Source organism: Fimbriimonadaceae bacterium (genome assembly GCA_023957775.1).
Lineage (GTDB): Bacteria > Armatimonadota > Fimbriimonadia > Fimbriimonadales > Fimbriimonadaceae > JAMLGR01.
Genome location: JAMLGR010000007.1, coordinates 1 through 56,068, shown reverse-complemented (window position 1 = coordinate 56,068; position 56,068 = coordinate 1). Strand labels below are relative to the sequence as shown.

57 protein-coding genes and 1 tRNA gene (1 of these 58 cut by a window edge) are annotated in these 56,068 nt (G+C 65.7%); 19 read left to right on the top strand and 39 right to left on the bottom strand.

The window, feature by feature from the left end; all coding sequences use genetic code 11:
* The 7 genes from M9921_07605 to pfkA all read right to left on the bottom strand — a co-directional run.
* Positions 1–656 carry the 5' portion of a lysophospholipid acyltransferase family protein gene (locus M9921_07605; protein MCO5296706.1) on the bottom strand. 22 nt of this gene lie to the left of the window's left edge, so only the first 656 of its 678 coding nucleotides appear in the window; its start codon is at positions 654–656; the stop codon falls past the left edge of the window.
* Positions 653–1,738 (bottom strand): rhomboid family intramembrane serine protease, encoded by a 1,086-nt coding sequence (locus tag M9921_07600; protein ID MCO5296705.1) that lies wholly within the window; start codon positions 1,736–1,738, stop codon positions 653–655. The genes M9921_07605 and M9921_07600 overlap by 4 nt, the downstream gene beginning before the upstream one ends.
* On the bottom strand, positions 1,735–2,478 hold the full coding sequence (locus M9921_07595) for a YebC/PmpR family DNA-binding transcriptional regulator (protein ID MCO5296704.1): 744 nt from the start codon (positions 2,476–2,478) through the stop codon (positions 1,735–1,737). The genes M9921_07600 and M9921_07595 overlap by 4 nt, the downstream gene beginning before the upstream one ends.
* A gap of 95 nt (positions 2,479–2,573) precedes the next feature.
* Entirely contained in the window at positions 2,574–3,239 is a 666-nt protein-coding gene (locus M9921_07590) for a hypothetical protein (protein ID MCO5296703.1), read from the bottom strand.
* Complete coding sequence (locus M9921_07585; GenBank protein MCO5296702.1) at positions 3,236–3,991, bottom strand: zf-HC2 domain-containing protein; 756 nt, start codon at positions 3,989–3,991, stop codon at positions 3,236–3,238. The genes M9921_07590 and M9921_07585 overlap by 4 nt, the downstream gene beginning before the upstream one ends.
* A 78-nt stretch (positions 3,992–4,069) precedes the next feature.
* Complete coding sequence (locus M9921_07580) at positions 4,070–5,020, bottom strand: 1-phosphofructokinase family hexose kinase (GenBank protein ID MCO5296701.1); 951 nt, start codon at positions 5,018–5,020, stop codon at positions 4,070–4,072.
* Positions 5,017–5,979, bottom strand: a complete 963-nt coding sequence (gene pfkA, locus M9921_07575) for a 6-phosphofructokinase (GenBank protein ID MCO5296700.1) — start codon at positions 5,977–5,979, stop codon at positions 5,017–5,019. Before pfkA ends, M9921_07580 begins: the two co-directional genes overlap by 4 nt.
* An 88-nt stretch (positions 5,980–6,067) precedes the next feature.
* Here pfkA and M9921_07570 point away from each other — a divergent pair, with 88 nt between their 5' ends.
* The 4 genes from M9921_07570 to M9921_07555 all read left to right on the top strand — a co-directional run bounded on the left by M9921_07570 (position 6,068) and on the right by M9921_07555 (position 10,054).
* Positions 6,068–7,174, top strand: a complete 1,107-nt coding sequence (locus tag M9921_07570) for a DUF1385 domain-containing protein (GenBank protein ID MCO5296699.1) — start codon at positions 6,068–6,070, stop codon at positions 7,172–7,174.
* A gap of 155 nt (positions 7,175–7,329) precedes the next feature.
* Positions 7,330–7,569 (top strand): hypothetical protein, encoded by a 240-nt coding sequence (locus M9921_07565; GenBank protein MCO5296698.1) that lies wholly within the window; start codon positions 7,330–7,332, stop codon positions 7,567–7,569.
* A gap of 75 nt (positions 7,570–7,644) precedes the next feature.
* Positions 7,645–8,301: a hypothetical protein gene (locus M9921_07560; GenBank protein ID MCO5296697.1), complete on the top strand. Its 657-nt coding sequence runs from the start codon at positions 7,645–7,647 to the stop codon at positions 8,299–8,301.
* A gap of 124 nt (positions 8,302–8,425) precedes the next feature.
* Positions 8,426–10,054 (top strand): CTP synthase, encoded by a 1,629-nt coding sequence (locus tag M9921_07555; GenBank protein MCO5296696.1) that lies wholly within the window; start codon positions 8,426–8,428, stop codon positions 10,052–10,054.
* An 88-nt stretch (positions 10,055–10,142) separates the two neighbouring features.
* Here the strand turns inward: M9921_07555 and M9921_07550 are convergent, their stop codons facing one another.
* Positions 10,143–11,282, bottom strand: a complete 1,140-nt coding sequence (locus tag M9921_07550; GenBank protein MCO5296695.1) for an AI-2E family transporter — start codon at positions 11,280–11,282, stop codon at positions 10,143–10,145.
* An 8-nt stretch (positions 11,283–11,290) separates the two neighbouring features.
* Positions 11,291–11,363, bottom strand: a tRNA-Lys gene (locus tag M9921_07545).
* A 59-nt stretch (positions 11,364–11,422) separates the two neighbouring features.
* On the opposite strand from M9921_07545, the gene purM reads away from it, so the two are divergent.
* Positions 11,423–12,463: a phosphoribosylformylglycinamidine cyclo-ligase gene (gene purM, locus M9921_07540; protein ID MCO5296694.1), complete on the top strand. Its 1,041-nt coding sequence runs from the start codon at positions 11,423–11,425 to the stop codon at positions 12,461–12,463.
* Positions 12,464–12,544: 81 nt separating this feature from the next.
* Here purM and M9921_07535 read toward each other — a convergent pair whose 3' ends face one another.
* Genes M9921_07535 through M9921_07525 form a run of 3 tightly spaced genes read right to left on the bottom strand, consistent with a single transcriptional unit; the run spans position 12,545 to position 15,019 of the window.
* Positions 12,545–12,967 carry an FHA domain-containing protein gene (locus tag M9921_07535; protein MCO5296693.1) on the bottom strand — a complete coding sequence of 141 codons (423 nt, stop codon included), beginning with the start codon at positions 12,965–12,967 and terminating at the stop codon, positions 12,545–12,547.
* Positions 12,960–14,384, bottom strand: coding sequence for a hypothetical protein (locus M9921_07530; protein ID MCO5296692.1), 1,425 nt, complete (start codon positions 14,382–14,384; stop codon positions 12,960–12,962). Before M9921_07530 ends, M9921_07535 begins: the two co-directional genes overlap by 8 nt.
* Positions 14,375–15,019, bottom strand: a complete 645-nt coding sequence (locus M9921_07525) for a thiamine diphosphokinase (protein MCO5296691.1) — start codon at positions 15,017–15,019, stop codon at positions 14,375–14,377. The genes M9921_07530 and M9921_07525 overlap by 10 nt, the downstream gene beginning before the upstream one ends.
* A gap of 174 nt (positions 15,020–15,193) precedes the next feature.
* On the opposite strand from M9921_07525, the gene dnaA reads away from it, so the two are divergent.
* From dnaA to M9921_07485, 8 genes are read left to right on the top strand one after another with little or no spacing between them, the layout of a single operon-like run.
* Positions 15,194–16,630 (top strand): chromosomal replication initiator protein DnaA, encoded by a 1,437-nt coding sequence (gene dnaA, locus M9921_07520; protein ID MCO5296690.1) that lies wholly within the window; start codon positions 15,194–15,196, stop codon positions 16,628–16,630.
* A 3-nt stretch (positions 16,631–16,633) separates the two neighbouring features.
* Complete coding sequence (locus M9921_07515) at positions 16,634–17,374, top strand: creatininase family protein (protein MCO5296689.1); 741 nt, start codon at positions 16,634–16,636, stop codon at positions 17,372–17,374.
* 29 nt (positions 17,375–17,403) lie between these two features.
* Positions 17,404–17,955, top strand: coding sequence for a porin family protein (locus M9921_07510; protein MCO5296688.1), 552 nt, complete (start codon positions 17,404–17,406; stop codon positions 17,953–17,955).
* Positions 17,956–17,957: 2 nt separating this feature from the next.
* Positions 17,958–19,229 carry a GTPase HflX gene (gene hflX / locus M9921_07505; GenBank protein ID MCO5296687.1) on the top strand — a complete coding sequence of 424 codons (1,272 nt, stop codon included), beginning with the start codon at positions 17,958–17,960 and terminating at the stop codon, positions 19,227–19,229.
* Positions 19,226–20,047 (top strand): peptide chain release factor N(5)-glutamine methyltransferase, encoded by an 822-nt coding sequence (gene prmC / locus M9921_07500; protein ID MCO5296686.1) that lies wholly within the window; start codon positions 19,226–19,228, stop codon positions 20,045–20,047. Before hflX ends, prmC begins: the two co-directional genes overlap by 4 nt.
* A gap of 10 nt (positions 20,048–20,057) precedes the next feature.
* On the top strand, positions 20,058–20,594 hold the full coding sequence (gene def, locus M9921_07495) for a peptide deformylase (protein MCO5296685.1): 537 nt from the start codon (positions 20,058–20,060) through the stop codon (positions 20,592–20,594).
* Positions 20,591–21,517 (top strand): methionyl-tRNA formyltransferase, encoded by a 927-nt coding sequence (fmt, locus tag M9921_07490; GenBank protein MCO5296684.1) that lies wholly within the window; start codon positions 20,591–20,593, stop codon positions 21,515–21,517. The genes def and fmt overlap by 4 nt, the downstream gene beginning before the upstream one ends.
* Complete coding sequence (locus tag M9921_07485; protein ID MCO5296683.1) at positions 21,510–22,787, top strand: hypothetical protein; 1,278 nt, start codon at positions 21,510–21,512, stop codon at positions 22,785–22,787. The genes fmt and M9921_07485 overlap by 8 nt, the downstream gene beginning before the upstream one ends.
* Positions 22,788–22,838: 51 nt before the next feature.
* Here M9921_07485 and M9921_07480 read toward each other — a convergent pair whose 3' ends face one another.
* The 3 genes from M9921_07480 to efp are packed head-to-tail and all read right to left on the bottom strand — an operon-like array spanning position 22,839 to position 25,534.
* Positions 22,839–23,900: a hypothetical protein gene (locus M9921_07480; protein ID MCO5296682.1), complete on the bottom strand. Its 1,062-nt coding sequence runs from the start codon at positions 23,898–23,900 to the stop codon at positions 22,839–22,841.
* 1 nt (position 23,901) lies between these two features.
* Positions 23,902–24,984 carry a hypothetical protein gene (locus M9921_07475; GenBank protein ID MCO5296681.1) on the bottom strand — a complete coding sequence of 361 codons (1,083 nt, stop codon included), beginning with the start codon at positions 24,982–24,984 and terminating at the stop codon, positions 23,902–23,904.
* Positions 24,985–25,000: 16 nt separating this feature from the next.
* The gene (gene efp / locus M9921_07470) at positions 25,001–25,534 is read right to left on the bottom strand and encodes an elongation factor P (protein MCO5296680.1); all 534 of its coding nucleotides are present in this window, start codon (positions 25,532–25,534) and stop codon (positions 25,001–25,003) included.
* A gap of 142 nt (positions 25,535–25,676) precedes the next feature.
* Between efp and typA the strand changes: the two genes are divergently transcribed.
* The gene (typA, locus tag M9921_07465) at positions 25,677–27,503 is read left to right on the top strand and encodes a translational GTPase TypA (protein ID MCO5296679.1); all 1,827 of its coding nucleotides are present in this window, start codon (positions 25,677–25,679) and stop codon (positions 27,501–27,503) included.
* Here the strand turns inward: typA and M9921_07460 are convergent.
* Both M9921_07460 and M9921_07455 read right to left on the bottom strand, forming a co-directional pair.
* Complete coding sequence (locus M9921_07460) at positions 27,500–28,105, bottom strand: aminodeoxychorismate/anthranilate synthase component II (protein ID MCO5296678.1); 606 nt, start codon at positions 28,103–28,105, stop codon at positions 27,500–27,502. The genes typA and M9921_07460 overlap by 4 nt on opposite strands.
* 22 nt (positions 28,106–28,127) lie before the next feature.
* Positions 28,128–29,804: an ATP-binding protein gene (locus M9921_07455; GenBank protein ID MCO5296677.1), complete on the bottom strand. Its 1,677-nt coding sequence runs from the start codon at positions 29,802–29,804 to the stop codon at positions 28,128–28,130.
* 166 nt (positions 29,805–29,970) lie between these two features.
* Here M9921_07455 and M9921_07450 point away from each other — a divergent pair, with 166 nt between their 5' ends.
* Positions 29,971–30,642, top strand: coding sequence for an LON peptidase substrate-binding domain-containing protein (locus M9921_07450; protein MCO5296676.1), 672 nt, complete (start codon positions 29,971–29,973; stop codon positions 30,640–30,642).
* 46 nt (positions 30,643–30,688) lie between these two features.
* On the opposite strand, the gene M9921_07445 is transcribed toward M9921_07450, so the two are convergent.
* The 19 genes from M9921_07445 to M9921_07355 all read right to left on the bottom strand — a co-directional run bounded on the left by M9921_07445 (position 30,689) and on the right by M9921_07355 (position 45,710).
* Positions 30,689–31,858, bottom strand: a complete 1,170-nt coding sequence (locus M9921_07445) for a DnaJ domain-containing protein (protein MCO5296675.1) — start codon at positions 31,856–31,858, stop codon at positions 30,689–30,691.
* A gap of 67 nt (positions 31,859–31,925) precedes the next feature.
* On the bottom strand, positions 31,926–32,699 hold the full coding sequence (locus tag M9921_07440; GenBank protein ID MCO5296674.1) for a type II secretion system GspH family protein: 774 nt from the start codon (positions 32,697–32,699) through the stop codon (positions 31,926–31,928).
* A 56-nt stretch (positions 32,700–32,755) separates the two neighbouring features.
* Positions 32,756–34,117, bottom strand: coding sequence for a phosphomannomutase CpsG (locus M9921_07435; protein ID MCO5296673.1), 1,362 nt, complete (start codon positions 34,115–34,117; stop codon positions 32,756–32,758).
* Positions 34,118–34,144: 27 nt separating this feature from the next.
* Positions 34,145–34,993, bottom strand: a complete 849-nt coding sequence (locus M9921_07430) for a deoxyribonuclease IV (protein MCO5296672.1) — start codon at positions 34,991–34,993, stop codon at positions 34,145–34,147.
* An 85-nt stretch (positions 34,994–35,078) separates the two neighbouring features.
* Complete coding sequence (locus M9921_07425; GenBank protein MCO5296671.1) at positions 35,079–35,351, bottom strand: hypothetical protein; 273 nt, start codon at positions 35,349–35,351, stop codon at positions 35,079–35,081.
* A gap of 119 nt (positions 35,352–35,470) precedes the next feature.
* Positions 35,471–35,962 (bottom strand): hypothetical protein, encoded by a 492-nt coding sequence (locus tag M9921_07420; GenBank protein MCO5296670.1) that lies wholly within the window; start codon positions 35,960–35,962, stop codon positions 35,471–35,473.
* A gap of 1 nt (position 35,963) precedes the next feature.
* Positions 35,964–36,872 carry a riboflavin biosynthesis protein RibF gene (ribF, locus tag M9921_07415; protein ID MCO5296669.1) on the bottom strand — a complete coding sequence of 303 codons (909 nt, stop codon included), beginning with the start codon at positions 36,870–36,872 and terminating at the stop codon, positions 35,964–35,966.
* Between the two features lie 10 nt (positions 36,873–36,882).
* The gene (locus M9921_07410; protein MCO5296668.1) at positions 36,883–37,311 is read right to left on the bottom strand and encodes a hypothetical protein; all 429 of its coding nucleotides are present in this window, start codon (positions 37,309–37,311) and stop codon (positions 36,883–36,885) included.
* Complete coding sequence (gene csrA, locus M9921_07405) at positions 37,312–37,518, bottom strand: carbon storage regulator CsrA (GenBank protein ID MCO5296667.1); 207 nt, start codon at positions 37,516–37,518, stop codon at positions 37,312–37,314. It lies immediately after the preceding gene.
* 53 nt (positions 37,519–37,571) lie between these two features.
* Complete coding sequence (locus M9921_07400) at positions 37,572–38,030, bottom strand: flagellar assembly protein FliW (GenBank protein ID MCO5296666.1); 459 nt, start codon at positions 38,028–38,030, stop codon at positions 37,572–37,574.
* 6 nt (positions 38,031–38,036) lie between these two features.
* Positions 38,037–38,921 carry a flagellar hook-associated protein FlgL gene (flgL, locus tag M9921_07395; protein ID MCO5296665.1) on the bottom strand — a complete coding sequence of 295 codons (885 nt, stop codon included), beginning with the start codon at positions 38,919–38,921 and terminating at the stop codon, positions 38,037–38,039.
* A gap of 20 nt (positions 38,922–38,941) precedes the next feature.
* Positions 38,942–40,330, bottom strand: coding sequence for a flagellar hook-associated protein FlgK (flgK, locus tag M9921_07390; protein ID MCO5296664.1), 1,389 nt, complete (start codon positions 40,328–40,330; stop codon positions 38,942–38,944).
* A 7-nt stretch (positions 40,331–40,337) separates the two neighbouring features.
* On the bottom strand, positions 40,338–40,808 hold the full coding sequence (locus M9921_07385; protein ID MCO5296663.1) for a flagellar protein FlgN: 471 nt from the start codon (positions 40,806–40,808) through the stop codon (positions 40,338–40,340).
* A 2-nt stretch (positions 40,809–40,810) separates the two neighbouring features.
* Complete coding sequence (locus M9921_07380) at positions 40,811–41,149, bottom strand: rod-binding protein (protein ID MCO5296662.1); 339 nt, start codon at positions 41,147–41,149, stop codon at positions 40,811–40,813.
* On the bottom strand, positions 41,149–42,330 hold the full coding sequence (locus M9921_07375; protein MCO5296661.1) for a flagellar basal body P-ring protein FlgI: 1,182 nt from the start codon (positions 42,328–42,330) through the stop codon (positions 41,149–41,151). Before M9921_07375 ends, M9921_07380 begins: the two co-directional genes overlap by 1 nt.
* 11 nt (positions 42,331–42,341) lie before the next feature.
* Positions 42,342–42,947, bottom strand: a complete 606-nt coding sequence (locus M9921_07370; protein MCO5296660.1) for a flagellar basal body L-ring protein FlgH — start codon at positions 42,945–42,947, stop codon at positions 42,342–42,344.
* On the bottom strand, positions 42,944–44,107 hold the full coding sequence (locus tag M9921_07365; GenBank protein ID MCO5296659.1) for a hypothetical protein: 1,164 nt from the start codon (positions 44,105–44,107) through the stop codon (positions 42,944–42,946). Before M9921_07365 ends, M9921_07370 begins: the two co-directional genes overlap by 4 nt.
* 3 nt (positions 44,108–44,110) lie before the next feature.
* The gene (gene flgG, locus M9921_07360; protein MCO5296658.1) at positions 44,111–44,899 is read right to left on the bottom strand and encodes a flagellar basal-body rod protein FlgG; all 789 of its coding nucleotides are present in this window, start codon (positions 44,897–44,899) and stop codon (positions 44,111–44,113) included.
* 97 nt (positions 44,900–44,996) lie between these two features.
* Positions 44,997–45,710, bottom strand: coding sequence for a flagellar hook-basal body protein (locus M9921_07355; protein MCO5296657.1), 714 nt, complete (start codon positions 45,708–45,710; stop codon positions 44,997–44,999).
* Positions 45,711–45,807: 97 nt separating this feature from the next.
* Between M9921_07355 and sdhA the strand changes: the two genes are divergently transcribed.
* A complete protein-coding gene (sdhA, locus tag M9921_07350; GenBank protein MCO5296656.1) occupies positions 45,808–47,709 on the top strand; it encodes a succinate dehydrogenase flavoprotein subunit in 1,902 nt (633 codons plus the stop codon).
* 262 nt (positions 47,710–47,971) lie between these two features.
* Here the strand turns inward: sdhA and M9921_07345 are convergent, their stop codons facing one another.
* Complete coding sequence (locus tag M9921_07345) at positions 47,972–49,087, bottom strand: hypothetical protein (protein MCO5296655.1); 1,116 nt, start codon at positions 49,085–49,087, stop codon at positions 47,972–47,974.
* Between the two features lie 412 nt (positions 49,088–49,499).
* On the opposite strand from M9921_07345, the gene pdxS reads away from it, so the two are divergent.
* Both pdxS and M9921_07335 read left to right on the top strand, forming a co-directional pair.
* Positions 49,500–50,387 carry a pyridoxal 5'-phosphate synthase lyase subunit PdxS gene (pdxS, locus tag M9921_07340; GenBank protein MCO5296654.1) on the top strand — a complete coding sequence of 296 codons (888 nt, stop codon included), beginning with the start codon at positions 49,500–49,502 and terminating at the stop codon, positions 50,385–50,387.
* A 60-nt stretch (positions 50,388–50,447) separates the two neighbouring features.
* A complete protein-coding gene (locus M9921_07335) occupies positions 50,448–51,668 on the top strand; it encodes a hypothetical protein (protein MCO5296653.1) in 1,221 nt (406 codons plus the stop codon).
* A 96-nt stretch (positions 51,669–51,764) separates the two neighbouring features.
* Here M9921_07335 and M9921_07330 read toward each other — a convergent pair whose 3' ends face one another.
* Both M9921_07330 and M9921_07325 read right to left on the bottom strand, forming a co-directional pair.
* Positions 51,765–53,060: a hypothetical protein gene (locus tag M9921_07330; protein MCO5296652.1), complete on the bottom strand. Its 1,296-nt coding sequence runs from the start codon at positions 53,058–53,060 to the stop codon at positions 51,765–51,767.
* Positions 53,061–53,181: 121 nt separating this feature from the next.
* Positions 53,182–53,520, bottom strand: a complete 339-nt coding sequence (locus tag M9921_07325) for a TfoX/Sxy family protein (protein ID MCO5296651.1) — start codon at positions 53,518–53,520, stop codon at positions 53,182–53,184.
* A gap of 133 nt (positions 53,521–53,653) precedes the next feature.
* On the opposite strand from M9921_07325, the gene polA reads away from it, so the two are divergent.
* A partial coding sequence (polA, locus tag M9921_07320) for a DNA polymerase I (protein ID MCO5296650.1) occupies positions 53,654–56,068 on the top strand: 2,415 nt, incomplete at its 3' end.

The following is a 56,068-nucleotide window of genomic DNA, read 5'->3' as shown; positions in this document are numbered from 1 at the left end:
CACGGTTGGACGCCCAGTCGGCGATCGGCATCGGCCTGCAACTGGTGCATCTGATCCTCCAGCTTCAAACGCAGCACCTCCACCTCGTCCGCCGTGGCTTCCGGCGGAACGTACAAGGGCTCGCCAAAGACGAGGAGCACCTTGGCGAACGGCCACGGCACCAGATAGCGGTCCCACGTCGGCGCCAGCCACCGCGGGTGGGCGCTGAAACCGACCGGCACAAGCGCCGCACCCGACTTCTGCGCCATCAGCATCACGCCGTTCTGGACGACTCCGCTCGGTCCCCGCGGCCCGTCGGGCGAGATCGTCATGCCTGCACCCTTCCGAAGCACCCTAATCGACTCGATGGCCGCCCTGGCTCCTCCGCGTCCCGTGCTGCCGCGAATCGTCTTGAACCCGAACCAGCGGAACACTCGGTTCTGCATCTCGCCGTCGCGGGACAAGCTGATGATCACGTACGCTCCGCGTTTGCGGAAGAAGTTCACCGCAAGCAGCGATCTCCCGTGCCAGCCCGTCACGATCCAGCCGCACGTCAAGGCCTTGAACGGCTCCATCCCCTCGGTTCGAAACCGCAGCGTCAAGCCCAACAGCCGCGCCAAGCCGTAAACCAGGCCGCTGAGAACGATCGGGCGGATGTAGCGCCAAGCCCGCTTCATGAGGCCCACCCTCGGGTGCGGGCGAGCTCCGCGGCCGGGTGCATCGGATAGATGCGCAAGAGCTCAGCCAGCAGGTCCTGCGCCCTCGACGGGCTCGTTTCGCGCTCCAGGGCGACGAGGGCGAGCATCGCGTCCGGGCGCTGCGGATCGTCTTGGGACCCCTCGACCACGGACTGAAGCAGGCGCCGCGCCGTCTCGGGGTCCGGGTCTTTGAAGCGCTCCGCCAGCAGGGTTCGGCGAAGCGAAGGCAGGACGGACAGTCGCTGCAGACGATCCAGTTCGCGCAACGCCGGGGCCTGGCCGGACTCGGGCGTGAGGTCGAGGATCCGGCACCAGACCGCGGCCTCCTCGTCGATGTCCCCCAGACGACCCAAGGCGGCGGCAAGCTCCCTCATCGCGGCAAGGTCGCTCGGATGCTCCTCCAGGTGGCGTCGCGCGGCCGCGACGGCCGCGGCGGGGCTTCGTGCGTTCATTTCGCGCAGGACGGCATGGCCCAGCTCGAGGCGCGCCATGCTGGGCGCCTTCATCACGAGACCGAGCACCAATCCGGTGGCGAAGCCCCCGAGGTGGGCCCAGTAGGCCGTGCCGCCGGAGCCCCCCCAGGAGAGGAAGGCGCCCGCCACTTGGAGCACCAGCCATACGCCAACCAGCGCCGCGATCGATGCGCCGAGCTTCGGAGCGAGCGGAACGCGCAGGGAGAGGTAGTGCAGCGAGTAGTACGCCGCGCAGGCGGCGACCGCGCCGCTGGCGCCGATCATCGGGGCCGCGTCCGGGGCCGCCAGGAGCGCGTGGGCGCCGACTCCACCCAGGCCTCCCAAGAGGTAGACCGTGGCAAACCGAAGCGAACCCGCCGCCAGCTCGACCGCCGGCCCGACCGCCGCCAGAAAGACCATGTTCCCCAACAGATGCAACAGGTTGAGGTGAAGGAACTGGCTCGCGAAGATCGTCGTTGTGGAAGGCCGGGCCGCAACAAAGCCGAACTGAGCCACGAGCTCAGGTCGGAACGCGGCCGCGAATGCCGCGACCAAGTTGGCAGCCACCAGGATGAGGGCCACGATCGGAATGCGGCCCGCCTTGCTCACTCGTCCTGAAGCCACTCCTCTTGCACATCGACGTTGACATACGTCTCCTGAACATCGTCGAGGTCATCGAGGGCGTCCAGCAGCCGCAGCAGTTTGGGAATGTCGTCGCCCGTGGGCTCCGCCTTGTTGGTCGCCACGTAGCTCAAACCCACGTCGGTGGTCTTCACACCCATCTTCTCCAGCGCGTCGTTGACGCTGTGCAGCGACTCGATCGCGGTGGTGATCACGAACGTGCCGTCCTCCGAAGATACGTCGTCGCCGCCGGCTTCGAGCGCCTGCAGGGTCAGCTCCTCCTCGTCCACGCCCTCGGCGGGAACCACGATCTGCCCGACGTGCTTGAACTGCCAGCTCACCGATCCGTTCTCGGCCAGGTTCCCGCCGGACTTGCTGAACGCATGCCTCACTTCGGCCACCGTGCGGTTCTTGTTCTCCGTGTAGCACTCGAGCATGATCGCGGCGCCGCCAGGGCCGTACCCTTCGTAGGTCAGCTCCTCGTACGCCGCCCCTTCGATCTCGCCCGTGCCGCGCTGGATCGAGCGCTCGATGTTCTCCTTGGGAACCGAGTTTTCGCGCGCTTTGGAGATCGCGAGCCTCAGACGGGGATTCGAGTCGGGGTCGCCCCCACCCATGCGGGCGGCCACGATGATCTCGCGGCTGAGTTTCGTAAAGATCTTGCCTCGGATCGCATCCTGCTTCCCCTTGCGGATCTTGATGTTTTTCCACTTGGAGTGGCCTGCCATGCGAGCATTTTGGCACGACGGCATGGAAGAGGGCTGGGGCGAGGACAAACACCTCGGTTCCCAGCCCCGGAATCACGGACGGCAGACGGCGTCGGCTACCCCCCGCTCACGACCTTGACGTGGTTCTCGGGTTCCGGCTTGTAGATCTCGAGGGTCTGGTTCTCAGTGAACCGATACTTCAGGGCCGTCGCTTCGGTCACCACGTCCAACGCGTACTTGAGCGACGTGTTCACCAGGTACGCGTCGATCTTGTAGGCGGGGACCGACGGCGCAACTTCGATGGTGATTCCGGCCTGCTTCGCAAACGCGCTGAAGACGAGCTTGAGGTCGGTCTTGTCGAGGCGCGTGTTCACGATCTTGTCCAGCACGCTCGCCGGCAGCTTGCCCTTGGGCTTCTCGACCGCCTGCGCCGCCTTGACGTTCTCGGCGGCCTTCGTCTGCACCGGCGTCTTCTTGCGGCTCACAAAGTAGATGCCGTTCTGCACCTCGTACTCGAGGGAGGCGAGCTTGCAGACGATCTGGAGGGCCTCTTCGAACTCGACCCCCGTCAGCGAAAGGTGCAACACGAACGACGAGTAGGGGTCGCAGACGTAGTTCTTCTTGGCTTGCGTGAAGAGTTGGTGCAGGACCTTTCGCACGTCGTCTCCCGACGCGCTGATCGTCACGGTTCCGGCGGCGTCCTGCTCGACCTTGGGTCCGTCCTGGGCGAATGCGGAGACGGAGGCGAGGAGGAGGACGAGGGCAAGTAGGGTCTTCTTCATGATTGGCTCCTGGGAGTGATGGGGTTGCCGTTCGCGTCGTAGACGCGGATCGTGCCGCTTGCGGGCTTGGGCGGGGGTGCCTTGGATTCGACTCTGGGTGGGGTCGCGGCGGGGCGCGCCGGATTGGGTTTCGCCGGCGTCGGCTTGGGTTGCGCCGGTGTCGGATTGGCTTGTGAAACAGGATCCGCGCCGGCCTGCTTGGTCTCGGGGGTGGCCGTCGCCACCGGCTCGGGCGTCTTCTCGGCAGGCTTTGGAGGGGACGAGGGGGGTGCGGCGGGCTCAGCGTCGGGCTGCGCCTTCTCGCTCGCGGTCGGCGGCGCGGCCTTCTCCCCGAACACCAGGGTCGGGTTCTTGGAGAGCACGGTCATCGCAACAAGAACGACCGCGAGCGCGCCGGACCACAGGAGGGGTTTGAGCAGCGCGCGCCCTTCCGGCGCCCCCTCGCGTGGGGGCGCAGGCGCCGTCGCGGCCTGGATGAGTTGTTCGCGGAGCCGTCCGACCAGGGATCCGGTCGGGGCGGGGTTCGACTCCGCCTCGGGGCGGGAATTCGTTTCGGGGGCGTGGACGGCGGCGTGTCCGCCAAGCATCGCTTGGAGTCCTTCCCGCCGTTGGCGCAGCAGCTCCGTGCACGCGGCGCACTCGCCGATGTGGCCCTCGAGTTGGTCGAGCGCTTCGGGCGAGAGGGCTCCCCCCGTGAGATAGCGCCCGATTTGGGCCTGCGCGATCTGGCACTCGACGTTTTGAACCGACATCTCTAACAATCCACTTCAGGTTTCTTCGGCCGCGACAAATGCGGCCTGTTAGGATTGTCGGTTCGCGTCCTGGTTTCTTTAGGGGGGCGTCGCCGCGGTGATCGACGCCTCGGCGAAGAGCCTCTCGACGACCGGTCTTCGCGCGATCTCCGAACCGTCCGTGGTCGCGGTCGCCGCGCCGGCGGCAAGGCCCCAGCGAAAGGCCTCGGTCAGAGGCCGGCCTTCCTCGAGGGCCCAAAGGAACGCTCCCAGCATCGAATCGCCGCTCCCGATCGTGCTGCGCGCCTTGACTTTCGGCGTCTCGCCGATCCACGTCCCTTCGGGCGTCGCCAGAACGGCCCCGTCCGCGCCGAGGGAGACGATCGTCATCCGGCCCCGGTGGGAGCCCTGGCGCGCGAGGATCTCGTGTGCGGCGGCCACCGCGTCGTGCGTCGACGCGACCGGGCGCCCGAGGAGTCTCGACGCCTCCTTGGCATTGGGTTTGCACAGGTCCGGGCCGGCCTCCAGGGCTTCCCGAAGCGCGTCGCCGTCGGCGTCCACCAGGACTCGGCAGCCGGAGCGGAGGAAGAGGGCCGCCAGCTCCTGGTAGATCCCGGACGGAACGCCAGGGGGAACGGAACCTCCCATCGCGGCCCAGCGGCACTTGCCCGCGACTTCGCCGCAAAGCGCCATCAACCGTTCGAGCTCGTCGCTTTCGATGCGCGGACCTCGCGCGTTGAAGGTGGTGGGTGGAGCATCGGACTCGTCCTCGACGCTGAAGTTCTCGCGAGTGGGTTCCCGCGTCTCGACGAACGCGTGCCGAACGCCCTGGTCGTCGAGAACGCGCCGGACATACGCCCCGGGCCCACCTCCGAGAAATCCGACGGCGAGGGTCGTCGCTCCCATCTCGGCGGCCACCCGGGCCAAGTTGATTCCCTTACCGCCCGCATCGATCTCCGTGCGGAGAACGGGGTTCGTGTCGCCCACGCACAACCGCTTGACGAACAAGCTGTGATCGATCGACGGATTGAGCGTGACGGTGGCGATCATTGGGCCATCACTTCGGCCAGCAGCAGCTTTTTGGGGTCCACGGCCCTCTCGGTGTGCAGCACGTAGTCCAAGGGATGGGAGACGAGCCGACTCCCTTCGACCCCCACCATCTCGCCGCGCACGCCGTCGAGAAGGCGCGTTGCCGCAAACGCGCCCAGCCTCAACGACAAGACGCGGTCGAACGCGGTGGGACTCCCGCCCCGTTGCATGTGGCCGAGGACGAGGTAGCGGGCATCAAACCCCGTGTTCTTCTGGATGAAGTCCTTGATGTCCGAGGCTTTGGCAGCGCCTTCGGCCACGATGATGAGGCTGCTGAGCTTGCCCTTTCCGGCCGCGCTGCGGATGCCGTGGCACACCTCGAGGATCGAGTAGGGAATCTCGGGAATGAGAATGGCCTCGGCACCGGAAGCCAACCCGGCCTCGACCGCGATGAACCCGTTGGATCGCCCCATCACCTCGATCACAAACACCCGCTCGTGCGAGTAGGCTGTGTCGCGCACGCGGTCGATGGCCTCCACCGCCGTGTTGACCGCCGTGTCGAACCCGATGGAGAAGTCCGTCCCGCTGATGTCGTTGTCGATCGACCCGGGAACGCCCATCACGGGAAACCCGAACTCCTCGTGGAGAAGCAGGGCGCCGGTCAGCGATCCGTCGCCCCCGATGACGACCAGCCCCTCGACCCCGTTCTTCTTCAGGTTCTCGACGGCCTTGACGCGGCCATCCCCCGTTCGGAACTCCTCGCTCCGGGCGGTGCGGAGAATGGTCCCTCCGCGACTGATGATGCCTCCGACGCTGACGGACTTCAGCGGCTCGAATTCGTTGGCCACGAGACCCTCGTAGCCATGCTTGAACCCCAGCACCTTGGCTCCGCGCCCGACGGCCGTCCGCACGACTCCCCGAATCGCGGCGTTCATCCCCGGGGCGTCGCCGCCGCTCGTCAGCACTCCGATTTTCTTCAAGGTTCCACCCGGGCGCATGCGCCCCCAATGGAAAGACTCTCGGCACGTTCGCTTCGTCGCGCACGTGGAAGTACAATGGACGCTTCCCATGGCTGGTAATCCCCTCGCGCACCCGGTTGGCGCGCTGTTGCGCTTTGCGGAGACCGCGCACCTCGGGCAATCGCTCGAAGTCGCGGCCTCCAAGTTGCGCCACGCGGAGGGCGGTTTGGTCGTGGTGCTGGATGAACCGGTCTTGGCCGGGATCGTGACCGAGGCGTCGCTCGCGCAGTGTCTGGCGGAGGGCATGGTTCCCGACGACCCGCTGGATGCGGCGGTTCGTCCGGCCAGGGTCATCGCGCCGCACGCGACGGGCGCGGACGCGTTGCGTCGGTTCGACGAGGATCCGTCGACCTTGGTGGTCGCGGACGAGCACGGGCGCGTCCTGGGCATCCTCGCGCCGTCGGACCTCTTTCCGAAGTTCCAAGAGCCAATCCGTCCACCGGCGATCGGGGGCATGGCCACCCCGTTCGGCGTCTACCTGACAACCGGCGCGGTCTCCGCCGGAGCGGGTCACTTTGCCCTGGTCACGACGGGGATGCTGCTGTTCACGCTGTTCTTCGGCGCGGCGACGATCTCAGATCTTCTGGCCACCCGCCTTTGGATGCAGGGACTGTCGGAGTCCTGGGCCAACGCGATGCGCGAGCTCCTTCCGGTCGGGTTGTTTCTCCTGGGCATGCGGCTGCTTCCGCTGGCCGGAACGCACGCTTCGGAGCACATGGTCGTCCATGCGATCGAACGCGGCGAGCGGCTCGAACCGCAGACGGTCAAGCGCATGCCGCGCGTCCATCCGCGCTGCGGCACGAACCTCGCGGTAGGGGCGGCGGTGTTCCTCGGGCTGTTCCACGCCGGGTTCATCCCGGACGAGCAGTTGCGGCTGCTTGTCGCCGGCTTGGCGACGCTGATGCTCTGGCGGCCTCTCGGGGGCGCGATGCAGTGGTTTGTGACCACGAAGCCCCCCACGGACCGCCAGGTGCAATCCGCTGTGAGGACCGGCCAGGAGCTGCTCGATCGGTACCAGACCGTTTCCGTGGTCGCGCCCGCGTTTCCGATGCGGCTTTGGCGCAGCGGCCTGTTCCACGTCATGGGAGGCGCGCTGCTGGCGGGCGCCGCCGTCGCCTGGCTGTCCGGCATGCTGGGTCTGGAGATCCCCATCTAAACTCCACCCCCAACTCCCAACTCCCAACTCCCAATTCCCGACTCCCGACTCCCGACTCCCGATTCCCGACTCCCGATTCCCGTCCCCCGACTCCCGATTCCCGATTCCCGATTCCCGTCCCCCAGGTATACTCCCCCGCCGAGGCCACCTCTACCGTGCAAGCGCTCTACACCACTCTTCTCGTCATTGGGATCATCGTCGCCTTCGTCTTCTCGGCGCTCGTGTTCTTCACGGGCAAGGGCGACGCGATGTCCGGCGGGTCGGGCGTCCGCACGACGTTCCGCGGAAAGGCGAACTTCGACGACTTTATCTCGCGGCTCAGCTTCATCCTTGGCGTTTCGTTCATGGGCATCATGCTGCTCCTCGACATCATCGCCAACCGAACGCCGAAGTAGAATCCGGTCCTGAGACTGACGATTCTCCACACGAACGATCTTCACGGCCGGCTCGACGACGCCAAGGCCGAGGCGTTGCGAACGCTGCGCGAACAAGAAGGCGCTCTCCTGCTCGACTCTGGGGACTGCATCAAGGCGGGCAACCTCGCGATTCCGGTGCGGGAGGATCCCGCGTGGGGCAGGCTTCACGCCGCCGGCTGTTCCGCTGGCGTGTTGGGGAACCGGGAAACGCACCCACTCGCCTCGGCGTTCGAAGCCAAGTTGAGGGGCGCACGCCACCCGCTGCTGTGCGCCAACCTGCGCGCCAAGGGAGCCGGAGAGCCGCCGCCCTTGCCCGGGTCCCTCGTGCTGCAGCACAAGGGCGTCCGCGTGGGGATCCTCGGCGTGATGGTGCCGATGGTCACCGAGCGGATGGCCTCCAAAGCAGCGAGCCACTACCTTTGGGATCCGCCCCTTCCCCGCGCGGCCGCCATCGCCCGAGCTCTGCGCCCAGACGTGGACGTGCTGATCGCGCTGACCCACATCGGCCACCGCCAGGATCTGGAACTCGCCGCGGCGTGTCCGGAAATCGACGTGATCCTCGGAGGGCACTCGCACACCGTGCTCGAGCAGCCGGTCTTGGTCGGGAAGACCGCGGTTTGCCAAGGCGGATCGCACGCGCGATTCGTCGGCGTCTACTCCTGGGAATCCGGGCGCGGCGGCGTCGAGGGGCGGCTCGTTCCGCTCGATTGACCGCGCTTTTGGCCGACCCCTGCGCTATACTTTCAGAAACCCTCTGCGACGTCTCGGCGCGAGGTTTTTTTTGTGCGTTCTCCTCGTCTTGGGCAAGGGGAACGTCTAGGGCAAGGGCGATATCGTGACCAAGTACATCTTCGTCACCGGAGGCGTGGTGAGTTCGATCGGCAAGGGGATCGCCACCGCCAGCCTCGGCAGACTCCTCCGCAACCGCGGACTCACGGTTGCGCCCGTCAAGCTCGACCCCTACATCAACGTGGACGCGGGCACGATGAACCCATACCAGCACGGCGAAGTGTTCGTGACCGACGACGGCGCCGAAACCGACCTCGACCTGGGCCACTACGAGCGGTTCATGGACGTGAACTGCTCCCGCGGCTCCTCGATCACCACGGGCAAGGTCTACCTCAAGGTCATCGAGGCCGAGCGGCGAGGGGACTACCTCGGCGCGACGGTCCAGGTCATCCCACATGTCACGAACGAGATCAAGCGTCTCATCCGACTGCACGCGAAGGAGCAGGAGGCCGACGTCGTGATCGCTGAAATCGGCGGCACGGTCGGCGACATCGAGAGCCTCCCGTTCCTCGAAGCGATCCGGCAGATGCGCAAGGACGTGGGCGCCGAGAACACCCTTTACTTCCACGTGACGCTCATCCCCCAGGTTGGGCCGTGGGGCGAGATCAAGACCAAGCCCACCCAGCACAGCGTGATCAACCTTCGCGAGATCGGCATCTCGCCGGACGTGCTGATCTGCCGCACGGACCTCCCGATGCCGGACGACGTCAAGGAGAAGATCAGTCTGTTCTGCGACGTGCCCAAGCGCGCGGTCATCGAGTCGATGAACGTCGAGACGATCTACGAGGTCCCCCTCAAGTACGAGGATGCGGGATTGGGCGAACTCGTGACGGAACGGCTCGGGCTGGAGGCGCGAACCGATACGATGTCCGAGTGGAGGACGCTGGTCGAAACGCTCAAGCACCCCAAGAACGCGTGCCGCATCGGGGTCGTGGGCAAATACACGAGCAACGGAGACGCCTACAAGTCGATCAACGAGGCGCTGATCCACGCGGGCATCCCGAACGACGCCAACGTGGAGATCCAGTGGATCGAAAGCGACTCCCTAGAGGAGGGCCGCCCTCCCGAAGAGGCTCTCGAGGGTCTGGACGGGTTGGTGATTGCTCCAGGATTCGGCGCGCGTGGCATCGAGGGCAAGATCGAGGCGATCCGATACGCTCGCGAAACCGGACTGCCGTTCCTCGGCATCTGCCTCGGCCTGCAGATGGCGGTCATCGAGTACGCCCGCAACGTGTGCGGACTCGAGGGCGCCAACAGCGAGGAGATGGTGGACGCGCCCAACGGCCCCGCCTATCCCGTGATCCACCTGCTTCCCGAACAGCACGACGTCACCGAGAAGGGGGCCACGATGCGCCTGGGCGCCTGGCCCTGCAACATCGTCGCGGGGACCCTCGCCCACACGCTTTACGGCACCACGAGGGTGGAAGAGCGCCATCGACACCGCTACGAGGTGAACAACGAGTTTCGCGAGATGCTGCAAGAAGCGGGGCTCATCGTCTCGGGCGTGTCGCCCGACTACCGGCTCGTCGAGATGGTGGAACTGCCGTCGCACCCGTTCTTCATCGGCACGCAGGCGCACCCCGAATTCAAATCGCGCCCGAACCGTCCCCACCCGCTTTTCCGCGGCATGGTGAAGGCGGCGGTGGAGCGGCGCGGACGCGTTCAAGTGCTGTAGCTTCCGCAGAACCGGCCGGAACATCGAATTGGCCACGGGCGACGGCGGGGCAACTGAAGATGCCGGGGAGACAAGAGCTACTACACCCTCAAGGTGAAGACGTGGCGTCAGCGGACGGTGTCGCAGTAGCGATCCCCTCCTCGCCTCCGCACACGACGTCGTAGAGCGACAGCACCAGGGTCAGCACGATCGGACCTGCGAAAAGCCCGATCGGACCCATCACGAGGACGCCTCCAAGCAGGCTGAAGAACACGGCCATCGTGTGCAACTGGGTCCGCGCCCCGATCACCAGGGGCTTGAGCAGGTTGTCGATCTGGCTCACCACGCCGAACCCGAAAGCCAAGAGCAGCACGCCGGGCACCACGCGCCCTTGAGACATCAGCAGCAGCGACATCGGGACGTAGATCAACGGTGCCCCCAGAAGGGGAATCCAACAGAGCACGATCGTGACGACGCTCCACATCAACGCGTTGGGAATCCCCGCGATGCCGTAAGCGACTCCCGCCAACGATCCTTGCGCCACACCGACCAAAAGCACGCCGACGAACACCGCCGAGACCGTCCCCTGCATGCGATCGAGAATCCGTTGGATACCATCGCGGGGAAGGGGGATGAAGCGCATCAGCGGCTCGCGAAGCCGGTGCCCGTCCCGCAGCATGAAGAACGCGGTCAGGAACGCGATCACGAGCATCAGCATGCCGTGTCCCAAGGTGTAGGCAAGGGAACCCGCGGCCTTGCCCAACGTGGAGGTCAGGCCTTGGCGGTTGGCTTGAAACCAGCTTTCGAGATCGAACTGGGTGCCCGCCATCCGTTGAAGAACCGGTGCAAGCGCATCGTTCGCCTGGGCGACGACGCTGTCCACCGAAAACGCGGTGCCCGCGTTCGGCGCGGAGGCTTTGAAGTCCTGCACCACCGAATTGACCTGGGCGACGAGCAGGATGCCGATGAGGGTGAGGGGCACGGCGACTGCGACCAAAAGGCCCATGATGATCGTCAACGACGCCATGTTGTCGGCCATTCCTTCCCCCCGTTTGCGCAATCGGGAGAGCCACCAGCTCCTCGAGCGCTGGTAGGGGCCGTAGGCGAGGACGGAGATGACCGTCGCCAGGAGGATCGCGTTCAGGAACGGCAGCCAGATCCAGACGAGCGCCACGACCGGCAACCCGATCACGAGCCATTGGACGACTTTGCGGACCCACTGCACGTCTTGCACGACTCCAGACTCCATGTGGCAAGTGAGCCGGCTGGGACTCGAACCCAGGACCCACGCCTTAAAAGGGCGTTGCTCTACCAACTGAGCTACCGGCTCGCCAAGACCGAATACTACCTTGGCCCCGGATGGGCGGACTCTCTGGTAAATTGCCTCCCATGGCCGACGACCAGCTCACGTACCGCGACGCGGGCGTGGACATCGGTGGTGCGGAGCGATCGCTTCGAGCCGTGATGCCCTCGATTCAAGCGACCTACAACGATCGGGTGATTGCCGGCGTCGGAGGGTTCGGCGGGCTGTTCCAAGGCGAATTCCCCGATTTGGAGCGTCCCGTGCTGGTCAGCAGCATCGACGGGGTCGGCACCAAGACGAAGGTCGCGGCCATGGTCGGCGACTTCTCAGGCCTCGGGAAGGACATCGTGAACCACTGCGTGAACGACATCCTGTGCCAAGGGGCGCGGCCGCTGTTCTTCATGGACTACTTCGCCTCCTCGCGCATCGACCCCGCGGTGTTCACCCAGGTGCTCGGGGGCGCGGCAGAGGCGTGCATGGCGGTGGGCGCGGTACTCCTCGGCGGCGAGACCGCCGAGATGCCCGGCGTCTACCTCGACGAGGAGATCGACCTCGTGGGCTCGATCGTGGGAGTGGTCGACATGGAACGTCGGCTTCCGCGCGGCAAGATTCTTCCGGGCGACGCGGTGATCGGGATCGCCAGCGTGGGGCTGCACACCAACGGCTTCTCGCTCGCCCGCACCGCGCTCTTCGAGCACGGCGGGCTGTCGGTCCGGGACCTCGTGCCCGGCATGGAAACGACGATCGGGGAGGAGCTTCTCCGGCCCCACAAGAGCTACTTCAACGCGGTCTATCCGATCTTGCAGGAGATCGAGGGGGTGCGCGGCGCGGCCCACATCACCGGGGGAGGGCTTTACGGCAACCTCCCGCGCGCCATGCACGCGAACGTTCAGGCGGTGCTCGACCGCCGGTCGTGGACGCCGCTGCCGATCTTCCGGTTGATCCAGGAGGCCGGAAACGTCTCGGACGTGGAGATGTTCACGACCTTCAACATGGGGATCGGCATGGCCCTCGTCGTCTCGAAGGACGTAGCGGACGAGGTGGTGGGCCGGCTGAACGAGAGCGGGGAGGCCGCCGCGAAGATCGGCTACATCCAGAAGGGCGCCCACGACGTGCAGATCGTCTAGGAAGAGCACGCCCGTCTAGCGGGCGTGGCACCCATCACTTGGTTCCACGCAGGTGCAACTCCCGCGAGTCGGGCGCGTCAGCTACAGCCGGAACACGAATCGCGCGTTGCCAAAGGCGATCTCGGTGCCGTCCTCAAGCTCGGCCTCCTCGATCCGCTCAAAATCGTCCCTCAGCACGAACGTTCCGTTGGACGAACCGAGGTCCCGGAGCTTCCACACGCCGTCCTCCAGTTCGAATTGGGCATGCTTGCGCGAAACGTAAACGCCTTCGTCGAGAGGTCCCAGATCGACGTCGACGGGTCCGACGGCGGGATCGAATCGGCCCACAACCGCCGGGGAACTCAGCGGGAAGACGAACTCCGTGTCGGCCCCGGAGCGGCGGAGAATCAGGCGGGGACCCGCGGACGGTTCCGCTTCGACTTCAGGCTCGCTCGCCCCCTCCTCCAGTTCGTTTTGCTCCTCGGGAGCTTCGACCGGCGAATCCAACTCTTCGTCGCTATGCATGCTCGGGCCTCCTGGCCAACCACTCCCCCACGCCAAGCACCAGCGCGGAGAGCGCGAGTCCCGGCAAAAGGGTTCCGAGGTTGAAACTCGTTTCTCCCACTTGGACGTCGAGGAACGGGTTTTGGGTTCTTATACCGTAAACGAGCAACGCGAACGACAGAGCGAACGCCCCCGCCATCGAACCCACCACCCACCGGTTCCCCGCGCGCAAAGGCAACAGCCCGTACGACGACGCGACGGGAAGCAGCAACGCGCCCACGATCGCTCCGCCCCACATGTACCACAACTGCACGACCGACTGGATCTGCGAAGCCAATACGATCGCAACGACCGTTGCGACGCCGATGCCGAAACGGGTCCAGGCCTTGACTTGGGCGTCGTCGAGGCCGCCCTTGGCGCGGGCGACGAGGTCGCGGCCGAGGGACGAGCCGCCAACCAGCGTGTAGCCCACCATCGCCGAAACGATCGTTCCCACCATCCCGCACACGAACATGGCCTTCAACCCGGGCGGAAGGACGGCCTCCCCGAGCGCTGGGAACACCATCAGCCGGTTCTCGGGAACCGGCTTCAGCAATGCCAGCGCGTACATCGCGCTGACGATGGACATCGCGTCGAACACGAACCAGAACCCGACCGAGATGAAGACGCCGCGACGACCGATACGAGGCGTCGCAGCGCTCGCCACGCGCTGGTGGAACCCCGGATCGACCAAGGTCCACGCGCCCAGGATGAGGAAGCTGAGCACGTAAGGAACGCCCGTCCCCCCGTCCCACGTCAGCAGGTGCGGTTCCAGCGACCCCAGAGTCTTGCCCAAGGGGTACCGAACCAGGCAGTAGACGGCCATCACCGCGAAGCCGACGTACATCATCGCAAACGCCAGGAGCGAGGCCCGCGCGTCCGCCAGCAGCCCGCCTCGGTAGAGAAACAGGGTCCCCACGCCCGCGCCGACGACGACGGCGACGCCGAAGCTCCAGCCCGTGAACGCCTGAACGAGCGTCCCCAGCATCAGGACGTGGAACGAGGGCACAGCCAACAGGAAGACCAGCGCGCCGCCCACGAGTGCCGCGGTGTTGCCGAAGCGCTGGCCGAGACGCTCGGGAAGACTGATCTGGTCCGCCTCCCGGACGCGCTCGGCGAACTTGGTGGCGTAGAGCAGGGCGAAGACGTAGTAAGGGACGCCCAGCAACACCCACGTGCCCAGCCCGTAGTAACTGACCGACTCCCCGATCCCGAGGATTCCGCCGTACCACGTGCTGACCAGCGTGGCCACGAACACGGGCAAGGTCAATCCTCGACCGGCGGCAAGAAACTGGAGCACCGAGTGGTCCCGTAGACGCGCGCTGAACCCAAGGGCCAGCAGCGCCGCCACGAACACCAGCACGACGGCCGTGTCGAGCGGCCCCAGAGTCAAGGCCAAGGCAACGCCTCGTCCGGGGGTCCCCCCAACACCAGAAGCGCGCACCCCAGGTGGACATGGGCGCTTACGCACTCCTCGACGGCTTCGTTGGAGAGGCTCCACGTGCCGGTGGGACCGAACTCCGCGTCGGACACGGGCCAGCGCACCCCCGTGAGCGTTGCGCGGCACGGACCGCCGATGGGCAACAGAGAAACGAGCTGACCGACGCGCGCCCCAACCACCGACTCGCCTCCTTCGCGCACCAGCAAGCCCGTTCCGTCCCGCAGCGCGAGACGAATCTCCAACGGGGAGCGAGCGGCGCTCAGAAGCGCCGCCAAAAGGTGGTCGAGGCGGTCTCCCTCGATGCCCGCCAGCGTGATCTGCTTCCAGCCCGAACGCCAAGCGTGGTCGAGGAGCTTGTCGCAATCCGAGCGATGCACGTCGTCGTCTCGTATCAGCTCCGCACCGCTGGCGAGGGCCGCCGGGCTGGCCGAGTCCATATCGCCAACGATGCGGTGGGGCGTGATGCCCCCCTCCAACAACCGGTCCGCGGCACTGTCGGCGGCCAAGACGACCTCGGCCGAGCGAGCCCAGCGGACGAGGTCGCCTACGTCCTGGTCCTCGCCTGCGAGGACCCCCAGCACGCGCGTCGCCACACCCCATTGTAGCCGTCCGAACGCAACGGGGCGCCGGTCGGAAGGACCCTGGTATTTCTACCTGGATTTCCAGGTTCCATAGGTTCAAAAAGGGGGGTTGTCGTTTTGGTCCGCCTGTGCGAAACTGGACTTGCTTTCCCATCGGGAATGCGACCCCTGCAATCGCAGCCGGGCATGTGTATACTGCCCTCTCTGCCCAGCATCGTCGGTCGCCGCACCCTGGGTTTTTTGCTTGCCATGAAGGACCAGCTCTCGCTCGAAGATGACATCGACACCGTGCAACTCAGGGCCGCTTGGGATCGTGTCCTGACGCGACTCCAGGGGGAGGCCCCCCCGTCGTGGTTCGAGAGGTTTCTCAAACCGCTTCGGCCGGTCGAGGTGCGGGACGGCTCGGTGCTGGTCGAGTGTCCGGGCACGTTCGTCCACGATTGGGTCAAGCGCAAGTACCTCCAGTCCCTGGAGCAGCGGGTGTCCGACGAAATGGGAGCTCCCTTGCAGATCGAGCTGACCATCGTCTCCCGACGGGACATCGAACCGGTCGTGCACGAGGCCAAACCGACCGTGCTCTCGAGCCCGGCGTCCGAGCCATCCTTTGCGCCCTGCGATCGGTACAGCTTCGACACGTTCGTGGTCGGGCAGAGCAACCGCATGGCCCATGCCGGAGCCAAGGCGGTAGCCGACCAGCCCGGCAGGCTGTACAACCCGCTGTTCATCTACGGTGGGTCGGGCCTTGGCAAGACCCACCTGCTCCACGCCATCGCCCAGTCGGTGTTGAGGCGCGAGCCGAAGTTCAAGATCGTCTATGTGACGGCGCAGGAGTTCGCCGAGCGATTCATCGAAGCGTTGCGCGGCCAGCGCATCGAGGCGTTCCGGCGGGAGCAGCGCAACGTCCAGATGTGGCTGGTTGACGACATCCAGTTCATCGCCGGAAAGGACAAGACCGTCGAGGAGGTGTTCCACACCTTCAACCACCTCTACCAGCAAGGCAAGCAGATCGTGCTCGCCGGCGACCGCCCCCCTCGCGAGCTGCACCTGGTGGACGAGCGCCTTCGCTCGCGCTTCGAAGCGGGCCTGGTCGCGGACATCCAGCCGCCAGACACCGAAACGCGATCCGCCATCTTGATCAACAAAGCCAGAGCCGAGAGCATCGATCTGGAAACGTCGGTGGCCATGTACCTCGCCGAACAGGTGCCGGGCAACATCCGCGTGCTGGAGGGCTGCCTCACGAAGTTTGCGGCGATCGGCGGGATCGAGGGTCGGCCCCTTGATTTCGAATTGGCCCGCGAGCTCGTGGAGCGCTACTACCGGCACACGTCTCGGACGCCCTCGTGCGACGACATCTTCCGGGCCGTCGCAGACCTGACGCAGATCCCGCCCGAGACGATCAAGTCGAAGAAGCGCAAGGCCGAGATCGTTCGCGCGCGGCAAGTGTCGGTCTATCTCATTCGGGAGATCCGGGGCGACAGTTGGACCACCATCGGCGACCAGTTCGAGATGGACCACACATCGATGATGTATGCGTACCAGAAGCTGACCTCCGACATGGCGCACGACCCCGAACTGCGCGAACGGGTCTCTCGGATCCTGCGCGATCTGCGGCCCGAACAGTAAGCCATGAAACTGGCCGAGGCGACGTGGCAGGACGTTGAGGGTGCCGACCGGGCATCGGTGGTCGTGATCCCTACGGGCTCGATCGAGCAGCACGGGCCGCACCTGCCGCTCTTGACGGACACCCTGCTCGCCACGGCCGTGGCCGAAGCCGTGGAAGCACGCCTTCCCCACAAGACGCTCTTGACTCCCACCCTGTGGTTGGGGGCGTCCGGCCACCACCTGAGATTCCCGGGAACGCTCTCGGCCAGCTTCGAGGCCTACGGAGCGGCCCTGCAAAGCGTCGTGCGGTCGCTGATCCCCCACGGGTTCGCCAAATACTTCGTGCTGAACGCGCACGGAGGCAACACCGAGCCCAACGGCGTGGCCCTGCGAAGCCTGAAAGCCGAGTTTCCGAACCTCTCCTTTGCGCACACGAGCTATGCCGCACTGATCCGGCCGCTGATCGCGGAAACCCTCGAAGGACCGCTCAAAGAGATGCGGCATGCGTGCGAGGCCGAGGCGAGCTTGATGCTGCACCTCCGTCCCGAGTCCGTCCGAACCGACAAGCTCCGGGACGACGGACTTCACAGCGAACCACCCCTCTCCAGCGTCGTGCACCATTTCGACGAGATCACCGAGGAGGGCTCGTACGGATACGCAAGCCGAGCGACCGCCGAGAAGGGGAGAATCCTCTTCGAGGGGGCCGTGGGGGCCGCGGCGCGCGAGATCGAAGCCCTGGCGGACGGTTACGTTCTCCGAGGCTGAGTGCCATCCCGATCCGGTAACGTGCTCCCATGAGACATTCGTGGATGGTGCTCGCGGTCGCCCTTGCCTCGGCGGGAGCGCACGCGCAGGGAAACGAGACCCAGCGGGGATGGGGTCTCAACGGCGGCGTATTCTTGCCCAGCGACCGAACGGTGCGCGACATCTTCGGCGACACGTGGCTCTCGTTCGGACTCCAACCGATCACGTTTGCCACCCCCAAGCGCTGGAAGCTCCGGGTCAACTTCGCGCTTCTGACCGCCGATCGGGACGGAAACCGACTCCTGGCCATTCCGGTCACGGTGGGTGCCGAAATGCAGTTCGACCAGGGTCGCGGCCAGGTGCCCTACGTGGCCGTGGCAGCCGGTCCCACGTACTACGACTACTCGATCGTGCGGATGGAAGGCGGCGTTCCGGAGCGGTTCGCCGCGAGGCGCATCGGCTGGAACGGCAATGTTCGAGCGGGCATCACGTTCAACCAGCGGTTCCAGCTCCAGGCGCGGTACGACCTCTATTCGGAAACGGACGGGTTCCACTTCGATGGCTTGACACTGAGCGCGTCGTTCCTGGTGGCCCGCTTCTAACCATGGCTCGCGACTCCGGCTCCGAGACCTCCTCCCCGACCGAGCGCGCGGTGCTCGTGTACGTGAACGAGGACGAGTCGGAGGACCTCTATGTGGAAATGGAGATGGAGGGTCTCTGCGAAGCCGCAGGGGTCGAGCCCGTCGCCTCGATCCGCCAACGGGTGGACAAGCCCCACCGGGCGACCTACGTGGGCAAGGGCAAGCTCGAGGAGATGGCCGCACTGGTCCAGGAGACCCGCGCCGACGTCCTCTTGTTCGACGGCGACCTTCGGGGCAACCAGCATCGAAACGTAATGGAGGCCGTGGGAGTGCGGGTCATCGACCGCACCCAACTGATCCTCGACATCTTCGCGCGGCGCGCCAAGACGCGCGAGGGCATGCTCCAAGTCGAACTGGCTCAGCTCACCTACATGCTGCCCAAGCTCATGTCCGTCTACACGAAGTTCGAGCGGCAGAAGGGAGGCATCGGCCTTCGCGGCCCCGGTGAAACCAAGCTCGAGGCGGACCGGCGCATGATCTCCGACCGCATCGCCCGATTGGGGGAGGAGATCGAGGAGGTCAAGCGCCACCGCGAACAGCAGCGCGCCGCCCGCCGCCGCAACCCGTACCCCTGGGGCTCGATCGTCGGCTACACGAGCGCCGGCAAGTCCACCTTGATGAACCGGCTGGCCGAAACCGAGCTCCTGGTCGACGCCATGCCGTTCGCGACGCTCGATCCCACGACGCGGAAGATCGATCTGCCCGAGGGGTACGCCGTCTTCCTGACCGATACGGTCGGCTTCATCCGCAACCTCCCGACCCAGCTCGTCGCAGCGTTTCGCTCGACGCTGGAGGAGGTCGTGTTCGCCGACTTCGTCCTGCACGTGATCGACGTCTCGCAACCGGCTTGGGAGCTTCAACGCGACGCGGTGCTCGAGACGCTGGCCAACCTCGGAGCAGGCGACAAGCCGATGCTCACCGTCTTCAACAAGATCGACGCCGCCCCGCCCGATCTCGGGGAATCCCTGGCCCGCGAGTGGCCGCAATCCGTGGCAATCAGCGCCAAGACAGGCAAGGGGATGAGCGTCTTCATGCAGGCGCTCACCGAACAGGTGCGCGCGCTGCTGACACGCGTGGACGCGGTGATCCCGTACTCCGAATCCGCGCTGGTGCAGATGTGCTACGACTTCGGCCGCGTCCTGAGCGTGGAGTACGGGCAGGACGGAATCCACCTGGAGGCCGAGCTGGCGGACGCCATGCGCTCGCGTCTGGAGCCTTACCGCGCGAAGCCATGACGCGGAGCGAGTGGATACGGGTCGCCGAAGACCGGTTGGCGCTCGCGGGCGTCGAGGCGCCCAGGCTCGAGGCACAACTCCTCGCCGCCACCGCTCTGGGACTCGAGCGATCGCAGCTCCTGCCACACCTCGGGGAGCCGATGGCCAACAGGGCCGCCGCCGACCAGCTCCTGGAAAGGCGCCTCGAAGGGGAACCTCTGGCTTACATCCGAGGCGTGCGCGAGTTCTACGGCCGTCCGTTCCACGTCGGACCGGGGGTCCTGGTGCCTCGCCACGAAACCGAGACCCTCGTGGAGGTGCTCCTCGGCGCGGCACCGATTGGCGCAACGGTGCTCGATGTGGGAACGGGTAGCGGATGCATCGCCATCACCGCGAAGCTCGAACGACCCGACCTCCGCGTCGCCGGCATCGACGTCTCTCCGGACGCGCTCCGATGGGCCATCCGCAACCGGGAGGAGCTCGGAGCCGACGTGGATCTCCTCGCGGGCGATCTGGTGGCGCCCTTGCGCGACCAGTCGATCCACGTAATCGCGACGAACCCGCCCTATATCGCCCATGCGGACCCGCTTCCGCGCGAAATCGCGGAGTGGGAACCTCCGGGCGCCCTCTGGGCGGGGGAGGGCGGCTTCGCCTGCTACATGCGGCTGGCCCGCGAAGCCCCCCGCATCCTCGACAAGGGCGGCCTGCTGGTCGCCGAAGTGGGGATGGGACAGTCCGAGCGGGTCCGGGACCTCTTCGAAGTCGCGGGGTGGGAGCACGTCGGCACCGCCTCCGACTTGGGGGGCATCCCCCGGGTCGTGACGCTGCGAATGCCATAATCGGCAAGGCATGGACGTCGTGGTTCCTCAGGAGTTCAAACACCTTTACGTGACCGACGAGGAGCGGCCGATCATCAAGGTGCCCGATCCTCGCCTCCGGCAAACGGCGACCGAGATCGTGAAGTTCACGAAGAAGACCCAATTGCTCGTGGACCAGATGGCTTCGGTGATGCGGCGCGCCAACGGCATCGGGCTCGCCGCCCCGCAACTGGGCATCCTGCAGCGGGTGATCGTGATCGCCGCCGAGGGAATGCGCCCGACGGGCTTGATCAACCCGGTCGTGGTCAAGAGCGAGGGCGAGCAGATCGGCGAAGAAGGGTGCCTGAGCATCCCCGGTCTGTACGGCGACGTCAAGCGTGCCGAGTACGTCGAAGTCGAGGCGTTGGACCGGCGTGGCCGCGAGGTCACCTTCGAGCTTGAGGGCATCCACGCGCGCGTCGTCCTCCACGAGATCGACCATCTCAACGGGGTGCTGTTCCTAGACAAGGTGGACCTGGCGACCCTGCACTGGATGCACCCCTCGGTCAAGCCCGATGAGGCCGAATGAGGGTCGTCTTCTTCGGCACGGGGGCGTTCGCCGTCCCCGCCCTCGAGTCGATGGCGCCCCACCTCGTTCTTGTGGTCAGCCAGCCGGACCGTCCATCGGGTCGGGGGCTCCGTCTGCACGCTTCCCCGGTCAAGCAGCGGGCGCTCGAGCTGGGCCTGCACGTGGAGACGCCCGAACGCAGCCGCGCCCCGGAGTTCGTGGAGCATCTCCGTTCGCTCGACGCTGATTTTCTCTTGGTCGCCAGCTACGGGCAGATCCTCTCCCAGGCGGTCCTGGACAGCGCCCGCCAAGGAGGAATCAACCTGCACGGCTCCATCCTTCCCGCCTGGCGGGGCGCCGCACCCATCCAGCGGTGCCTGGAGGCGGGCGAAACCGTGACCGGGGTCACGCTCATGCAGATGGACCGCGGGATGGACACGGGCGATCTCATCAACGTGTGCCGGGTCCCGATCGACCCGGACGAGACCTACGGGATGTTGGAGGAACGATTGGCCCGGGTCGCCGCCGCGCAGGTCGTGCTGTGGGCGGCTCGCCTGGCCGCGGGCGCCTACACTCGCAGGCCTCAGGATTCCTCGCGAGCCACGCTGGCACCGAAGGTCGAACGCCACGAGGCGCGGCTGCGGCTCGCCGCCCCGCTTTCGGGGGAGTACAACCGGTACCGTGCGTTCACACCCAACCCCGGGGCGTTCGTTGAAACGGCCCACGGCCGCCTCCGGGTGTGGGACGCGAGGAGGAGGACGGGCCAGGGCTCGCCTGGCGACGTCGTGGCGACGTCGCCCGAACTGGTCGTGGCCTTCGCCGACGGAGCCATGGCGTGGCTCGAAGTTCAGCCGGAAGGTAAAAAGCGCATGTCGGGACGGGATTTTGCCAATGGGGCGAGGATCCGAGCCGGCGATTCGCTGTTGAAGGAGAACGATGGATAAATCCACTGGCACCCGTCCGCCCCTCGTCACCCGCAAGATGATGATCCGCTTTGTGGGCGGTCTCTTTACGATCGCCGCGCTGTTGCTGGGTTATCAGTGGTATCGCGGGCTGGGCGGGGACATCGATCTGCCGTTCTCCGTGGATACGGTGGGCATGATCGCCGCCGTCCAAGAGGTGGAGGACGGCAACCAGGTCGTCCTGATCGATCCCCAGGGGAAGTTGGTCCCCAGCCCAGGCTACAAGGCCCCCGCGTCGGACCGCGACCCCGTTTGGCGTCCGGACGGAAACCGAATCTTCTTCAGCAGCGATCGCGAAGACAACACGTACAACATCTTCCGCTGGAACCCCGGCAGCCAAACGGTGACCCGCCGCACCTTCGGCAGCCGGGCCAAGACCACGATCGAGTTCCCTTCGCCCATGGTGCCCAACGCCAACGACTTCGCCCTCATCACGTCCGGCGGATTCGTGCTCCAGCTCGACCCCACCGACGGCTCCACGCCCCAGGTGCTGCCTCCGGTGGGCCGAGAGCGGTCCGCCACAAGCGAAGGCGGGGTCGGCAGCCAGTTCGACGCCCTCTACGAGCACTTTGGCAGCAGCGTCCGGCGAGCGAGGTGGGCAGGCAACGGGCGGGACTGGATCGTCGCCGTGATGCGCAACGACCTCGGGGAGGTGCTCATCCTCCAGAACTTGGGCGGAGAGCAGTTGCAGCCCCCCTTCGCCGTCATCGCCGGCGAGCGCGTCGAGTTCGACGTGAATCCCAAGACGGGCGAGGTCGTCTACGTGGCCATCGGTTTTCAATTCCCCGACCGTGAGAATATTCCCGAGCAGTTCATCGAGAACGGCCGGATCAAGAAGCCGTTCCAGCACATGGTCGGCGTGATCGATCCCAACGACTTGAAGAACGCCCAACCCCCGATCGCGGCGAGCAACACCGACGATCTGGCCTTCACCCTTCCCCGCGTCTCGCCCGACGGGTCCACCCTGATGCTCGTCACGGGCAAGCACACGGGAAGCGGCCAGGTGGAATCGGCCGACCTGGTGGTCATGCCGGCACGTGGCGAGGGTGGCAAGACGGCCACCGCGGTCATCAAGGGGGCGATCCAGGATCCGTCGTGGGCGCCGGACAGCGACCGCATCCTGTTCGTGATGACGGACCAGGGCAAGCGCGCTATTCACGAGATCCGCCGGGACGGCACGGGCCTTCGCAACATCACGGGGCAGCTCGGCGACTTCGGCCACCCGCAGTACAGCCCCCAGGTCAAGAAGTAGCCCCCCGAAGAGGTGCCACGCCCGCTCGACGGGCGTGCTTGCCAAACACCCCTATCGCCTGATCGTCACGTCCCCGGGCTCTCCTTCGGCGCCTCGAATCGTGATGTGGATCGGCAGGAACTGCTTGATCACCCACGCGCTGGTGAGGAACCGCGGCGTGAGGTTCGGGGTCCGGAACCGCGTTTGCCCCTCCGCCATCGCGGCGAGAATGAGGATCTGGTCCGCCAGGTACTCGTCGACGGTCGCGTCCGTTCGCATCCACTGGGCGAAGCCCTCGAACGCCTGCTGGGCGACCGCCTCGATGCGCACACCGCGCTGGCCCATCACGGCGCACCCGCCCAATCCCCGCTCGAACTCTCCCCACACGGTGACCATGGCGCCGGGCCCCTTGGAAGGCACGAGGTTCGCGTCCGCCTCGACCTCGAAACCCGCGTAGAAGGCCAAGCGCCCCAGATGCTGAAGCCCACGGGCGGCGACCTGCTCGGGAAGCTCTCCCGTGGTCACCAGCGCCCGCACTCCGACCAACGCTCCGCGGGTTTGCCAATCGACGCCGGTCAGGGCGCTGGGCTCCACCTCGAGCCGTACTTCGCCCCTGCTGCCCCGCCCAAACCCGGCGAACGGCAGGTCCGGCACCGCGTAGAGCCCAAAGCTGCGCGCGGCCCGCAGCGTCACGTTCGCGAAGTAGTCGTAGCTGAGCACGCGGCTGGCGTAGGTCTCCCCTTGCGCGCTCAGCGAGGAGTAGCTGCCCGTGCGCGCCAACAGCGGCAGCAACGAGTTGAGCACCACGAGGGCGTTGGCGAAGCCCGGCCCATCCTGCCCCTCGCTGATGTCGAGCAGTTCGTTCATCCCTCGCGGGCGTCGGGTCGGCAAGAAGCTGACGCTGTTGGAGCCGGGATCGGCGCCGAGCACCTCGGCTCCAGAGCACCACGCCACGGCACGAAGCACCGTCAGATCCTCGGGATTGAGCCCCGGGGCACCCGTTCCGCCGCGCACGTTCACGATCCGGACCGGCTGTTGGGTGAGGGCGGCCATCGCCAGAGCGGTCCGGACGAGTGCCCCGCCCCCCTCGCCGTGCGAACCGTCGATGATCAGTGGGGCGCCTAGGACGGCCACCTTACACCTTGAGCTTGAAGATCAGGAACTCGATGATCTTCATCGCGTATGTGAGCGCGACGATCATGAAGCACACCAGGAGCATCTCTTGGAAGATGCCCGTGGTGAACGTCGAAGTCTCCTGGACGCCGTCCGGTCGAAAAGTCGCCGTGCCGACGATCGCGTCGATCTTCTGCACGAAGGCACCCGTCGCGGCGAGAAGCTGGGGGCGGAACAGCACGTAGAACCCGGCGAACGCCAGCACGGTGACGGGCATGATGGCCTTGTACTTGTGCTTCTGGTGCTCGTTGTAGATCACGCACTGGCGACATCGCTCCTTCTTCTGCTCGAGCGTCACCCGGTTGTTGTAGGGGATGAAGCGGGCGGCGGCGACCATGTCCTTCGGGATGGGCTTGTTCTCCATCGCGTTCCGAATGACCTCTTCTTCGCACATGCATCCGACCCGCTCGCGCCAGCACGTGCGCCGGCTGTGGTAGATCGGGCACCGCTCGCGGACGAACTTCCGACAGTAGGGGAGCTGCCAGCACTTGCCGAGAAAGACGTTCTGGATGTCCTTCTCCTCTTTGAGCCCCTTTCCGTACTTGAGCTGGTCCGCGCGGGCGCCCTGATTCGCCCGGTCCCGCACACGAAGCGACGCGTCCACGATCAGCACGCACACGGCGATCAGGCCGAGAATAAGACCGCCGGTCTGCAGGGCCGATAGGGCTCTCGCGCCCACCGGGGCCACGTTGCCGCCCGAGATCAGCGAGGGAACAAACAGCGGCGCCAAGTAGAGGACCGCCGCAACCATGAGCTGCAGCACGCCAAGCGTCTCTTCGCCCCAGAACGAGTACGTCGTACCAACGCCCAGCGCGGCGATTCCGGCCATCAGGATCTTCCTGAAGATCTCGATGTTGCTGGCGGCCTGAGCCACGCTCGCCTGCGAAGGCCCGGAGAAAACGATGAACGTGTAGATCAGGAATCCGACCGAGATGAGCGTGGCCAATCCGCCCGCATAGACGAGAAACCGGGCGATGCTGTCGAGGGCGCCCTGAAGCGCATCCTCAAGGTCCCGACTGGGTCCGTAGCCGGCTGGCTTGCTCATTCCTCGCGCGTCACTCCTACTTTTTCACCCGCTCCAGATAGCTGTCAGATCGCGTGTCGATCTTCACGACGTCGCCTTCGTTGATGTGAAACGGAACCAGGACCATCGCGCCGGTCTCCAACTTCGCGGGCTTGGTGCTTCCGCTGACCGTGTCGCCTTTGTATCCCGGATCTGTTTCCACAACCTCCAACTCCACAAAATTGGGAAGCTCGTAGCCCAGGGCCTCGCCGTTCGCCATGAGCCTCACGATCTCCATCTCTTCTTTGAGATACTTCCCCTGGTCTCCGAGCGCTTCCTCCGCGACAGGAATCTGTTCGTAAGAGTCCAGATCCATCATCACGAGGTCGGTGCCCTGCCGATAGAGGAACTGCATCGCCTGCTTCTCGATGAACACGGGTTCGACGCGCTCACCCGATCGGAAAGTTTTTTCAATCGCTTGTCCCGTCCGCACCTTCTTGAGGCGCGTGCGGACGAACGCGCCGCCCTTGCCGGGTTTCACGTGCTGGAAGTCGACGATGGTGTAAACCTCGCCGTCCAACTCGATGTGCATGCCGTTCTTGAAATCGCTGGTGTCGATCGCCAAAACTCAATCCCCTCTTCGAATGTGATTCGCGCACGATAGTAGCATATCGGGGGCGGGTCTTGGGCTCTGTTTGAACCTGAGAAACCCGCCCGTCCGGGTATCCTGTTTCGTGCCCGCCTCCATTCGCAACATAGGGATCATCGCCCACGTCGATCACGGCAAGACCACGCTCGTCGACGCGATCTTCCGCCAGTCCGGGATCTTCCGGGAAAACCAACACATGCAGGAGCGTGTGATGGACCGCAACGACCTCGAGCGCGAAAAGGGCATCACCATTCTCTCCAAGGTCGCCAGCGTGCGATACCGGGACGTCAAGATCAACATCGTGGACACGCCCGGCCACGCGGACTTCGGAGGCGAGGTCGAGCGCGTGCTCTCGATGGTGGACGGCGTGCTGCTGGTCGTCGACGCGAACGAGGGCCCGATGCCCCAGACGCGGTTCGTCCTCAAGAAGGCGCTGGCCCAGGGCCTCAAACCCATCGTCTGCATCAACAAAATCGATCGCGAAGGGGCGCGCCCCCTCGATGCCTACGACAAGACGCTCGATTTGTTCATCGACCTGGGCGCGAGCGAAGACGATTTGTTCTTCCCGCACCTTTACACCTCGGGTTCCGGTGGGTTCGCGCGCGTTTCCCCGGACGGGGCGGAGCGCGACATGCGCGCCCTGTTCGAGATGATCGTGAACGCGGTTCCTCCACCCTCGGTGCAAGCCGACGGTCCGTTCCAACTCCAGGTGAACAACCTCGACTACTCGGACTATCTGGGGCGCATGTTCGGAGGCAAGGTGCTCCGCGGGACCGTCAAGATCGGGGACCGCCTCTCGCATGTGCGGGAAGGCAAGACCGTGGGCTTCAACGTCACCAAGCTCTGGACCTACGAGGGCATTCAGCTCGTCGACACGGAGTCCGTCGGTCCCGGTGAGATCGCCATGCTGTCGGGCCTCGACGACGTGTTGATCTCCGATACGATCGCGCATCCCGAACACGCCACGCCGCTTCCTCCGATCCAAGTCGAGCCCCCGACGTTGACGATGAACTTCTACGCCAACAACTCGCCCCTTGCGGGCAAGGACGGCGGCAGGTTCCTCACGATCCATAAGATTCGCGAACGTCTTGAAAAGGAGGAGGCGGTGAGCGTGTCGGTCAAGATCGACCGCACGAGCCAGGCTGACACGGTCACCGTCGCCGCACGGGGCGAGCTGCAGCTCGCCGTCCTGATCGAGACCATGCGCCGCGAGGGCTACGAGATGCAGATCTCACGCCCTCAGGTCATCCTCAAGCGCGGGGACGACGGTCGGGTCCAAGAGCCCTACGAGGCCGTGACCCTCGAGTTGCCGGAAGACTCCGTCGGGCCGGTGATGGAGGAGATGAGCCGGCGCAAGGGCGAGATGCGCGACATGGCCAAGCAGGAGAACGGGCAAGTCCGACTTGAGTACGGCATTCCGACGCGTGGGCTGATCGGGTTCCGATCGATGTACCTCACCCTCACGCGCGGGCTGGGTATCGTCGCCTCGCTGTTCGAGGGGTACGAGCCCCATAGCGGCGAGGTCCAGAGCCGCACGCAAGGATCGCTCATCTGCAAGGACCCCGGGAAGATCACGCGCTACGCGTACGAAGACGTGATGGAGCGCGGGACGTTCTTCTACCCGGTCGGCACCGAGTGCTACGGTGGCATGATCGTCGGCGCTTGCGCGCGCGACGAGGACATGGTGGTGAACGTGACCAAAACCAAGGCCGCGAACAACATCCGCTCCTCCACCAGCGAGCAGACGCAAGCCCTGGATCCGCACCGGGAGTTCTCCCTCGAGCAGGCCCTCGCGTGGCTCCGCGACGACGAGCTGCTCGAGGTGACCCCCAAGACGCTTCGCTTCCGCAAGAAAGTCCTCGACCACAGCGAGCGTCGCGTTTCCGAGCGCCGAAGCGAAGTCACGGTTTAGGGCGACTGCCCCTGGCAGCGCTTCACGAAGTTGGCGATCATCGCCATGCCGTGTTCCGTCAGCACGGATTCGGGGTGGAACTGCACTCCCTCGATCGGGAGCGACCGGTGCGCGAGCCCCATGATTTCGCCGTCGTCCTCGGCCGTGGCGGTCACCTCGTAGGTCGAGGGCAGGGATTCGGGGCGGACGCTGAGCGAGTGGTACCGGATCGCGGAGAACGGGCTCGGGATGCCTGCGAACACCCCTTGGCCGCCGTGCCGGATCAGAGAGGGCTTGCCGTGCATGATCTGCTTCGCGCGGGCGACTTCGCCTCCCGCCGTGTGCCCCATGGCCTGCAACCCCAGACACACTCCGAAGATCGGCAATCCGCCGAGGGCGCCCGCGCTTCCCCGGTGCGCCTCGTCGAGCAAGGGGAGACACACCCCCGATTCGCGCGGCGTGCACGGTCCGGGCGAAAGCAGGATGCCCGTCAGCGACATCGTCGCGATCTCGGCCACGGTGACCGCGTCGTTGCGTCGGACGACGACCTCTTCACCGCACTCCCCGACGTACTGGACGAGGTTGTAGGTGAACGAGTCGTAGTTGTCGACAACGAGGATCACGCGGTGCCGTCCCCCGTGGGCGCTAGGTGTTCAGCGCCTTGGCGTGCTCGATGTCGAGGTTGGTCGGAATCCGGAAGTAGAACGTCGAGCCCTTGCCGACCTCCGACTCCACCCAGATCTTCCCAAGGTGGACGGTCTCCACCAAGTGCTTCACCAAGTAAAGGCCCAAACCCGTCCCGTAGATGCGCCTGTTGTCGTCGTTGTTCACGCGGTGGAACTTGTCGAACACGCGGGCCTGGTGCTCCTTCGGGATCCCCAAGCCCTCGTCTTGGACCCCCACGAGCAGCTCGTTCCCGTCGACCTCGCACGACAGGGTGATCTGTCCGCCGTTCGGCGAGTATTTGATGGCGTTGTTCAGCAGGTTCGTCAGCACCTGGTCGAGTTTGTCCTCGTCGCCCACGATCTCCGGAATGGTCTCGGGCGCCTTGAGCACCAGCGTGTGCCGGGACGTGCTCTGCTTCTGGATCATGAGCACCTTCTCCAGAAGCTGTCGGAAATGCACGTTGCTGTAGTTGGGCTTCAGGCTCTCGCCCGCTTCGATGCGCGCCGTGTTCAGCAGGTCGTTGATCAGGCGCGTCAGACGGTCGCACTCCTGGTCGATGATCATGTAGAACTCGCGGCGCTCGTCGTTCGAGAAGCCGTCGTCCATCAGCAGTGTGCTGACGAACCCCTTGATGGCCGTGAGCGGGGTACGGAGTTCGTGCGAGGCCATGGCCACGAACGAGCTCTTCATCCGCTCGATGTTCTTGATCTCGGTGTAGTCGTTGAGGATCGCGACGATCCCGAGGGGCTTGCCGTCCTCGTTGCGCACCTGGGCCGATTGGACCTGGAAGATGCGCTCCATCCCGTTGATGAGCAGCGTGACGTCGGGCTTGGTCTTCTCTTCGCCTCGGAGGCCTGCCTCGAAGACGTCCCGAAGTTCGGCCTGGCCCATCACGTCTTGGTAGGGTTTGCCGATCACGTCGTTAGGGAATCCGAAGATTGCCCGAGCCGACGCGTTCATCTGGCTGATCTTGCCTTCCATCGACACGAGGATCAAGCCGGCGGTGAGGGACTCGAACGTCTGGAGAAGTTCTTCGCGCTCTTCGACGACCTCGCGGTAAAGCTGGAGATTGGCGATGATCGAGCCGACGTTTCGCGCCATCCGCTCGAGCAGGCGCACGTCTTCGTCGTTGAAGTCCTCGCCGTGCCGCTTGTTGAAGGCGTGCAGGACTCCGATGACCGTCCGCTCGACGACCCGGTTCTCCTCGTCGCGGCGCTCGATCACAAGAGGCACGGTGATGCCGTTATTGACGTGAAGAAGCGAAAAAGGGTCTTTTTGGGTCCTCGGGTCGGAGGTGGCGTCGTGGAAGATCACCGGCTCCGTGTCTCGGAAAACGAGTCCGGAGACGCCCTGGGTCGCCCGCACCCGGAAGACGCTCAACAGATCCTCGTCGACGCCGTAGGCGGGAGGAATCCCGATCAGTTCGCCGCGCTCCCGGTCGAAGAACATGATCACGATCTTCTCCGCCTGGAGAATCATCGCGATGCGCTGCACCAAGCGGCGAAGGGTGACGTCGGCTTCGTTGATCGGCGCGACGTCGACGGTCTCGGCCATGCGGCCGGATTGGGGAGACGCCTTGATGCGGTCTTCGAGACCTTGGCGCTCGGACTCAAGCTCTTGGATGCGTTTGAGTGCACCGGCGAGCTGAGCTTGCATCTGCTGCAACCTCTGCTCTGACCCCGATCCCTCGCTCATCTCCGAAGACACTCCAACAGGCACTCCCAAATCTACCTCCTCAGCTTACCCGCCAGCGTTGCTCCGACCGGGGAGCCCCCTGCGGGGCCCCCGCGCGAACCTGCACAGGCGTTATAATTTCCAGTGAATGTCGGTTGAACTCGAAGAATTGCCGTTGTTCCCTTTGAACACCGTCCTGTTTCCGTACGCCTCGGTTCAACTTCATGTGTTTGAAGACCGCTACCGCCGTTTGGTTCACGACTGCCTGGAATATGACCGTCCCTTCGGCATCGTTCTCATTCGATCCGGGGAGGAGGTGGGCGGTCTCGCCGAGCCGTATCTCGTCGGCACGGCGGTGCGCATCCAGCAGGTCCACCACTTCGACGACGGGCGTATGGACATCCACGTCCAGGGCGAGCGCCGCTTTCGGATCAGGCGCCTCGAGGACGACGGCCCCTACATGCGCGGCTTCGTCGAGCCGGTGGTCGAGATCGAACCCGAGGGATCGCCGCGCGAAGAGGCGCTGGTCATGAAGGCGCGCGAGGACTTCCAGATGCTCGTGGAGGGCCTGTTCTCCAGCCAGGACGTGAACGTTCAAGTCCTGTTCCCGAGCGATCCGGTCGTGCTCTCGTTCACGATCGCGAACCTCGTCCCCATGGAGAACCTCGACAAGCAGAGGCTGCTGGAGACCACCGACACCGTCGAACGCATCCGGCACCTGATCCCCATCCTCGAACGCCAGCTCGTCGAGGCGAAGCCCGCCCTCTCGCACCGCCGGCTCAACAGCAGCGAGCTCGCGGAGTGGATCACACCCAACTAACCCCGCCTCCCGCCTCACGCCTCACGCCTCACGCCTCACGCCCCAGCTACCGGCGCACTTCGAGGCTCCACACGCGCACGATGCGGTCGAGGCCCGCCGCGGCCACCAGCGTGCCGTCGGAGCTGAACGTGACGGCCGCGATCGCCCGGCCGCCCGCGTCGAGATGGAGTTCGCCCACGCCTTCGGCGGCGTTCCACAGCTTCACCGCGCCGTCTCGCCCCGCGCTCGCGAACAGCCAGCCGTTCGGGTGGAACGCCAAGGCCTCGATGGGACGCGTGTGCCCGAACATCACCTTCTGGAGAAAGCCGTCGGACAGGCGGAACACCCTCACCGAGAGGTCCACGGAGGCCACGGACAGGAAGGCGCCGTCCGGGCTGAACGAGAGGGCGGTCACCGCGGACCGCACGGCGTTGAACGTGTGGAGCACGGCCCCGCTCGCCCCGTGCCTTAGCTTCACGGTCGCATCCGCCGAACCCGACGCGAGGAACTTGCCGTCCGGACTCCACGCCACGGCCGTCACGGACTCGCTGTGGTCGTACCGCGCGTAGAGGTTCTTGCCGTCCACCGCGCGCGACACGGACAGGCCGCGGTGCACCGAGCCGGTCGCCACCGCCTCGCCGTCGTCCGAGATCGCCAGGCACGACACCCACTCCGTGCACGAGTTGCGCCACGATTCGATTGCGCCGCCGGCGACCCGGCTGACGCTCACCAGGTTCTCCGAGGAGCCGGCCGCAACGACGTCGCCGCGCTCGAGCGCGCACACGGTCGACACCGAGGCGGAATCGACGCGCAGCCGGCGCACGGACTCACCGCGCCGAGCGTCCCACCAGATCATCTCGTTGTCGAAGGAGCTGGAGATCAGCAACCCGGTATCCGGGGCGAAGTCCAGCCCGTAGATCGGGGTCCGGTGCGCCTTGAACCGGTGAAGAAGCCGCACGACCACCGGCTTTTTGGGCGATTTGGGCGGCGGCCCCGGCTCCTGGTCCAGCAGTCCGCCGGCGAGCATCGCGTCGTACTCCATCTTCCGGATGGGGTCGATGAGCGTCTCGAACGCCTCGTTGATCCGCGCCATCATCGTGTGGCTCCGCGGATCGGGGTTCACGTCGGGGTGGTACTTCCGGGCAAGGCGTCGGTACGCCTGCCGCAAAACGGCAGGTTCGACATTGCGCTTCACACCGAGAACGGCGTAAAGGTCGGCGACGGAATTCGCAGGCATGGTTCGAAAGGACGACCGCGCGGGCGATCCGGCCTCCGTAGAGAATACGCCATGCGGAGGGGGCGCGTTAGGACCCGTCTCCGGAATCGTCCTCCGCCGCCGGCCCGGCGCGTCGGAACATCGCGTCGTTCACCTTTTCGATCTTGAGGACGCGCACTGAACCGTCCACGTTCAGGAAGACCGCGTTCCCATGCGGGGTGACGGTCTGGGTCCCCTCGTCGACCACCTTCTTTCCTCCGAACCGGAAGTCGACGTTGGGCCTCCCGTACCAGAACTTCGGAGGGTCGATGAACCCGAAATCGTACGTCTTGCCGTCGCCTCCCGGAAGCCACGGCGCGAAGAAGAAAGCGCTGGTCGCGAAAGCGACGGTCTCGCTCGGCCGCTCGATCTCGGAGGCATGCGCGGGGTTGCGGCTGTTCGGGAAGCCCCGGTAGTCCTCCGTGAGGTTGAAATCGCTGCCGAGGTAGCCCCAGTTGTAGCCGAAGCCGGAGTGGTCCCCCATGTAGTCGAGCGCCTGGAACGAGCGGTCGAGCGCGGGCCTTCCCTGGGTGTACGGGGCAAGGAGTCCACGCTTGGGATCGTAGGTTCCGGACGTATCCTGGGCGCCAAACCACGCCACCGTGCCTTCGGCCGAGGCGTAGGTCGCCAGCGGGAACGTGTCGTCGTTGTCGGCCGTGTAGAGGTTCGTGGCCATCATCAGGCCCCGGATGGACTGCACGGCCGCGAACTGGTAGGCGGCGTCGCGTACCGAGACGAGCGCGGGAACGGAGATCGCCGAGAGCACCGCGATAATGCTCACAGTGATCATCAGCTCCATCAAAGTGAAGGCGCGACGTACCATCGTCTCCCCTTATGGTTGGCGCCGCGGCGCGGCTTCCGCCCGGGAAGATTGCCGGTTCAGGCGCGAATCAAGGCGAGCAAGGCGTCGACCTTCTCTCGGAGCAACGCCTCGTCGCCGCGGGTCTCGACGTTGAGCCGGATCACGGGTTCGGTGTTCGAACCCCGAAGATTGAACCGCCACTGCGGGAACTCCACGCTCAGGCCGTCCAAGTGGTCGATCGAGCCGTCGGCATACTCGGCCTCGACGCGCCGGAGCACTTCGGGCACGCTGGCGACCGTCGAGTTGATCTCGCCACTGCACGGATAGCTGCGGATCATCTGATCGACCAGCTCGGCGAGCGACGAGCCGCTGCGCGAGACCAGCTTGGCCACCAGCAGCATTGGGATCATGCCGGAATCGCAGTACCAGTGATCGCGGAAGTAGTGGTGCGCGCTCATCTCCCCGCCGTAGCTGGCGTCCTCGAGGCGCATCTTCTCTTTGATGAAGGCGTGGCCGCTCTTGCAGACGACCGCCCGGCCCCCGAGCCGACCCACGATGTCGAGCGTGTTCCACGTGAGCCGCGGATCGTAGATCACCGTCTGGTTGGGATCTTCGCTGAGCAGCGCCTGGGCGAGCAGTCCCACGATGTAGTAACCCTCGATGAACCGGCCGTCGCCGTCCAGGAAGAAGCAACGGTCGTAGTCGCCGTCCCATGCCACGCCGAAGTCGAAGGGTTTGCCTGCGTCGCGGGCTTGCCTCAGGCGCGCCTCGGTCGGCGCGCGCGACTCCTCGAGGATCGGGTTCGGGACGCCGTTGGGAAATCGGCCGTCGGGTTCGCCGCGTAGGACCTCGACGTCGAGCGGGAGAAATGGCAGCAGCGCGTCCAAGGCCAATCCCGCCGCGCCGTTTCCGGGATCTGCGAGCAGTTTCAGGGGGTTCAGATTCCCCTCGGACCGGGTGACCTTGAGCAGGTGGGCGACGAAATCCGCGTAGCAGTCCAAAGCCTCGATGGACCCGTTCCCTTGGCGCTCCCACCGCTTCTCAAACGCCCTCCGCTCGATGTCGAGCAGCCCCGTGTCGCCGCTGATGGGCCGGCTCTCGGCGCGCACCATCTTCATGCCGTTGTACTCCGGCGGGTTGTGGCTGGCGGTGATCATCACGCCGCCGTCGAAACCGTAGTAGGCCGTCGCGAAGTACACCATCTCGGTGCCGACCAGCCCCAGCCGCACCACATCCACCCCCGCGTCGTTCAGTCCGCGGGCAAGCGCGTCGGCGAGGTCCGGACCGGAAAGCCGAATGTCGTAGCCAACGCACACCTTGGCGGCCCCGGTGTTGTCGGCATAGGCCCTTCCGATCGCATATGCGAGATCGGGATCGAGTTCGCTGGGGACCTTCCCCCGCACGTCGTAAGCCTTGAAGCAAGGCAACCACTGGCCCATGCGGAGGGTGATACCCGATCGTTCGCCCTACGCTTCGCGCAGGGCCTTCAGGCGGTCGAGGTTGCGTTTGTGCTCCTGTTCGTCGCCCGGCGTCTCGAGGAGGATGGGAACGCGCTCGAAGCGCGGGTCGTTCACGAGCAGTCGGAACGCCTCCTCGCCCAAGCAGCCCTCGCCGATGGCCTCGTGCCGATCGACGCGCGAGCCCAACTCGCGCTTGCTGTCGTTGCAGTGGATCACCTTGAGGCGGTCGATGCCGACGAGCCGCTCGAACTCGGCGAACGTGCGCTCGTACGCCTCGGGGGTTCGCAGGTCGTACCCCGCGACGAAGACGTGGCACGTGTCGAGGCACACCCCCAACCGTTCGGGCGCGCCGCACTGCTCGAGCACGACCGCCAGATGTTCGAAGCGGCAGTTCAGGTCGGTGCCTTGGCCCGCCGTGGTTTCCATGAGCAGCGTCACCGAGTCGGGGGTCTCGTCCAGCAGCGTGCGGGCGGCCTCGGCGATGCCCAACAGGCCCTCGGCTTCGCCCGCGCCCTTGTGCGCGCCCATGTGCGAGACGACGTACGGAATCCCGTAGCGCGCGCACCGTTCGATCTCCTCTTTGAGCGCGCGATAGCTCTTGGCCGCGAGCGCCTCGTCGGGCGCGCACAGGTTCACGAGATAGCTGTCGTGGCTGACGACGGAGTCGATCCCGGTCTCCTGGCGGGCCTTGGCGAAATCGCGGACCTTCTCCTCTTCGACCGGCGCGCAGTACCACTGGCGCGGGCTGGAGGTGAAGACCTGCACGGCGCTGCACCCGATGGCCTTGCCTGCGCGAAGTCCGTTGCCGACTCCGCCCTTGATGGGCATGTGGGCGCCAAGGAGTTGGGCTGGCATTGCGGGCAGGTTACCGCCACCGCAAAACAAGAGAAGCGCCCGCGCTGGGAGCGCGGACGCTTCTCGGTCGAGTGGACGTCAGACGTTAGCCGGTCGTTCCGCCCTCGGCGGGAGCGGCGGCGCCATCCGGAGCGGCGGCGCCATCGGCGGGAGCCGCGGCACCATCGGCGGCCGGCGGGGTGTTTGCAGTCCCATCGGTCGGCGCCGGAGTGGCCTCGGCGGGCGGGGTGGCAGCACCCTCGGCCGGAGTCGTGGTGGTCGTGCCACCGGTCGTGTCACCTTCCTCGGCCTTGGCACAGCCGAGCATCACCGACGACATCAGAACGCCTGCGAACAGCAGAGCAATCCATTTCTTCATTTTTCGTAACCTCCTGTGAGCGGCGTTGAGCTACCGCCGTTCCACCAACGGGAACTGGGGCTAATATACCACCGAACCCTACCAGGTCCAAATGTCAGGCCCAAAAGCCCCCTTCCAGGTTAGAATCCCTCTCTCAGAGCGTCGACCTGGCCCTCCGGGAGAAACACCTGGTCCAACCTCCACGTGTGGGTTGGAAACACGAGGTACTTGCGGGTCGGCTCGCGCTTGAAGACCAGGGTCACATTGCCGAACCGCTGGTTCAACGACTGGCCCAGAAACGACGCTTTGACTTCGACGTCCGAGACGATTTTCGCCTGGTCCCCGAAGATCTCCGGCTCGCGGTTCTCCACGACGACGTCCGGCCGACTGTCCCGAATCAGCTTGGCGATCTGGTTGCGCGTCCCCGGGCTCTCTTCGTTGATGCGGAACTGATCGGTCAGGTACTCCAGGACGCCCCCGGGGCGCCCCTCCTTGCTGGCACGAAGCGATTCGTCCAGGGCCACGGCGATCCGTTCGCGCTCGCTGGGCCCGGGATAGACCTTCAGCGCGGGCACGCCGACCACCACCAAGAGGGCCACGATTCCCGCAACGAGTTTGGTTGACCTTTGCATCTCAGCCTCCCGTCGCGACGTTCTCGACGTCGCGCGCGATCTGCTCGACGAGCGCTTCCAGGGACGCGAAATCTTGCTCGCCCCGCAGCCTGCGGCTCACCGCCAGCTCGACCGGGCGCCCATAGAGGCTCTCACCTGGATAGTCGAGAAGATACGCCTCGATCGTTCGGCGGGTCCCTCCGACCGCGGGGCGGACGCCGATGGAAACCGCCGCGCGATACTCCCCCAGTGGCGTCCCGCACGAACCAGCGTAGACGCCGTGAGCCGGAACGACCTGGTTCGAGGAGCGCGCCAGGTTGAGGGTGGGATATCCCAATCGGCGCCCCAGCTGCTCGCCCGCGACCACCACGCCTTCCAGCGCGTAGGGCCGGCCGAGCATCCTTCCCGCGGCCTCGACCGAGCCTTCCGCGATCGCCGCACGAATCGCGCTGCTGCTCGCCCGCTCGCCGTCGACCAGCATCGGAGGCACGGTCTCCGTCGGGAGCCTCGGAGCGAGCCACGCCGAAGTCCCCTCGCGTCCATGCCCGAAGGCGAAATCGTGGCCGACCACCATGCGGTCCACCCGCAGCGCACCCTGGAGCACGTCCTCCAGGAACCGGGTTGCGGGCATCTCGCTCATGGCGCGGTCGAAGGGAAGCACCAGCGCCACGTCGACGCCCAGGCGCTCGAAACAGCCGAGGTTGGCCCCGATCGTGGCCAGGGTCGGCGGGCAGCGATCGGGCGCCAAGGTTGCAAGAGGGTGGCGATCGAACGTCGCCAAGACGCAGGGAAGCCGGTGTTCCCGGGCCCGCGCGACCGCCTGGCCGATGACCGCCTGATGCCCGAGGTGCACTCCATCGAACGTGCCGACGCACCCGACGGCGGCGTCCCACTCCGCGGCTAGCTGCTCCAGGCCGAAATGGACCCGCATGGGAGCGATTCTACCGACGTCTCCGTCCGCCGGCGAGGAGCGCCGCCGTCAGCACGACGATCTGAACCGCGACCGAAACGCCCCACCGGCCCGGCTGCGACCAGGAGACCGCGCCCTGAAGCGGTTCCGGGACGGCGACGACGCCCACCCCGGTCGTTCCGTACAGGGCCGCAAAAGCGACGAGCAACGCACCGTGGACCGCGGGCCAAGTCAGATTCAAAGGGAAGCGGAAGCGCCCATCGGGGACCAGCGAGGGGAAGAGCGAGCTGAGGAGGGGCAACGATGCCGAGGCCGAGAGGGGAACCGCAAGCGCCAACAGCCAGCCCCGTAGCGTGTCCGCACCCATTCCCGCAGGCTGTAACACCACGACGCCCGCGCTGCACAAGAACAGAACGGCCGCCAGAAAGGACGAGGTGACGAGGCGCGCGTTGGCCGTCATCTAGTCGGGCACGTCTTTGGGGTCGACGTCGGCCGCCTCGCGGTTCTCCTCGTGGATCTGCTCGAAGATCTCCTTGCGGTGGACCGTGACGTTCTTGGGTGCGCGGATGCCAAGCCGAACCTGCTCTCCGCGAACCTCGAGAACGACGATCTCAACTTCATCGCCGATCATAATGCTCTGTTGTATTTTTCTCGTGAGCACCAGCATGCTTGTGCGCCCTCCGTGGCTGTTGGCTGGTCAGGACTCGCGAACGCCGCGGACTAGGCTGCTGCGCTCGTGTCGTTTTGATCGGCCGTTTGGAACACCCGGTGTTGAGTAGTATACGCTTCGTCCTCTAAGACGACCTGACGCCCCATCCGCGTCTCAGCGTTGATGACGATGGGCCCCGCGAGATTCAGCTTCAGCTCTTCCGGCTTGCCGCGCGGAATCGAAGCCGTCGCGAAGATCAGCGTCGCCGTCTCAGGCGTCAGTCCGAGAACCGCCACCTGCGTGTCGGTCAGCGTCGGCGCGTAGTCCGCCACGTAGTGGAACGGATCGGCGACCAGGAAGGCCGTCGCAGGCTCGTCGATCGATTGCAGCCAACGGAAGGGACTGCCGGGCTTGTGCTCGAGGATGAGAAAGCGCGTGAGATTGGAAAAGCCGACGAGGCCGTCGGAAAGCGTGACGAGATCGCTCTCGTGGTAGTCGATGGGTCCGAATCGGGATTGCGTTGTGCTCATGTGTGCTTATCCGTTGATAAAGTCCATGAGGCTGAGCCTGAATCCCTGGCTGGCCACCTGGAGTGCCGCCGAGTACGCAGTTTCTGCGAGGCGGTATTGGACGATCGCCTGGTCGACGTCCACTTCCTCGACGTCGGCGATGTGCTTGGTGAAGTCGTCCTGCATCCGCGTGTAGCGCGAAGTCAGATCGTCGACCGTTTGGAGTTTGGCGCCTACCACGCCGCGCTCCTGTTGAATCTGGTTCAGCACGTCTTGGATCGCGCCGACGTGCACGCCGCTCAGCGCGGGGATGTTGCCTCCGCTGAGATCCGCCTTCAGGCTCTCGAGCTCCGCATAGGCGTTGGTGAAAAGGGGATCGCCTTTGGAGTTGACGGTCATCGTCTCGACTGCGCCGGTCTCGACGAGGATGTCTCCGGAATCTCCGTTGTAAACAAGCGTCGAGCCCGTGACGGTGAAGGGTCGGGCGTCGTTCTTCTGGCCGCCGAACACGTACTCGCCCTTGGGCCCTTGCGTGTTCGCCAGGTCGACCAGATTGCGCTGCATCTGCTCGATCTCCTGGATCATCGCGTCGCGCGCCGGCTGGGTCGTGGTGGAGTTCGCCGCGCTGAGGGTGAGCTCGTAGGCTCTGCGGGTCATCGTCGCCGCCTCCGAGAGGGCCGACTCGGTGAAGCCGAGCACCCCCTTGGCCGTTTGCACGTTCTTCGCGTACTGCTTCGTCGCCGCCTGAAGGGTTTTCACGTTGAGGATCGTCGACACGCCCGACGGATCGTCGCTGGGTTTGTTGATCCGCTTGCCGGTCGAGACGCGCATCTGGGCCTCCATGTACCGCGCCTGGCTCGACGCGATCTGCGACGAGTAGCGGTCGTATTGGTAGGCGGTGCTGATTCTCATGGTTCCTGGCAATTCTGCGGTTAGCGGTTCAGCATGTTAATCAAATCATTGGTCATCTGGTCGAAAACCGAGAGGAGTTTCGCCGCGGCCTGGTAGCTGCGCTGAAAACGGAGCATGTCCGCCATCTCGTCGTCGAGCGACACGCCGCTCACCGATTGGCGCTGCTGCTCGATCTGATCCACCACCGACGTCTGGGTGTCGGCCGAGTCGCGATAGAACGCGACGTCGCGACCCACCGACGACACGAGATCGCCGTAGAACTGCGTGGGAGAGCGATTGCCCAGCGCGGGAATCGACTGGTCGCGGACCCTCGACAGCGCGAGGGCCACGCCGCCGTCTCCCGCGGCCCCGCTCGTGCCCGCCGCGATGGCATCGAGGCTTCCCGCCACCTCGGCGCTCAGGTTGAAGTCCACGGCGCCCGTTTGCGGGTCGGGGGGCGTGGCGTCGTTGAAGAAGTTGACCCCGGTGTTGCCCAGTTTGTTGATACCGGTCTGGTGCAGGGCGTTGACCTCGGTCCGAAGCGTGTTGGCCAGGGTGTCGAGCGATCCTCGATAGGCGGCGAGGTTGTTCTGGCTCTGGGCGAGGCCCGCGAGCGTCCCTCCCCGCACCGTGTACGTTTTGCCGTCGACCGTGAAACTCGACGTGCCGGGATCGATCGTCGCCGGGATCGGCCGCGAGACCTTGCCCTCGACCGCCGTGTACTGATCGATATAGACGTTCATCGATCCATCCGGCTGGTCCACGGTGCGGACGTCCACCAGATTGCTGAGCTGCCCGACGGCAAGGTCGCGGGCATCCAACAACTCGTTCGGTGTGATCCCCGCGCCGAGCTTCGACCGGATTTCGTTGTTGAGCGCGGCGATGTGCTGCGTCAGCTCGTTGATCTGGGAGACGTTCGACGACAGGTCGTTCGAGATCTGCGCCTCCTGCGAAGAAAGCTGCTGGTACGTCGACCGGATCTGCATCGCAAGGGACGCACCGGACTGCTGAACCTCGAGCCGTGCGGCCGGATCGTTCGCGCCGCTCGCAAGCCCCGACCAGGCCGAAAAGAAGCGGTTCAGAGCGGTCGAAACCCCTCCGCCCGCGGAATCGCTCAACATCGGTTCGACACGCGCGAGGTTGTCCGCCATCGTGCCGAGGCGGCTCAGATCCGATTGGGCCGTCTGCATCCGACCCTCGAGGAAGAGGTCTCGGATGCGGTTGACCGTCGTGACCGAAACGCCGGTTCCCAACGTGTAGTGCTGGACGCCGTACACGTCGAGCCCCCGGGTGGCGGACAGGTCTGCGGACTGCCGCGAGTAGCCGGGCGTGTTGACGTTGGCGACGTTGTTGCCGGCGACCTCCTGTTGGCGCTGGAACGCCCGCAGGGCCCGCGTGGCGATGTCGATTCCTTGGAAGGGAGAGGGCATGGCGTTGTTACGCGGCCTGGTCCACGAGCACGGCGGCATGTGCCGACGGCTTGTAGGGGCCTTGCGCCTCCGTCGCGGTCCTGGCGATCAGCGTGAGGGTGCCGTTCAGATACACCATCTCGTTCTCGATGAGCGCCTGGTTCTTCTTGATCACGTGCTGCACGTTGCGTGCGGCCACGGTGACGCGGTTCGCGATCGACTGGACCTGCTGCGCTTCGGCCTTTTCCAGCACGCGCACCAAGCCTCGAAGAGAGGGTTCGGTCTCCATCTCAACGGCCAGCTTCTGGGCGCACGCCGCAGCGTTGGTGTCGATCGATCGCATGCGCTCGAGCATCTGGTCCACTTCGGGCTGGATCCGCTCGACGCGGGCGACGTCCCGCAGCGTGAGCGCGGCGGTCTGCTCGTGGAGGGAGCGCAGCAGCCTCTCGGAGGTGCCGAGCCAGTCCCACCACAGGGTTTGGAGTTCTCTTGTCTTCATAGTTATTCCTTGCGGTCGATGCGCTCCGCGCCGCCGCTCAAATGGAGTTTCATCAGTTGCTGTCCCAGCAGGGCCTTGCCCATCGGCCGGTAGATCATCTGCCCGATGCCGAGGGAGCCGCGCTGCGACAGCGTCTCTGAAAGCGATTGGTTGAACATGTCCTTGTAGATGTCGGCGCCGAACCCCCCGCCGCTCGAGTCCGCCTTGCCCGCACCCATCGTGGCCAGCATGTCCTTGAAGAACATCGCCTCGATCTGCTGCGTGGCGCGCTTGAGCTTCGCGAACTCGGGGGCGGCCATGTGGACCGCCTCGCCGACCTGGAGCATCGCGTCGAGCCGCATCACTGCACCTTGATCCTCGCCTTCAGGGCGCCTTGCGCCTGGAGGGCTTCGAGGATGGCGATGACGTCCGTGGGGCTCACCTTCAGCGTCTGGAACAGCCGCGCGAGGTCCCCGACGGTGGTCGACGGCGGAATCAGCGCCACTTGGGCCGTGTCCTCGCCGGCATTGACCGTCGTCTGGTTCGTCACGACGGTCTGGCCCTTCGTGAACGGCGTGTTGGGCTGGTTGACGATCGTCTCGCGATCGATCCGCACGTTCAAGCTCCCCTTGGCGACCATCGCCGGCCCGATGCGCACGTTCCCGCCGACCACGATCGTGCCGGTGCGCTCGTTGATCACGATGACGGCCACGGTGTCGGCGAAGAACTTCTGTCCCTCGATCTCCGCCATGGCGCGCACGGGGCTGACGCCGTCGGGCAGCGTGAGTCGGATCGACCCGCCGTCGATCGCGAACGCCTGGTACTGCGGGAGGTTCTCGCGCAACTTCTCGGCGAGCCGTGCGGCCGTGGTGAAGTCGGCGTCGTTCAGCTCGAGGTACATCGAGCCGTCCGCGAACACGGTCTTCGTGGGCACGCTGGCCTCGACGAACCCGCCGTCGGGGATGATGCCGACCGTGGGGTGGTTCTTCGAGACCGAGCTTCCGCCCCCTTCGGCGGAAAAGCCGCCGATGCTCAGTTCGCCGAACGCCACGGCGTAAGCCGTCTCCTTGTTGCCCGCCGGATAGAGGGGAGCGGGGAGCAGCGAGCCGCCCTGCAGCGTCTTCGCGTCGCCGATCGACTGCACGGTGACCGGGATCCGGTTGCCGGGCATGGCGAACGGAGGCAGCTCGGCGGTCACCGAGACGACGGCGACGTTCTTGAGCCCGAACGTGCTCGGGTCCGAGGTCGTGCCCGCGTCCTTGAGCGCGTTGGCGATCAGGGTCGCCGTGAACGGGGTCTTCTTCGTGTCGCCGTTGCCTGCGAGGCCCACGACGATGCCGAAGCCGAAGAGCTGGTTCGAACGCACGCCGCGGAATCGGGCGATGTCTTTGATGCGCACTTCGATGCCCATCTGCTCGGCGTTCTGGATCGCCGCGCGCTGGGCGGCGCCCGGGTCCTGCGCGGGGGGCTCTTTCGAGACCGCCTGGCCGGCCGCCGAAGCGACCAGCGCGGCCAAAACGAGTAACACCATCGAGTTCTTCATCGGTTGCACCATCAGAAAAGCCAGTCCAAGAGGCGGGTGAGAATGCCGCGGCGCTGCCGGTCCGAGATCGCGCCCGATCCCGTGGCTTTGATCTCCGCCTCGGCGATCTGCTCGCTGAAGATCGTGTTGTCGCTGCGCACGTCGTCTCGGCGCACGATGCCGGTCAGTGTAAACACCTGCGTGTCCTTGTTGATATGCACCCAGCGCGTGCCCTCGATCACGAGGTTCCCGTTGGGCATCACCTGCTTCACCACGGCGGTCATGCGCGCCGTGAAGCTTCCGGTCTGCGAAGTCGAGCCCTTGCCGGCCGAACTCCCCGATCCGCTCGTCGACGCCGCTGGGATCAGCGACTGGATGAGGGGCCCGAGGGCCTTGGTGATCGTGTTGGAGTCCGACTTGCTGGTCGTCGTCTGTGCGGCGAAGCTCGAGCTAGAGACTTCGCGGATGAGAATGGTGAGGAGGTCGCCCTCCTGCTTGGCCGTGCGGTCCATGAACGAGTTGCGGCTCGATCGATTCCAAAGCGAGCCCGGGTTTTGGTCGTCCACTCCGCCGGTCCAGCCCTGCGCCGCGCTCCATCCCGCGCAGCCCAGCGCCAAGCCCAGCATCAACGTCTTCATGAAAGCTTCACCTCCACCACGCCCGGAGCCGTCACGACTCCGACGTGCGTCGTGCGCTGGTCGAGCTTCACCTCGACCTCCACGCTTTGTCCCACCAAAGCGGTCTTGCGCGCGGTCCCGGTAACTTCGACCACCGCGCCCCCGCTCTTCAAAAGCACCTTCACCGCCGAACCCTGGCGCACCCCCGCTTCGGCGAGGTTCGCCGTGAACCGAACCGTGCGCGAGCGCACGGGCTTGCCGTCCACGACGGCCGCCACCACGACGCTGATCGTCGCGCCGTACTGCGTCATCGACGTGCCCCGGAGCTCGAGCTTGCCTTCGGGCACGGCCATCTCGGGATACTCGTCCTTGGATTCGAGCGCCACTTCGGAGCTCAACTGCTGTCTCGCGTAAAGGGCCGCGGCGTCGATGAACTCCGCGTTGGTGACCTTCGCCGAACGCCGCCGCACCTCGGCCTTCTCGGGCACCGTGAGGAGGAGGTCCGCCGTCTCGATCTTCGCGGCGCGGAGACGGGTCAGTACCCGGTCGCGATCGAGGATCCGCGGCACGCCCATCGGAGGCGTGTCGCCAAGGACGACCTGTCGGAGCGAGTCGAGGAGCTCGGGCGCGGCCTGGATGTCCGCGATGTCGCCGAGCAGAATCGCACCGCCCGAGACTTCGGTTTGCGGCCGCACGACGATCGTGGCACCCTTGCCCGAGTACGCAGGGGCGGGCGTCGCGGTCCGCTGCGGGGCCGCCGTCGTGGTCGTCGCCGCGGCTCCATCCGTGCGGATCACGCCGCACGTCCCTTCGCCGGGGTTGCCCACGTGGGGACGGTCGGGCGAGACGAGCAGCCCGTCCACTTCGCGCATCGCCGTGCCGCCCTCGAACAACGCGAGCACCAGTCGGCCGACTTCACTGGTCCGCCCGGCGGCGGTGCAGCTCACGCGGCCCTCGAGATCGACCGAGATCGCCTCGGCGCCTTCGGGCACTCGAATCGTGGGCAGGATCGCGGGGCCCGACACGTGGCACAGCTTGCCGTCGCGCGCTTCGAGCACGGCTTGCTTGGCGTAGGCGACGCGGCCGTCGCGCACGAAGCGGAGGTAGCCGTCCCCATCGACGCGCACGTCCACGTGCGCGGCGCCGAGGATCAGGGCTGGCAAGAGAGCGAGAAGCGTCATGAGTTACCTCTTGAGGCTGTTGAGGACCTGGAGCATGTCGTCGGCGGTCTGGATGGCCTTCGAGTTGATCTCGTAGGCCCGCTGGGCGAGGATCATCCGGACCATCTCCTCGACGATCTGCACGTTCGAACCCTCCAGGACGCCGCCCATCAACTGCCCCGAACCCTCTTCGCCGGGGTTGACGACCTGGGGGTCGCCGCTCGCCCCCGTCTGCGCGTAGAGGTTCTGACCCAGCCGCTGCAGGCCCGCGGGGTTCACGAACTTTGCGAGCGTGATCTGGCCGAGCTCCTGAGGCTCGTTCTGCCCGGGCGCGGTGACGGAGACGATGCCGCCGGGCGAAACCGTGAAGTTGGTGACACCGGCCGGAACCGTGATGTTCGGCTCCACGGCGTACCCTTCGCTCGTGACGAGCAGCCCGTTGGCGTCGGTCTTGAAGGAGCCGTCTCGCGTGTAGGCCGTCGTGCCGTCCGGCATCTGGACTTGGAAGAAGCCCTCCCCGCTGATGCCGATGTCGTAGGGGTTGCCCGTGCTCTGCAGGGAGCCTTGGTCGAAGTTCGTGGCGCTCGCGGAGAACATCGAGCCGAGGCCGATCTGGAGTCCCACCGGCTGGCTGGAGTTCGCCCCGGTGGGCGCGCCGGGCGCGGCGAGGGTCTGGTACATCATGTCCTGGAACTCGGCCCGTTGCTGCTTGTAGGCAGTGGTGTTGACGTTGGCCAGGTTGTTGGCGATGGTGTCCAGGTTGGTTTGCTGGGCAATCATGCCTGTCCCAGCGGTGGTGAGCGATCGAATCATGGCGGCGATGTCTCCTGTCGGTGTGCGTCGTCGCCTTCAGACGGTGCTTGCGGTTCGCCGTTCGGGCGAGCCGGCTGCCTCCCTTGCGGGTCCGGCCTCAGCGGTCTTGAAGGCTTTGAATGAGTCGTTGGGTCAATTCGTCCTGTTGCGTGATCGTGCGTTGCGAGAGTTCGAAGATGCGGTGGATCTCCACCATGGAGACCATCGAGGTCACCGGGTTGACGTTGGAGCTTTCCAAAGCCCCTGAACGCACCTCGGGCGCGTCCATGGGGAGGGCATCGGGAGCGGTGTAGAGGTTGTGGCCCTCGTGGGCGAAGGTGCCCTCGTAGACCCCCAACGTGCCGGCCGGAATTCCGTTGACGGCGATTTCGCCCGTAGAGCTGACGGCGATCTCCCCGTCGGGCACGAGGATCGGGGTCCCCCGATCGTCCAGCACCGGGAAACCGTTTTGCGTGGTCAGCGTGCCGTCCGTGAGCGTAAACGCCCCATCCCGCGTGTACCGCACGCCGTCCGGCGTCTGGACCGCAAAGAAGCCCCTTGGATTGGGAATCGCGACGTCCAGCGGGTTGCCCGTCGGCTCGATCGAACCCACAGAGAAGTCGGTGTACTGCGATTGGAGCGAGGGCCCGTAGCCCATCGAGCCGATCGGTGCACCGCCCGCCTTGAGCTGGACCGCGTAGTTGTCGGCGAAGGCCAGCGCGTCCTGCTTGAACCCATGGGTCGAAGCGTTGGCGAGGTTGTGCGTGAGCACGTCCAGTTGGCTTTGCGCTGCCGACATCCCGGCGGCCGTGGCGTAGATTCCTCGGTTCATCCCACCTTCAGATCGGCACGCAATCTTGCGGGGTTTAGGCCGAGAACCTCGCATTCCACTTCAGGTTTCCACCCCCCGGTACAATCCAAAGACCGCTATGGCCGCACAAAGAACCGTCGTCGTCGTGGGTGGTGGGCTCGCAGGGCTCATGACCACCATGAAGCTCGCCGAGGCGGGCGTCAAGGTCAAACTCTTCAGCCTGGTGCCCGTCAAGCGCAGCCACAGCGTATGCGCGCAGGGCGGGATCAACGGGGCCGTGAACCTGCGCGGCGAGGGCGACTCGCCCTACCTGCATTTCGAGGACACGATCACGGGTGGCGACTTCCTCAACCACCAGCCCCCCGTGATGCGCATGTGCGAGCGCGCTCCGGCGATCATCTACCTGCTCGACCGGATGGGCGTGCCGTTCAACCGCACGCACGAGGGGATGCTCAGCTTCCGTCGCTTCGGCGGCACCCTGAAACACCGCACGGCCTACGCCGGGGCCACCACCGGCCAGCAACTTCTCTACGCGCTGGACGAGCAGGTGCGCCGGTGGGAGGTCGACGGCATCGTCGAGAAGTACGAGGGCTGGGAGTTCCTCGGCCTGGTGAAGGACTCCGAAGGGCGCTGCCGCGGCATCGTCGCCCAAAACCTGCGCACGATGGCCATCGAGTCGTTCGCGTGCGATGCCGCGGTGATGGCGACCGGCGGCAACGGGCTCATTTTCGGTCGCTCGACCAACTCGATCATCAACAGCGGCTCGCCCGTGAGCATCTGCTACCAGCAGGGCGTGCACTACGCGAACCCTGAGATGGTGCAGATCCACCCCACGGCGATCCCCGGCGAGGACAAGTGCCGTCTCATGAGCGAGTCGGTGCGCGGCGAAGGCGGGCGTCTCTGGACGCCGCGCGACCCCGACGACAGCCGCCCCGCGCCGGAGATCCCCGAAGCGGACCGCTGGTATTTTTGCGAGGAATTGGACCCGGTCTACGGCAACCTGCTCTCGCGCGACATCGTCTCCTTCTCGATCTACTGCGTGTGCCGGATGGGCCGCGGCATCAAGGGCCGCCAGCAGGTGTATCTCGACATCACGCACCTCCACAAGGAGAAGGGCATGACCCGCGAGCAGATCAACGACAAGCTCGAGGGCGTGCTGGAGATCTACGAGAAGTTCATGCGCGAGGACCCGATCGAGCTGCCGATGCGCATCTACCCCGCCGTGCACTACACGATGGGCGGCCTGTGGGTGGACTTCGCCAAGGGCAGCGAGGGCGCGATCGACACGTCGTCGCCGCGCAACCAGATGACGAACATGCCCGGCCTCTATGCCGCGGGCGAGTGCGACTACCAGTACCACGGCGCGAACCGCCTGGGGGCGAACGCGCTGCTCTCGTGCCTCTACGGCGGCGAGATCACCGCGCAGGCCATTCAGGCGTACCTCGGGCAGATGGACGCCTCCGCCGAGGGGCTTCCGGCCTCGGCGTTGGAAGAAGCGCGGCGCGAGCGCCAGGACGAGTACGACGCCCTGCGCAAGTCGAACGGCACGGAGAACCCCTACCGCCTGCACGCCGAACTCGCCGAGATCATGTGGAACAAGTGCGGCATCTGGCGCACGCAGAAGGATCTCGCGACGGCGAAGCAGGAGCTCGTGGATCTGGGCGAGCGCGCAAAGCAGTGCGCCCTGCTCGACGACTCGGGCTGGAGCAACCAGGCCGTTCCGTTCACGCGCAACATCGGGCACATGATCGAAAGCGCGAAGGCCATCGTCGGCGGCGCTTACTTCCGCGACGAGAGCCGCGGCGCCCACTTCAAGATGGACACGCCCGACCGCGACGACAAGAACTGGCTGAAGACCACCCTGGCCACCTGGACCCCCGACGGCCCGAGCTTCGAGCTGCAGGACGTGGACACGAGCTTCATGGAGCCCCGCGCCCGCAAGTATCGCATCAACCAGAACCAGATCGTGAAAGAGATCATGGGCGAGGACGCCTTGGCGGGCGTGGGCACGAAGGAGTAGGGGACGGGAGACGGGAGACGGGAATCGGGAATCGGGAGACGGGAATCGGGAATCGGGAGTCGGGAGACGGGAATCGGGAATCGGGAGTCGGGAGACGGGAATCGGGAATCGGGAGTCGGGAGACGGGAATCGGGAATCGGGAGTCGGGAGTCGGGAGTCGGGAGACGGTGGCGGGAGTCGGAGGCCGTTTCTGGGAGTGCGCGAGCTTGCTCGTCGCCTTGCCCCGAGCGGCTTGCCGCGAGTCCCTGGCACCGAGCGACATTCATCGCACCTCCAACCCTAACGCATAGCGAATCTGCTTCCCGACCGGATAGCTCAACACGACGGCGGGCTCCGACCCGTCGGCACGAAGCGAACGGCGCGTCTTCTCGACGTCGATCGGACAGCCCCTCACCTTGATCTCCGGTGTGCGGCACCGTCGCTCCGCTAGCAACGAGCGCAGCGCTTTGAGGTCCCACGCGCCACGCGCCAGCACGCGGTAGGAGCGCAGCCAGGGCGAATCCGGCGGCGATGCGCCGGTGAGGTACCCGTTCGAGTCCCCAAGCGGGGTGAGCGCATGTTGCTCGCACAAGGTGCCGAGCGCGTGGGCGCGGATCGCCGCGGGGTCCGCCTCGCACACCACCGCGTCCGGGCCGTCCACGGGAAACGGCGGTTCCCCGGCGGCGAGGCGCTCGCCACTCTCCACCAAAACCGCCCACCGACCCGGGGTAGCCAGTTGGCCAAGCCACACCAGCGCCTCGCGGCACTCGCCCCCGAACGAGACGAACTCCAGGGCCCCGCCCAGGGACTCGAGGTACGTGTCCGCGAGCATCGGCGAGAGCTTGAGCATCCCGAGACGCAGGGCGCCCATCCGCTCGGCGAGGGAACGCGGATCGGGCTCGAACGCCTCGGGATCGCGCAGCCGTCGCCCGCCGGCGCGGCGGGCCGGGTCGGCCGCCGCGTACTCCCAAGACCATTCGGCACCGAAACTATCTTGCTCATGTACCTCGGCGCTCAGACCATGCACCGCGAGGTTGTGGCGCGCGCACGCCGCGCGCTCCGCGTCCAGTTCGAAACCCACCGCAGGGCCGCGGGCGGCAAGCGCCACGAGGTCTGCGCCGATGCCGCAGGTCAGGTCGGCGACGAGTTCGCCCTGCGGGAACCGGGATGCGTGGTAGGCGGCGAGGGCTTCGTGCGTCGCCTGCTCCAGGGCCTCCCGGACGAACAGCATCTCGCCCGCCTGCCCGAACTTCGCGGAACCGCGTTTGCGAAGCTCCCACTGCGTGAACGCCCACCGCGCCGCCTCGGGCGACGTCGCCGCCGCCACGCGCTCGATCGACGAGGGCGTGGCTGCCTGCCCTTCGGCGAGGCGAAGCGCCCGCTCGCGGAGATCGTCCATCGAATCGGCTTATACTCGATGTTGCCGTGCCCGTCACCGAATTGCGCGTGGAGAACTATCGCTCGATTCGAGCGCTGACGCTCCCCCTAAAGAGTGCGAACCTCATCGTGGGAGCCAACGGCTGCGGCAAGACCAACCTGTATCGGTCCATGGCCCTTCTCCGCAACGCGGCGGAGGGACGTCTGGCCGAAGGGCTGCTCGAAGAGGGCGGGATGCCCTCGGCCCTTTGGGCGGGGGACCGACTGCGAGCATGCCGGAGCCGAACGAGTTCGGCGAACTCAAGGCGTCGCGCAAGCGCGCGCACTCCCACACTCCCGATTCCCGATTCCCGTCTCCCGTCCCCCGTCTCCCGATTCCCGATTCCCGATTCCCGTCCCCAGAGGTACAATTGCAACCTGAGGTGAACCTGAAAATGGGTGCGGCAATGAAGACGTGGCGGGAAAAGGTCGGCTTGGCGGAGATGCTGAAAGGCGGCGTGATCATGGACGTCGTCAACGCCGATCAGGCCCGTATCGCCGAGCAGGCGGGCGCGGTGGCGGTCATGGCGCTCGAACGCGTCCCCGCGGACATCCGCCGCGACGGCGGTGTCGCCCGCATGAGCGACCCCGAGATGATCCTCAACATCAAGAAGACCGTCACGATTCCGGTGATGGCCAAGTGCCGCATCGGCCACTTCGCCGAGGCCGAGATCCTCGAGGCGCTCGAGGTGGACTTCATCGACGAGAGCGAGGTCTTGACCCCCGCCGACGTGGCGAACCACGTGGACAAGCACGCGTTCACGGTGCCCTTCGTGTGCGGCGCGCGCAACCTCGGGGAGGCGCTTCGCCGCTGCGCGGAGGGTGCCGCGATGATCCGAACCAAAGGCGAAGCAGGCACCGGCGACGTCGTCGAGGCCGTGCGGCACATGCGCACGATCATGGCCGAGATCCGCCAGGTCCAAAACTCTCGAGAAGACGAGTTGTACGTCCTCGCCAAAGAGCATCAGGCGCCGCTCGAGATGATCCAGCACGTGCACGAGCACGGGCGCCTGCCCGTCCCCAATTTCTCCGCGGGCGGCATCGCCACACCCGCCGACGCGGCCTTGATGATGAAGCTCGGCGCGGAGACCGTTTTCGTCGGCAGCGGCATCTTCAAGTCCGGCAACCCAGAACGGCGCGCCAAGGCGATGGTCGAGGCCGTCCTGTTCTACAAGGACGCGAAGAAGCTCGCGGAGATCAGTCGAGATCTTGGCGAGCCGATGGTCGGCATCAGCGCGGCGTCGATACCCGAGGCAGACCTGCTGGCCCCCCGCGGCTGGTAGGTATCCGGCCTCCCGCGCGGGCAGAGGATGAGGCGCGGGGCAGGGATGGATGGAGATCGTTTGACCACAACCACGGGAGCACCGAACGTCGTTCTGGTCAGCAATACGTCTGAAGATCCCTTCGCGATCGACATGGCGTACGCCGTCGGCCAAACCGAAGACATCGCGGACATCATCAGCATGAAGACGTTCGCGAACTCCGAGTTCTGCCCGCGCTTCATCTCCGACGAACTCGACCTCACCCGCATCGGGCAACGACTGGACGGAAAGACGGTCGTGATCGTCAGCACGTCGAGCCCGACCCTCAGCCGCCAAAGCCTCGCGATGCGCAACATGCTGATCGCGCGCAGCGCCAAAGAGAACGGCGCGCAAGAGGTGATTCTCCTCGAACCCGACCTCTTCTACAGCGCGCAGGATCGGGGCCCCCACCGCGAACCGGGAGTCACCGAAGAAGATCGCGACATCCAGGACCTCAAGAAGTTCGACGGCCAACCGTTCACCGCGAAGCTCTACGCCCAGATGCTCCGCCTCGCTGGCGTCGATCGGGTTCTGACCGTACACAACCACTCGCTGGCGGTCCAGACGCTGTTCTGCGAGGAGTTTGGGAAGAAGTTCCACAACCTCATCCCCTACGACATCTACATCGACTACCTCCGCAACTCCGACATCGTCCGGTTCGGGGCCGAGGGCGAAGGGCTGGCGCTCTGCGCGCCGGACCAGGGCGTACGCAGCTTCGTCAAGGAGATGTTCGTCCAACTCGCGATGCCGAAAGCGAAGTTCGTGCTTCTGGACAAGAAGCGCACCGACGAGCGGCAAGTCGAAATCTCGCTGCATCCCAAGAGCGAGTCGACCTTCGAGGAGATCCAGGGGCACGACATCGTGCTGCTCGACGACATGGTCCGCACCGGCTCGACGGTCGTGAAGACCTGCCAGTTCCTCAAGCAGATCCACCCTGGCCGCATCGTGTTCGGCGTCACCCATTTCTACGCGAGCGCCGAGGGCCGGGAGAAGATGGCGAGCACCGCGATCGACGAGATCCTCACCCTCAACACGCTTCCGACGGTGCTGAACCGCGACGTGCAGGGTCGCCTGCGCAAGAAGATGGTCGTCCTGAAGATCGAGCGCTGGCTGGCAAGAAACCTCGCCGAGATCCTGGGCCTTCCCGCACCGAGCGGCGACAGCTTCTACCAGATCGACATGTCCTCCAAGAACCCGAGATTCATGCGGAAGATCTGGTCGAACGACCAACTCCCCACCCTGCGATCCGAGCGCGAGTCCTAAATGCCCCGTTCGGACATCGGGCATCCAGCATTCGAATCGCCGTCCGTGCCTGCAGGCGATGCACCTGCGTAGGAGGACCCTGAAGGGTCCCATGGTTTAGCCAGGGGTCGAGCGGAGCAAGACCCCGGGTTCAGATGTGGCGCGGGTGTCCCGCCCGCGAAGGGCCGGAACGTGGAGCGCCAGATCCGTGCCTGTCTGACCATTCGCTAAGCCAGCCTTCTCCCGGCCCCCATCATCCTCCCGGTCCCCACCGACCGAGTACAGCAGGGATCCATCCCCCTCACGCCGGTACCGCAGCGGCTGGCCGTCGAACGGATCCTTGGGTAACACCGGCGGTGTGTCAGGGTAGCTCGCCTCAAACGCGTGCATCATCCGAAGGTCCAAAGACGCGGCGAGTAAGCGCTTGTTGGCCTCCAATCGCACAAAGGCCTCCCCCGCATGGGTGAACACGGGGAACAGGATCTTGGCCAGGAGATCGGCCGGGTGGTGGCTACGCTCAAGCTCGACGCCGGCGAGGTCGAGGGCCGCCGAGAGCGCGATCGGGTCCGCAATCTTCGCCTGGGATTCGAAGGCATCGCACCAACGTTTGAGGGTTCTCGCCTCATAGGCGCGCTGCACAAGCGAGGAGCTCACGAACAGCGGCTTCACTAGAAGCATCGGCGGCATAAAGACCGCATCACTGTCTGACTGCTCCGCCTCAAGTTCGTCCAACGAGGAGAACACGTTGAACTGGAACGCGACTTCCCCGCGCAACGCGTAGGCGAGGTCCGGTCCCTGTCCCATCGTGGCGAGCAACCCCTGGACGGGTTGGATTGCCGGAGTCCCGCCGAGATCGACGACAAGGTTGGCGACGGACAAGACACGCGCTTGAACCGCCAACTGCACCAAGGAACCGATCATCACGGGCTCTTCACCGCAATGCCGCCCGATGGCGACCGCCAGCCGAAGGTCTTCCACCGCATCGGGCACCGCATGATCGCGCGCTTGGAGCAACGCCCTTCCGCAAAGGGCCTCGGCAGCCTGACGGAGCGGCGGAAACTCCGGAAACGGGAGCATCACCCCCTCGGCCCATTCCCGTTCAAACCGGCAGTGCGCCAACGCCGCACCTCGTTGGAAGGTGGGAAGGTAGGGTTCCCAATCCGCCACCGCTTTGCGGAGTGCTTCCCAATTCTGCGGGCCTGTCCTCAAGGAATCCCGAATCACGCGAATCGATTCGTCGTCGGGCCCATGCGCCTCCAACTTCACGATCGCGGCTTCGTACAACGGGGCGGCATTTTCGGCTTCGGCGAGCGGCGGGTCAGGTACCAGCGAGTCGTAGGAATAGGTCAGCCCAAGGGACTTGGCCCGTTCCAGCTGCCTGTCGTAATCGCGCGCGGCAAGCCAATAGGTCACCCAAAGGGCTGCAAGGCCAACCCCGAATGCCGAGAGGCAAAGCAAGACAAGGAACCGTCCAACCTTGCGAACGCGCTTCATACCTTGGGGACGCGGGTACGAGAGCCTTCGTTCTGCGTGGCTAGTGGACCTTTTTGCGCAACGCGTATTGGGCGGACTTCTCGACCCACTCCATGAACGCTTCGTAGTTGTCCAGCACCGTGCGGGGCATCTGCACGTACTCGCGCATGGGCTCGGCGCCCTCTTCCGGGATCAGCGGGCCCGCGCCGTCGAGACCCATCGCGGCCTCGCGGTCTTCGGGTGCCAGCTTCAGGCCGATCTCGTCCTCGTAGAGGAAGGCGAACATCTTCTCGCCCGTGTAAATCCCCATTCCGCCGAACATGCGACGCGCACGCACATCGTAGTTCTCAGCAGCCTTCATCATCTGCTCGTAACGCAGGGGGCGGTAAACCATCGACATCGTCTGTCCAACACCAAGGCCAAGGTGGCCCGAATCGTTGCCGACGAGCAACCCCGCCGACGCTCAATTGTACCTGAAAACCGGCCGTTTCGTCCTCCTGTCCGGCTCGCGGATGCGAAGGTAAGGTACGGGCATGGCCAAGCGCTTGGTGGTGATCGACGGGTACAGCCTCCTCTACCGGGCGTTCTTCGCCACGCGCTTCCTCTCTACTGCGGACGGCCGCCCCACGAACGCCCTCTACGGGTTCACGAGCATGCTCTTCTACCTTCTGGAGAATGTGAAGCCCGACGCGATCGTCGTCGCGCTGGATGCGCCCGGAAAGACGTTTCGGCACAAAGAGTACGCCGAGTACAAGGGCACCCGACGCGAGACACCGCCGGAGCTCAAGGTGCAACTGCCCGAAGCGCGCGGCCTGATCGCCGCCCTCGGCATTCCCAGCATCGAGGTCGAAGGGTTCGAGGCCGACGACGTGGTGGGCACCATCAGCCGCCTCGGCGAGGAGAACGGGTACGAGACCACCATCGTCACGGGCGACCTCGACAGTCTCCAACTCGTGGACGACCATGTGTCGGTCCTCACCATGCAGCGCGGCGTGACGGAGACCATCACCTACGACACCGCCAAGGTGCACGAGCGGTACGGCTTCGGGCCCGAACTCGTGCCGGACTACAAAGCCATCTGCGGCGACACCAGCGACAACATCCCCGGTGTGCCCGGCATCGGCGACAAAGGCGCCACGACGATCCTCCAGCAGTTCGGGCCGATCGAGCAGGTCCTTGAACGGTTCGACGAACTGGAGCCCAAGTTCCAGAAGAAGATCGAGCCGGTGAAGGAGCAGATGCTCAAGTCCAAGTGGCTGGCGACGATCAACCGCGAGGTCCCGCTCGAGTACGATTTCGAGCCGTTCATCCTCGACGACAACGAGTTCGAGGCCGCGAAGGCGATGCTGGAATCGTTCGAGTTCCGAACGGCCGTGCGGCGCATGGACCTCGTGCTGGGGCCCTACCGGGACGGCGCCCCGCCCCGCACGGACGCGACCGCGGCGGAAGTCGTGGAGGAGTCCCTCGAGGTGAAGCTCGCCGAGGCCGGTACCTTCGAGCAGCTTCTCGCGTGGGTCGGGGACCGTCCGTTCGCGCTCACGTTCGAGGTGAAGGGCGAGCAGGGGAGCATGTTCGACGAGCCCACCCGCACGGCCTACGTGGCGGTCGGAAACGAGGTGCGGCGCGGACCCGAAGCGTTCGGGTTCCAACTGCTCGACGCCGCCCTGCCGCGGGCGATCCTCCACGACGCCAAGCCGCTCTACAAGCACCTCGAGCCGACATTGCAGGCTCCGCGGTTCGACACGATGCTTGCGGGCTACGTGCTCCAATCCGGCCGCTCGCAGTACGCGTTGCGCGACCTGATCCAGGGCTACACGGACTTCGGCGCGCCGGGTTCCACCGAACAAGCGACGGCGGCGCTCTGGCACCTTGAGAAGGCGATGGGCGAGCGGCTGGACAAGGAGTCGCAGCGCAAGGTGCTGGACGAGATCGAGCTGCCGCTTGTGCCGGTGCTCGCGGAGATGGAGGCGCACGGCATCGCGGTGAGCCGCGAGTTCCTGTTGGAGTTCTCGAAGTCGCTCCAGATCGAGATCGAGAAGAAGACGCGCGAGGTGTACGAGTATGCGGGCGAGGAGTTCAACATCGGCTCGCCCAAGCAGCTCGGAGAGATTCTCTTCGAGAAGCTGTCGATTCCCGCTCCCAAGAAGACGAAGACGGGCTACGCCACCGGGGTCGAGATCCTGCAGGTGCTCGCCCCCGCGCACCCCATTTGTGGCGAAGTGTTGGCTTGGCGCGAACTGTCGAAGCTGAAGTCCACCTATGCGGACTCGCTGCCCAAGATGATCGGCGAGGACGGGCGCATCCACACGAACTACTCGCAGACGGTCGCGGCCACCGGGCGGCTCTCCTCGAACGAGCCCAACCTCCAGAACATTCCGATCCGCACCGAACTCGGCCGCCAGATCCGGCAGGCGTTCGTGGCCGCGCCGGGATTCACGCTTGCGTCGTTCGACTACTCGCAGATCGAGTTGCGCGTGCTCGCGCACATGTGCGGCGACGAGGCGTTGGTCGGGGCCTTCCAGCGCCACGAGGACGTGCATACGGTCACCGCGTCGCTGATGTACGGCGTGCCCTTGACGGAGGTGACGCGCGAGCAGCGCGGCTACTCAAAGATGCTCAACTACGCGGTGCTGTACGGCGTAACGGACTTCGGGCTGGCGAACCAGCTCGGCGGCGCGTTTTCGATTTCGGAGGCCAAGGCGCTCATCGAGCAGTACCGCGAGCGCTTCCCGAGCATCAAGGCGTTCACGGATTCGGTGGTGCAGGAGGCCAAGAGCAAAGGGTTTACCACCACGCTGTATGGGCGCCGGCGCCACTTCCCCGACATCCACGCCCTGAACCGCAACGAGCGCATGTACGCCGAGCGCCAGGCGATGAACGCGCCGATCCAGGGCACCGCCGCGGACATGATCAAACTCGCGATGCTGCACGTGCGCAACGAGTTGGGC

Excerpts from the sequence above, each read along its gene's own strand:
- M9921_07595 (MCO5296704.1), bottom strand. The coding sequence starts at position 2,478 with ATGGCAGGCCACTCCAAGTGGAAAAACATCAAGATCCGCAAGGGGAAG.
- M9921_07590 (MCO5296703.1), bottom strand. The coding sequence starts at position 3,239 with ATGAAGAAGACCCTACTTGCCCTCGTCCTCCTCCTCGCCTCCGTCTCC.
- M9921_07585 (MCO5296702.1), bottom strand. The coding sequence starts at position 3,991 with ATGTCGGTTCAAAACGTCGAGTGCCAGATCGCGCAGGCCCAAATCGGG.
- M9921_07580 (MCO5296701.1), bottom strand. The coding sequence starts at position 5,020 with ATGATCGCCACCGTCACGCTCAATCCGTCGATCGATCACAGCTTGTTC.
- M9921_07570 (MCO5296699.1), top strand. The coding sequence starts at position 6,068 with ATGGCTGGTAATCCCCTCGCGCACCCGGTTGGCGCGCTGTTGCGCTTT.
- M9921_07550 (MCO5296695.1), bottom strand. The coding sequence starts at position 11,282 with ATGGAGTCTGGAGTCGTGCAAGACGTGCAGTGGGTCCGCAAAGTCGTC.
- purM (MCO5296694.1), top strand. The coding sequence starts at position 11,423 with ATGGCCGACGACCAGCTCACGTACCGCGACGCGGGCGTGGACATCGGT.
- M9921_07535 (MCO5296693.1), bottom strand. The coding sequence starts at position 12,967 with ATGCATAGCGACGAAGAGTTGGATTCGCCGGTCGAAGCTCCCGAGGAG.
- dnaA (MCO5296690.1), top strand. The coding sequence starts at position 15,194 with ATGTGTATACTGCCCTCTCTGCCCAGCATCGTCGGTCGCCGCACCCTG.
- M9921_07515 (MCO5296689.1), top strand. The coding sequence starts at position 16,634 with ATGAAACTGGCCGAGGCGACGTGGCAGGACGTTGAGGGTGCCGACCGG.
- M9921_07510 (MCO5296688.1), top strand. The coding sequence starts at position 17,404 with ATGAGACATTCGTGGATGGTGCTCGCGGTCGCCCTTGCCTCGGCGGGA.
- hflX (MCO5296687.1), top strand. The coding sequence starts at position 17,958 with ATGGCTCGCGACTCCGGCTCCGAGACCTCCTCCCCGACCGAGCGCGCG.
- prmC (MCO5296686.1), top strand. The coding sequence starts at position 19,226 with ATGACGCGGAGCGAGTGGATACGGGTCGCCGAAGACCGGTTGGCGCTC.
- def (MCO5296685.1), top strand. The coding sequence starts at position 20,058 with ATGGACGTCGTGGTTCCTCAGGAGTTCAAACACCTTTACGTGACCGAC.
- fmt (MCO5296684.1), top strand. The coding sequence starts at position 20,591 with ATGAGGGTCGTCTTCTTCGGCACGGGGGCGTTCGCCGTCCCCGCCCTC.
- M9921_07485 (MCO5296683.1), top strand. The coding sequence starts at position 21,510 with ATGGATAAATCCACTGGCACCCGTCCGCCCCTCGTCACCCGCAAGATG.
- M9921_07475 (MCO5296681.1), bottom strand. The coding sequence starts at position 24,984 with ATGAGCAAGCCAGCCGGCTACGGACCCAGTCGGGACCTTGAGGATGCG.
- efp (MCO5296680.1), bottom strand. The coding sequence starts at position 25,534 with ATGCACATCGAGTTGGACGGCGAGGTTTACACCATCGTCGACTTCCAG.
- M9921_07455 (MCO5296677.1), bottom strand. The coding sequence starts at position 29,804 with ATGCAAGCTCAGCTCGCCGGTGCACTCAAACGCATCCAAGAGCTTGAG.
- M9921_07450 (MCO5296676.1), top strand. The coding sequence starts at position 29,971 with ATGTCGGTTGAACTCGAAGAATTGCCGTTGTTCCCTTTGAACACCGTC.
- M9921_07445 (MCO5296675.1), bottom strand. The coding sequence starts at position 31,858 with ATGCCTGCGAATTCCGTCGCCGACCTTTACGCCGTTCTCGGTGTGAAG.
- M9921_07440 (MCO5296674.1), bottom strand. The coding sequence starts at position 32,699 with ATGGTACGTCGCGCCTTCACTTTGATGGAGCTGATGATCACTGTGAGC.
- M9921_07435 (MCO5296673.1), bottom strand. The coding sequence starts at position 34,117 with ATGGGCCAGTGGTTGCCTTGCTTCAAGGCTTACGACGTGCGGGGGAAG.
- M9921_07430 (MCO5296672.1), bottom strand. The coding sequence starts at position 34,993 with ATGCCAGCCCAACTCCTTGGCGCCCACATGCCCATCAAGGGCGGAGTC.
- M9921_07425 (MCO5296671.1), bottom strand. The coding sequence starts at position 35,351 with ATGAAGAAATGGATTGCTCTGCTGTTCGCAGGCGTTCTGATGTCGTCG.
- M9921_07420 (MCO5296670.1), bottom strand. The coding sequence starts at position 35,962 with ATGCAAAGGTCAACCAAACTCGTTGCGGGAATCGTGGCCCTCTTGGTG.
- ribF (MCO5296669.1), bottom strand. The coding sequence starts at position 36,872 with ATGCGGGTCCATTTCGGCCTGGAGCAGCTAGCCGCGGAGTGGGACGCC.
- M9921_07410 (MCO5296668.1), bottom strand. The coding sequence starts at position 37,311 with ATGACGGCCAACGCGCGCCTCGTCACCTCGTCCTTTCTGGCGGCCGTT.
- csrA (MCO5296667.1), bottom strand. The coding sequence starts at position 37,518 with ATGCTGGTGCTCACGAGAAAAATACAACAGAGCATTATGATCGGCGAT.
- M9921_07400 (MCO5296666.1), bottom strand. The coding sequence starts at position 38,030 with ATGAGCACAACGCAATCCCGATTCGGACCCATCGACTACCACGAGAGC.
- flgL (MCO5296665.1), bottom strand. The coding sequence starts at position 38,921 with ATGAGAATCAGCACCGCCTACCAATACGACCGCTACTCGTCGCAGATC.
- flgK (MCO5296664.1), bottom strand. The coding sequence starts at position 40,330 with ATGCCCTCTCCCTTCCAAGGAATCGACATCGCCACGCGGGCCCTGCGG.
- M9921_07385 (MCO5296663.1), bottom strand. The coding sequence starts at position 40,808 with ATGAAGACAAGAGAACTCCAAACCCTGTGGTGGGACTGGCTCGGCACC.
- M9921_07380 (MCO5296662.1), bottom strand. The coding sequence starts at position 41,149 with ATGCGGCTCGACGCGATGCTCCAGGTCGGCGAGGCGGTCCACATGGCC.
- M9921_07375 (MCO5296661.1), bottom strand. The coding sequence starts at position 42,330 with ATGAAGAACTCGATGGTGTTACTCGTTTTGGCCGCGCTGGTCGCTTCG.
- M9921_07370 (MCO5296660.1), bottom strand. The coding sequence starts at position 42,947 with ATGAAGACGTTGATGCTGGGCTTGGCGCTGGGCTGCGCGGGATGGAGC.
- M9921_07365 (MCO5296659.1), bottom strand. The coding sequence starts at position 44,107 with ATGACGCTTCTCGCTCTCTTGCCAGCCCTGATCCTCGGCGCCGCGCAC.
- flgG (MCO5296658.1), bottom strand. The coding sequence starts at position 44,899 with ATGATTCGATCGCTCACCACCGCTGGGACAGGCATGATTGCCCAGCAA.
- M9921_07355 (MCO5296657.1), bottom strand. The coding sequence starts at position 45,710 with ATGAACCGAGGAATCTACGCCACGGCCGCCGGGATGTCGGCAGCGCAA.
- sdhA (MCO5296656.1), top strand. The coding sequence starts at position 45,808 with ATGGCCGCACAAAGAACCGTCGTCGTCGTGGGTGGTGGGCTCGCAGGG.
- M9921_07345 (MCO5296655.1), bottom strand. The coding sequence starts at position 49,087 with ATGGACGATCTCCGCGAGCGGGCGCTTCGCCTCGCCGAAGGGCAGGCA.
- pdxS (MCO5296654.1), top strand. The coding sequence starts at position 49,500 with ATGGGTGCGGCAATGAAGACGTGGCGGGAAAAGGTCGGCTTGGCGGAG.
- M9921_07325 (MCO5296651.1), bottom strand. The coding sequence starts at position 53,520 with ATGTCGATGGTTTACCGCCCCCTGCGTTACGAGCAGATGATGAAGGCT.